Consider the following 57,671-nt stretch of genomic DNA (forward strand, 5'->3'; position numbering starts at 1 on the left):
GCGGGACGACGGTGGCCCACAGCGCGCCGAAGGTGAGCAGCAGGACCACCAGGACGATGGGCAGGCCCACCTGCTCGGCCCGCAGCAGGTCGCTGCGCGAGAGCTGGACCAGCTCCTCCCGGTGGGCGCCGTACCCGCCGAGGAACACCTCGCTGCCCTCGGCGCCCAGCCCGTCCTCGTCGTGGAGCAGCTTGTTCGCCACGTCGATCGAGCCGTCGACGCCGCCGGTGGCGGAGACGCCGAGGACCACGATCGGCCCGGAGCCCGGGTCGGGCGGCGGCAGCGGCAACGGCTCGACCTCGCGGACCCCTTCGGTGCCCGCGATGGCCGCGGTGATCGGCTCCAGCGCGCGCCGACCTTCCGCGTCACCGCCCGCCGCCCGACCCGTGACGACGACGAACAGCGACGGCACGCCGTTCGCGCTCAGCTCCCGCGCGACCGCCTCGGCCTGGCTCGACTCCGACGCCTCGCCGCCGGGCACCGCGCGGCCCTCCAGCCCGAGGGCGAAGAAGCCGCCGACGACGGCCAGCAGCACCCAGGCGACCAGCACGGGTTTGCTGTTGCGGAACAGGAAGTCGGTGAGGCGGTCCATCGGGGTGGCTCCTGGTGGGTCGCTGAGGTGGTCCGGCCGCTAGCGCGGCGCGCTGGGGCGTTGCTTGGCCCGCGGTTGCCGCGGCGCGCGCGGAGGCTTCGCCGAGGGCTGCTCCGGCGTCGCCACCGGCGGCCGCGTGGTCAACAGTGCCCGTTCACGCGGGTCCGCCGCGACCCTCGGCGGGCTGATGAGGGTGCTGTGGTGGAAGCCCAGCCGGGGATCGCTCCACCACCGCAGGCCGCTGTCGAACTCCTGCAGCTCCGGCATCCGCACCTGGAGCCGGACGGTGTTCTCCGGGTAGTTGTAGACGGTGACCTGGTTCAGCCCCCGGTTCGCGGTGAACAGCAGCGACTGGTCGGCGGAGAGCTGGCAGGCGTACACCGAGTCGACCATCGCGCCCCGGGCCACCCGCAGCGCCCGCAGGTAGTGGTGCCCCTGCGTGATGGCCGACCCGCGGCTGAACGTGTCCACGAGCGTGCGCGCGACCTGGCGACCGGCCCGGAGCTGGGCGCGCAGGCTCGGCCGCTCGTCGAGCACCCGGAACGTCGTGAAGCTCGCCAGGTCGATCATCACGATCGTCCCGCTGGCCCCGTTGCAGTAGATCAGCTCCCGGTCGGAGATGCACACGTCGGAGTTGATGTGCGCGGGCGTGTCGTGCCCGGCCGACCAGTGCCGCAGCACCTGGCCGGTCTCCGCGTCGATCTCGAACGCGTACTCCTTGAACTGGGCGATGCTCCACTCGTGCCAGTCCCGGCCGTCCTGCGGGTTGACCCGGAACGACAGGGCGTAGAAGCGGTCCTCCACCGGGTGCGCCACCACGTGCCAGCAGGTCGCGGGCAGCGCCACCCGGCGCGCGGTGCGGGTGTGCAGGTCGAAGATGCCGACCTCGCACGCCTCGCCGCGCCCCGGGTGGTCCATGCCGCCGTAGACCAGGTAGCGCCCCGACGCCGTGGTCTTCATCGCGTGCGGCAGCTTCACGCCGTGGTCGCCCAGCCGCTCGGCCTTGTCCAGCCGCTGGAGGTCGGTCAACCACAGGCCGTCGCCCATCGCGGCGACGGCCTGCGTGTCGTTGATCCACGCGACGTGCGTGCTGCCCTTGATCGACGAGTCGGTCGGCTCGAACCGCAGCGTGGAGATCCGCTGGATCTCCTCGCCGTTCGCCGCGTCGTAGAACATCAGGTGCTGGCCGGTGCTGCCGAGGAAGCCGACCCGCCGGTCCGGGCTCACGCTGACCGCGTGGCCGCCCGCCATCCCGTCGTAGTACTCGACGTCGTAGGCGTACCGGCCGCTCTGCGGGTCGTACCGGAAGATGCAGACACCGGCCCGTCCCTCCAGCCCGTTGAGGCCGTTGCCGTCGAGGGCGATGTGGAACGCGTACGGGTACTCCATCAGACCTCCTCTCTCGTCACCGGTGGGTCGTTCAGCGGCGCTTCGCGGCCCGGCGGCGGCTGCGCAGGTAGAGGGCGGCGCCGACGAGGCCGGCCGCGGCCGCGACGCGCTTGGCGGACCCCTTGCCGCGGTTGGGGCGGCCGATGCCGATCTCCTGGCCCTCGTAGCGGGCGATGATGTTGTCGACGGTGTCGTTCCAGAAGTCCATGTAGGCGGCTTCGGTGAGCTTGGTGCGGAACCACTCCCAGCGGTCCAGCCGCAGCGCGACCATGACCCGGGGCCGCGGGAACGCCTGGCGGGCCACGAACACGATGTCCGTGCCGCCGCCCGCGGCGCGGCGGAACCCGAGGTAGCCGTCGTCGGCGGAGGTGGAGGCGTTGGGGCTGCACACCGTCCGCATCCAGTTGCGGACCTCGTCCTGCTCGTAGGTCATGTGCTCGAGCTTGTAGACGTCGAGCTCGTCCTTGCCGAGGAACGCGGTGTAGTTCGGCTGCGCCAGCGCGGCGATCCGCTCGATCTGCAACGTCGGGCGGCCGGCCGAGTCGCGCTGCACCACCTGGGTGTTGATGCCCAGCACGTCGCGGAACGCGTCGCCGACGCGGCTGATGTCCACCCGGGACACGAACTCGTCGTAGTCCATCTCGAAGTGGCGGATGCCGTAGAACAGCACGGCGTCGTCCTCGTGGATCCACCGGACGCCGTCGCTGTTGAGCGGCACGTCCTCCAGCAGCTTCTGCCAGCGCTCCGCGGAGCTGGTGTCGTAGTGGAACTCGGGGGAGCGGTACTCCTCCAGGTCGAGCTTCACCGGCAGCCGCTTGCGCGACAGGGTGGACTTGGCGAGCGCGATCTGGGTGGCGCGGAACAGCTGCTTCGGCGCGAGGTCGGTGAGCAGCTTGCCCTCCGGCACCGTGTTCGCCGCGGCGTGGGCCCGGTACAGGGCACTGCGGGCGTTGCCCATGGTCTTCTCCTCCTGCGGTTGGTCGGTCAGGCGCTGACGGCGGCGGCTTGGCGCTCGGGGACGACGGCGCCCTGGGGGAACTCGGCGGCGTCGCCGAACAGGCCGATCAGGATCAGCTGGATGACGTCGCTCAGCACGCGCTCGGCGACCGGTTCGACGATGCTGGCCAGCGAGGGCACGCCGAAGTCGAAGTCGGTGATGAACGCGGTCCGGACGCCTTCGGGCGTGGGGTCGAGCACCCAGCCACCGGAGAACTCGTCGAAGTCCCCGTCGGTCTGGTCGAAGTCCAGCCGCAGCTCGTCGCGGCGGAACCAGTCCCGCTCGGTCCACTGGAGCAGGCCGTTGCGGAACTCGACCACCCAGTGGCTGACGGTGGTGCCGTCGGGTGACGTCTCCATGTCGACCGAGCGGACGATGTCGACCAGCTCGGCGTAGTGGCGGAAGTCGGCGAGGGTGTCGAAGACCGTCCCGGCGTCGACACCCCGGATGAACGCGTGGACCTCTACGTGGCGCACTTCAGCTTGCTCCTGTCGAATCGGCGGTCGGGTAGCGCGCCGAGAGCTCGGCACAGGCGCCGTCGAACGCGGAGAGCAGGAAGTCGACGTCGTCGTCGGTCAGCACGGCCGGCGGCGTGAACCGGAGCACGGCCCCGGCGTTGAGCGAGTAGTTCACGATCAGGTGGCGGTCGACCAGCTCGGCCAGCAGCGCACCGGCCAGGCCGGGGCCCGCCATGTCGACGCCGATGAGCAGGCCGACGCCCCGGACCTCCCGCACCAGGTGCGGGCAGCGCCGGTCGACGACCTCCCGCATCCCGGTCAGCAGGGTCTCGCCGAGCACGGCCGCGCGTCCGACGAGGCCGTCCTGCTCGATGGCCTCCACGGCGGCGCGGGCGGCGGCCATCGCGATGGGCGCGCCGGAGAACGTCGAGGTGTGGATGAACGGGTCCTTGGCGAACGCCTTGAACACGGCGGGCGTCGCGACCATCGCGGACACCGGGACGATCCCGCCGGACAGGCCCTTGCCGACCAGCATGATGTCCGGGGTGACGCCCTCCCGGTCGGCGCCCCACCACGTGCCGAGCCGGCCCATGCCGGTCTGGATCTCGTCGAGGACCATCAGCGCGCCGTGCTGGTCGCAGATCGCCCGCACGTCGCGCAGGTAGCCCTCGGGCGGGATGACCACGCCGCCCTCGCCCTGGATCGGCTCCAGCACCACGCACGCCCGCGGACCGCCGGCCAGCTCGGCGGCGAGCGCGTCGGCGTCGCCGAACGGCACGTGGCTGACGTCGGGCAGCAGCGGGCGGAACGGGTCCTGGTAGAGGCCGTTGGCGGTGACGGAGAGCGCGCCGAGCGTCTTGCCGTGGTAGCCGCCGGTGGTGGACACCAGGCGGGTGCGGCCCAGCGTGCGGGCGAGCTTGATGGCCGCCTCGGTGGCCTCGGCGCCGGAACCGGCGAAGTGCACGTGCGCGAGGCCGTCCGGCACGACCCGGCCCAGCGCCGCCGCGGCCCGTGCCGCCTCCGGCTCCAGCAGGATGCGGCTCGCGATGGGGTTGGTCCTGATCTGGCGGATCACGGCCTCTTCCACGTGCGGGTGGCGCGCGCCGTGGATGAGGACGCCGTAGCCGCCGGCGTTGAGGTAGCGCCCGCCGTCGGAGGTCTCGATCCACGCGCCCCGCGAGGCCACCTCCATCTGCGTGCCGAAGACCTCGGAGATCTTGGCGCGGCCGCGGGAGAGGTGGCGGCGGTACAGGTCGAGCACTTCCCGGTGGTCGAGCGCCTGCCCGACTGTCGCTGTCACGTGTTCTCCTCGATGTCCCGGGTGGGCGGTCAGTCGATGACGACCGGACGGCCGGAGAACCACCCGAGGAGGGCGTCCGCCGAGCTGTGCCGGGACGGTGGGTGGAAGCCGATGGCGTTGGACGCGGCGGCGAGGTAGCCGACCTCGGGCGAGCTCGCGAACGCCATGCCGCCCAGCAGCTCCACCGCCTTGGCGGTGGTGGCGCGGACGGTGTCGGCGACGGTGAACCGGGCGATCAGCGCGCGGGCCAGGCCGTCGTTGCCGCCGTCGCCGTCGTCCAGGTTGCGCGCCGCGCCGTCGAGCGCCAGGGCCGCGCCCTCGACCGCCATGCCGAGCCCGAGCCGTTCGTGCGCCGGACCGCGCCCCGCGGTGAGCACCCGCTCCACGAGGTTCATCGCCACGCCGAGGTAGCAGGCCGTCACCAGCAGCTCGAACCAGACGAAGCCGAGGGTCTGCAGGTCGTCCAGCTCGCCGTCCAGGCCGGTGGTCAGCTCGACGATGAGGTCGGGGTGCACCTCCACGTCCCGCAGGACGACGGAGTCGGACTCCGCGCCCGCCAGCACCGGGGAACCCCAGAACGGCGTGACGGAGATGCCCGGCGCGGCGGCCGGGATCAGCGCGATGCCCGTCCGGGTGCCCTGCTCCGGGTGCTCCAGCGCGACGCTCGCGGTGAGCAGGTCCATCGAACGGGACAGGCTGCACGGCTGCTTGCGGCCGCTGACCCGCCAGTTCGCGCCGTCCCAGACGCCCTTCATGGTCGGCGTCAGGATGCCGCTGGACGTGCGACCCTCGGCGAAGCCGGACGCCATGAGCCGCTGGTCGCGGGCGACCCCGTCGAGCAGCATCCACTCCAGGCCGGTGCTGGACTCGGCCAGCGCGACCAGGCTCGCCACCGAGAACTGGTGCATGGTGGTGGCGACCGCCAGCGACGGCGAGCGCGCGGCCAGGGCGCGGGTGACGCGGACGGCGTCCACCGCGGACGCGCCGCCGCCGCCGTGCACGGTGGGGATGAGCAGCCCTGCCCCGCCCGCCGACTTGTACAGGCCGATCCCCGGGCTGTCCGGCGACTCCAGCTCCATCAGCGCGATGGACGCGAGCTTGTCGTCCAGGCCGGGCAGGTGGCGTTCGCACGCCTCGCGTTCCCGCGACAGCAACCTCATCGCACGACCTCCGCCGACGCCGCGGACTCGAACACCGCGGTGCGCGGCTGGACGCCCTCGGCGATGCTGATGCCCTGCAGGTGCGACGTGCGCAGCAGCGGGTAGTTCAGCTCGCCGAACGGGCCACCGGTCAGGCCGGTGCCGCCGTGCGTCGACAGGCAGGGCACGAAACCGATGTGCGAGTCGTTGACCTTGAGCAGGCCGCCGTTGGTCACCCTGGACGCCACCGCCTCGATCACCTCCGGGTCGGTCGTCCACAGGGAGTTGCGCAGGCCGTACCGGTTGCCGTTGAGGAACGCGATGACCTCGTCGAGCAGCGTGCCGTCGTCCTCGGTCGGCACGACCACGGGCAGCAGCGGGAAGAACGTCTCCTCGCGCACCGCCGACAGATCTCGTGCCCCGGCGAGGCCGTCGACGCGCAGCACGGTCGGCGCGATGAACGGCCCGGTGTCCGACGCGGTGCCGTCCAGCTCGACGCGGTGCCCGCCGGTCATCACCCGGGCGCCCGCCGCGGTGGCCTCGTTGAGGTGGTTGAAGTAGTCGTCGGTGCGCATCACCGGCGACAGCAGCACTTCCGGGTCCTCCGGGTAGCCGGGCCGGATCTTCGCGGCCAGGCTCGCCAGCCGTGCCAGCAGCCGGTCGGCCACGTCGGGGTGCACCACGGCGTACTTGGGCACCATGCAGATCTGGCCGGAGCCGAAGAAGCTCTCGGTCAGCGCCTCGGCGGCCAGGTCCAGGTCGGCGTCCTTCCACACGACGCAGCCGTCGTTGCCGGCCAGCTCCAGCACGGGCTTCTTGCCGCGCGCCACGGCGTCCTGGCCGATCTGGATGCCGCGCTCGCTGCCGCCGAAGAAGAAGATGTCGTCGACCAGCGGGCTCTCCAGCCACTGGTTCATGATCTTGTTGGGGTGGCCGCAGACGAGGCTGAGGGTGCCGGCCGGCGCGCCCAGCTCCTCCAGGATCGGCGCGACGATCTCGCGCCACACGAACATCACGCCGTAGGGCGAGCTGCGGGGCGCCTTGACCACCAGCGAGTTGCCCGCGACCAGCGCGGGGACGCCGAGGACCGAGTTGGACGCGGCGGCGTTCTGCGGCGGGCTGAGCACCACGACGCCGTCGGGCTTGCGCACCAGGACGAGCGTGCGCGGGCCGATCCGGTGCTCCTCGCGCATCTGCCTGCGCCACAGGTCGAGCGTCTCGGGCGCGGTGCCCTGCAGGACGCCGGCGATCTCCCACTCCGCCAACCGGCGCGGGTGGCCCTCGGCGACCAGGACGTCGACGAACTCCTCTCGCCGCCGCAACACCTCTTCGTGCACGCGCTCCGCGAGCCGCATGCGGGTCTCGAGCGGGAACGCGCCCCACGCCGGCCCCGCTTCCCTGGCCCGTTCGAGGGCTTCCCGCAGGTGGTCCTCGCTCGTCAACGCGCAGCGGGCCACGATGTCGGGCAGCGAATCCCCGTCGTCGCGCTTGCCCCGTTCGAGTTCCCGCTTCACCTTCAGGTTCGGCAGGAAGTCGGCCAGCAGCGCGGACGCCCTGACGGTGTAGACCCAGGATTCGGAGAGAACATCAGCACCGGCGATATAGGACCCGTAGGAACGCATGACAAAGAGACCCCCATCCGGTCGTGCCACTCCACAAACGTGAAACCAGCCTGCCGGTCGACCGGGGCGGGATCAATGGAACTTTGGTCCAATACAGGTGACCGTGGTTTCGCGCCGCGTCACTACCGCACGAGCGCGGTCCGCGGCGACCCCCGATGCCACATTGCAACGAGGGCCTAACCTACTCGCGAATTAAATCAACCGACGTTCAGGCGGACTCTCCGTGCCCGGTCGGTGACGCGCCGGGAATGTGCGAGCCGACCGGGGTCGACCCGGCACAGGTCCACTGGAACACGAGCGAGACGAGCCCGGCCTGAAGTCGCGACTCGACCACGAGCTTGGCCATCACCTGGGCGACATGGGCCTTCACCGTGCGTTCGGCGACGTTCAACCGGCTCGCGATCGTGCGGTTGGAGGCGCCTGCCCCGAGCAGCAGCAGCACCTCGCGTTCGCGCACCGACAGCAGGTCGACCCGGTCCAGCAGCGTGCGCCAGGTCGTGCGGTCGCCCGGTAAGCCGGGCTCGAAGGGCAGGGCGGTGAACACCTCCCGCCCGGCGGACCGGGGTCGGAACGGCAGCACCGAGACCGACGGGGCGTCGGACCCGGGGTAGTGCACTTCGTTACTCACGTCAAGCCTTCCATCTTCAGCAACACGCGGCGGAGAGGTTGCGGAACACCCGCCTGCCCGACTCGCGGGAGGGCGGATTCCTGGACGGCTGCCTGAAAACTTCAGGCAATGAAGGATAATTCCCACTCGCCGCACCGGCCGACCCGGCGCGGGTCGGACAATGGCGGCCATGCGGTCGTTCGTTCGAACAGCACAGAACGCCGTGCGGACACGTACCCCCCAATCGAACCGACCGCGGCGACCATCAACGCGATGGTCGCACCACTTTTGGTGGCGCCGCCGGATCATCCGTTTTGTGCATCTTTGACGACGCCTCCCCGGCCGTCAACGAAGTGTCGCCGGATCGCGCCGACCGGGCTCACCCGGGCGAGTCGGCGGCCACCTGACCGCCAATACCCGCGATCGGCCACATGGAGCATCCGCGTGGCCGGGCAGGCCCCACCACGTGCGGACGCCCCGCGGGCCGCGCCGCTCGTCCGCTCGACGGACGCCTTCGGGAATCCGTACTGCGTCGGCCGAACGGACGCGGGGTGTCAAACCGGACGCCGACCGCCATGCCACCTCGCCAGGAATCGCACACACGGGAACCAGAGTCCGCCGCACGGCCCCTGATACATATCACCAGGGTGAGACCTGCGTCACGCGACCTGCACGGTGCTCCGGATTTCCTGACCGATCCTCGGATCGACGGGCACCGGGCGTGCCGCCGGACGGGGTGCGGCCCTGGCGGGGGCGACGAAACGACGATGTCGGCCTCGTCCCGGATGCCGGCCAGTCGCTGGACGCAAGGCTGCACGTCCACGGTCGCGCAGTCGTTCGGGGTGGCCGTCCTGTTGTTCAGGTCGAGCGCTTGGCAGGCGCGCCAGGGCATGTGCCCGATCGTGATCGTGCCGCCGATGACCTCGAGGGCCTGGAACAGGTCGCCCTGGCTGTGGTCGGCGGCCCGTCAACTGTCCGGATCACGGGAAGCCGCGGTGCCGGCGTCACCGCGGCCACTCGCGGGACAGGTCGACGACACCGAACGGGGTGGCCGAACGAGGCCGTCGGGTCGTGCCGGTGTCCGCGCACCGGGCGCACCGTGACCCGCAGGGGTGTTCCGGGGCACGACCGGGTTCGGAGCCGGGTCGGCCGGTGGCCGGTGCGCGAACCTGGGCTCCGGTGACGGTCACCCGCCGATCGCCGCAGCGGCCGACTCCGCCTTGTGGGGAGAACAATGCATAGTCCCGGGAGAACGCGCATCCTTCGTGGTCGGATCGGCTTGCTCGGCGCACTCGTGTGCGCGGCCTCGTGGGTCGTCGTCGCACCGGTCGCGGCGCAGCCGCCAGGACCGCTCCAGCGCGCCCACGTCGACGTGTTGTTCATCGGGGCGCACCCGGACGACGAGTTCCAGTCGCTGGCGGCGTTCGGCCAGTGGATCGAGGACGACCGCCTGCGCGTGGCCGTGGCGACGATCACCCGGGGCGAGGGCGGTGGCAACGCCGTCGGGCCGGAGGAGGGCGCGCCGCTGGGGTTGTTGCGGGAGAAGGAGGAACGCCGAGCGGTGGGGTTCGTCGGCATCAGGGACGTGTACTACCTGGACAAGCCCGATTTCTGGTACACGCTGTCCGCGCCGTTGACCGCCTCGGTGTGGGACGGGCCGCCGCAGCGGGCCGACACGCTGGAACGGCTCGTGCGGTTGATCCGGGCGACCACGCCGAAGGTGGTGGTGACGATGGACCCCCGTCCGTTCAACCAGCACGGTGCCCACCAGTTGGCCGGGCGGTTGGCGACCGAGGCGTTCCTGCGGGCGGGCGACGCCAACGCCTTCGGCGACCAGATCACCGGCGAGGGGTACCGGCCCTGGCAGGCCGACCGGTTGCTCGCGCAGTACTGGGACTACCCCGGACCGACCGGCCGTGGCTGTGCGACGGCGAACCTGACCGACCCCCGCACCGGCCTGCCGCTGCGAGGCGTGTGGGAGGGCACCTGGTCCAAGCGGTACAACAGGACTTGGGCGCAACGCGAGCGCGACGCCGCCAGGGTGTACGTCTCGCAGGGGTTCGGCGCGCTGCCCAAGCGGATCGACACCCCGAGGGAGGAGCTGGGCTGCGACTGGTTCACCGTGCTGGCCGACGGCGGCGAGCCCGTCCCACCGCGCTCGAACCCGGAGCCCAAGCCGCTCTACGACGAGTTCGCGCGGTGGGCGGCCGGGATCGGGATGCCGTGGCTGGCCACCCGGGCGCAACCGGACTACCCCGCCAACCCGGCCACCACCGTCGAGCAGGCCGCCAGGAAGCCGGTCGTTGACGGCAAGTTCGACGAAGGCGAGTACCCCGGCACCGGGCTGCGCCTCGGGTACTGGCAGGGAACGCCGTGCAAGGACGAGAACGACTGCTCGGCCACCGTGCACCTGTCCCGCCACGGCGACGACCTGTACGCGTTCTTCGACGTCACCGACGACGTGCGCGGTACGGCGCTGCCGTCGAGCGACTGCAAGCGGCACTGGCGCACCGACTCGGTGGAGCTGACCGTGGACCCGCGCGGCCGGTCCGACGACACGTCCACCACCTACAAGCTCGCCGTGCTGCCGTTCACCTCGGACGACGGCTCGTGCGCGGCCAGGGACGCCGACCAGCACCAAGGCCCGGCGGACGGCGTCGAGCACGCGTCGGTCCCGCGGGACACCGGCTACACGGTCGAGGTGAGGATCCCGGTCACCGCGCTGCCGGCCCGGGTCGACCCCGACGCGATGACGGTCAACCTGCTGCTCTACGACTCCGACACCCAGGACAAGGTCGGCAAGACCCGGCTCGCGTGGTCGCCGTTCGGCAGCGCGCAGGCCGACCCGTACGCGTGGGGGTTGGCCGAGCTGCCGTCCTACACCCCGCCGGCCCGCGCTCAAGCCGCACCGGTCATCCCCACCGAAGCCGCGTCGAGCTGCGACTCCTTCGCGTCGAGGTGGCAAAGCCGTCGCACCGGCGTCCCGCTGGGTGCGGGCCGCCCGCCGGTGTCCTGCGGTCGACCCACCCACGACAGGTGACGGCGATCGCCCCGCAACGGTCAGCCGTCGGCGGACTCGTGCCAGCGGCCCACCGCCCAACGGGCCAGCGCGCCGAAGACCAGGAACACCGCGATGCCGAGTCCGCTGGCCAGCACCACGGCGGCGAACATCCGGGCCGAGGCGAGCTGCGCCCGGTAGTTGTCGATCAACACGCCCAGCCCCGGCTCGCCCTGCCGGAAGAAGAAGTCGCCGACCACCGCGCCGATCACGCTGCCACCCGCCGCGATGCGCAGCCCGGTGAACAGCGCGGGCAGCGCGGCGGGCAGTTGCAGCTTCCACAACCGGGTCCAGCGGCCCGCGCGGTGCAGGTCGAACAGCTGGTGCTGCGCCTTGGGCACCGACCGGATGCCGAACAGCGTGTTGGCCACCAGGGGGAACAACGACAGCAGCACGCACACCAGCACCCGGCTCGGGAAACCGAAGCCGAACCAGAACCCGAACAGCGGCACGAGCGCCAACACCGGGATCGTCTGCAACACGACGACGTACGGGTACACCGCGCGCTCCAGCCACCGCGACTGGGCCATCACCACGGCCAGGCCGATGCCGAGCACGGCGGAGATCAGCAGGCCGGTGCCGGCCACGCGCGTGGTCAACGCCAGGCCGGCCACCAGCTCGGCCCGGTTCTCCGGGTCCAGGAACCCGACCCGGACCACCTCGTCCACCGGCGGCAGCAGGAAACGCCGCCGTGGCGAGAGCACGCCGTAGCTGACGAAGGTCCACGCGCCGAGCACCGTGACCAGCACCACCAGGGGCGGCAGCGCCCGTTTCACGACGCCGTCACCACGGCCCGCGACACCGCGCCGACCAGGGCGGCGAACTCCGGTGACGTGCGCGCGCCAGGTGGTCGTGGCCGGTCGAACGGCACCTCGACCTCCGCCACCACCCGGCCCGGCCGCGCGGACATCACCAGCACCCGGTCGGCCAGGTGCACGGCCTCGCCCGCGGAGTGGGTGACGAACAGCGCGCCGAAGCCGTGCCCGGTGAACAGCCGCAGCAGCTCGTCGCCCAACTCGTGCCTGGTCAGCTCGTCCAGCGCGGCGAACGGCTCGTCGAACAGGAACAGCTCGGGCTCCACCACCAGCGCGCGAGCCAGCGCCACCCTCATCCGCATCCCGCCGGAGAGCTGCGCGGGCCGGTGGTCGACGAACTCGGCCAACCCGACGCCCGCCAGCGCCCGCTGGGCCCGCTGCCTGCGGTCGGCCTTGGGCACGCCGTCCAGCTCGCCGGACAGCTCCACGTTGCGCCGGGCCGTGCGCCAGGGCAGCAGCGTCGGGTCCTGCCAGACGTAGCCGACCCGGTCGGTGTGCCGGGCGACCACGCCCGCGGTGGGGCGGTCCAGCCCGGCCGCCAGTTGCAGCACGGTGCTCTTGCCGCAGCCCGAAGGACCCATCAGCGCGACGATCTCGCCGCGCCGGACCGTGAGGTCCACGTCGGTGACCGCCGTCACACCACCGGGGAACGACTTGGTGATGCCGGTGAGTTCCAGCAACGGCTCACCTGGACCAGGTGCGGTCATCGCGCCTCCGTAGGAACGGCCGGGGACCGTGACCGCCGCGCCGTCGGTTGTGACAGCCTGGGCGGGCCACCGCCGTCGCAGTGGATCATCGTGTTGGTGAGGGGGACCCAGCGCATGGTAGCCGGGCGCAGCCTGCTGTCGATCATCCTCGTCGCTTCGGCCGTCGTGGCCTGCGCGACACCGGCCGGGCCGGGTGGTGAAGCGCCGCCGCCCGCCGCCGAGTCCCTGGCCGGCACGTGCCCCGACACGGTCGTGGTCCAGATGAACTGGTTCCCGCAGGCCGAGCACGGTGGCCTGTACCGGTTGCTGGGCAGCGGTTTCACCGTGGACGCGCAGCGCAAGGCCGTCGAGGGGCCGCTGCTGGAGGACGGGCGTGACACCGGCGTGCGGTTGCAGGTGCGGGCCGGCGGTCCGGTGACCGGGTTCCAGCGGGTGTCGGCGCTCATGGCCGCCGATCCCGCGATCACGCTCGGCAGCATCGCCACCGACGAAGCGGTGCAGGAAGCCGGTTCCTTCCCGACCCGGGCGGTGTTCGCGCCGCTGGACAAGAGCCCGCAGATGATCATGTGGTCGCCCGAGCGCCACCCGGACTGGCGCACCATCGAGGACATCGGCCGGACCGACACCGCGGTCGTGCACGCCAACGGCGCTTCCTACATCGACTACCTGGTGCACAGCGGCAGGCTGCGGCAGTCGCAAGTGGACGGCTCCTACGACGGCTCGCCCGCCCGGTTCGTCGCGGCCGACGGCGAGATCGCCCAGCAGGGTTACGCCACCAACGAGCCGTACCGCTACGAGCACGAGGTCGAGCCGTGGCGGCGGCCGGTGGCGTTCGCCCTGGTGCACGACAGCGGTTACCCGATCTACCCGGAGGCGTTGGCGGTCGCGGCGAGCGAGCTGGAGCGGCTGGCGCCGTGCCTGCGCCGGCTCGTGCCCATCCTCCAGCGCAGCACCGCGGCCTACGTCCGCGATCCCGGCCCGACGAACGAGGCGCTGGTCCGCATGGTTCGGGAGCTGAACGCCGGCACGCAGTACAGCCTGGAGCGCGCGCGGTACGCCAACGAGCAGATGCGGTCGCTGGGGTTGAGCCACGACGGCGTCACCCCGGTCGTCGGCGACTTCGACGCGACCCGGGTGGACCGGCTGGTGGAGGAGCTCAAGCCGCTGTTGGCCGCCAAGCGCGCCACCGTCCCGGCCGACCTGGGTTCGGCGGACGTGGTGAGCAACGAGTTCATCTCCACCGAGGTGACGTGGTGAACGCGCACTTCGACGTGCTGGCGCGGCACTACCAGCGGTATGCCGAGATCACCGACGTGCTGTACCGGCCGTGGCTGCGGGCCGCACTGCCCGCGCGCGGCGGTCGCGCGCTCGACCTGGGGTGCGGCTCGGGCCGGTACAGCGGCCTGCTGGCCGATCGGTACGACTCCGTGCTGGCGGTGGACGCCGCCGCGCGGGAGATCGCCATCGCGCGGGCGGAACGCGCCCGGCCGAACATCGACTACCAGGCGCGCGACCTGTTCGACGTGACGGCGCGGCGGGACGGCCGGTTCGACCTGGTGCTCGCGGTCAACACCCTGTTCGCGGTCGGCGACTACCCGCGCGTGCTCGCGCACGTCCGCGACCTGATCGGCCCCGGTGGCCGCCTGGTGGCCATCGAGGTGGTCAACCCACCCGGCCGGAGCCGCTGGTGGCACCGCGCGCAGGCGTTCCGGGTCGCCGCGATGATGGCCACCCGCCACCGCTCCCTGCCGGTGGCCGCCGACGTGCTGCGGCTGCGCCTGCACCCGGTGTGGCTCGACCACGTCACCCGCAACAGGCCGCCGTCGCGCCGCGAGTGCCACGCGCAGTACCGCGAGGCGTTCCCGGGCGTCCGCACGGACGACACCATGGACCGCTACCTGTGCGGCATCACCTGGACCGCGCCGGCGGCCTGAAGCGCGTGTCATCGGTGACGGTGGGTTGATCGTCTCGGTCCCGCCGACGCCTCGGTTTCCGGCGCGTAAGCGCGGTGTTCCGCAGAACTGCGGAAATTGGTCGCAATTCGAGGGCGGGAACCCGAGGATCCCTCCGACAATGGAACGTGAATGGCGCGGCCATCACCCTCTTGGCCGCGCCTTTGGACCGCATGGAGCAGCGCGGACACCGCTGGCGGCCGGCTGCGCCGAAGGCGGGCTAAATGGTCGAAACAGCTCCTTTCCCGATGTGCCGTAACTAAGCTCCGGTCCTCGCCGATGCACGCGGTACATGATCCGGAACGGCAGGGGGACACGTGGCCTTGACGACGCGCGATGTGCGGTCGGGGAAACCGCCGATCGCGCGCTCACGATTGATTCCGCTCCGCTTGGCATTCCGCCGCCCGCCCGGTCCGATGACCGCGCTCGCCGCCGTGCTGGCGCTGCTGTGCCTGGTCTCCGGCCTGGTCGGGGCGTTGGACGTGCAGCACCGCCGCGCCGCGCTGGACGACGTGCTGCTGCGGGGCGGGCCGCTGACCGGGGCCGCGCTGGAGAGCTACCAGTCGATCTCCGACGCGAACGCGACGGCGGCGGGCGCGTTCCTGGCCGGTGACGTCGACCCGCCGCAGCTGCGGGACCGCTACCGCACCAACATCGCCGAAGCCTCGGCCGCGCTCGGCACCGCCGCCTCCGGCGCTCCCGACGGCGAGAGCGCCGAGGCGATCACCCGGATCACCACGCACCTCCCGGTCTACACCGGGATCATCGAGACCGCGCGCACGCTCAACCGACAGGGCCTGCCGCAGGGGGCGTCGTACCTCAGGGAAGCCTCCGCGCTGGCGCACACGATCATGCTCCCGGCGGCGGAGGAGCTGCTGCGGCAGGAGAACGCGCGGTTGGCCGCCGCCCAGGACGAGGCGGCGGCGGTGGACTGGGTCGCGCTCGGTGCGGGGCTGCTCGCGCTGGCGGCGCTCATCGCCGCGCAGGTCCACCTGGCGCGCGGCACGCGGCGGATCTTCAACCGGGGGCTGCTCGCCACGACCGCGTGCGTGCTGGCCGCCGTCACGTGGCTGGCCGTCGCGTCGATCTCCGCGGTCGCCCACAGCGCGACGGCCAGGGAGGGCACGGCGCAGGTCGAGGCGTTCGCCAACGCGCGGGTCATGGCGTTGCAGGCCCGTGCCGACGAGTCGCTGTCGCTGGTCTCCCGGGGCAGCGGACGTCCGTACGAGCTCGCGTTCGCCGACAAGGCCGGCAAGCTCAACGGCGATCAAGGGCTGTTCGCGGTCGCCGAGAACGCGGCGACGGGTGACCGGACGCGGCCCGCGGTGGACCAGGCCGTCCAGGCGTGGCGGCAGTGGCAGGACAACCACCGCGACCTGCGCGGCGCGGACGACAGCGGCGACTACAACCTCGCCGTGCGGTTGGCGACCGGCGCCGACCCGAAGGGCACGGCCGAGCCGTCGACCGTGGTCGACCAGGAGCTCGCCACCGCGATCGGGCTGGCCACCGAGCGGTTCGAGGCGGAGTCCCGGCTGGCGCGTGACGCGATGGCCAACGGCGAGCTGGTCGTCGGGGTGCTCATGGGGCTGGCCGCGCTGGCCGTCGGGTTCGGCTACGCGCCGAGGATCAGGGAGTTCCGATGAGGTGGATGGCGTTGGTCGCCCTGCTCGCCGTCGCCGGGTGCGCCGCACCGGAAGCGGCGCCGCCGAGGCCGCGGTTCTCCGTGCCGACGCCCGCTCCGATCGGGGTGTCGGACCCCGCGCCGATCCCGGCGGACCGCGAGAACGACTGCCAGTCCGAGCTGAGCTTCCGGCCGGACGGCCCGCTGCCGCCACCCGGCGCACCACCGGCGGGCTCGACCATGGCCGAGATCGGCAAGCGCGACCTCGTCGTCGGCGTCGGGTCGAACGCCTTCCTGCTGGGCTACCGCGACTCGCGCGACGGCCGGATGCGCGGCTTCGAGACGGCCATCGTCGAGGAGGTCGCCTACGCGATCTTCGGCGGTGACCGCGCCCGGATCGCCGACCGCATCCAGTACCGCTCGCTCAACGCCGACGAGCGGATCCCCGCGCTGCTCAGGGAGGAGAACCCGGTCGACATCATCCTCGCCGGGATGACCATGACCTGCGACCGGTGGGAGAAGGTCGCCTTCTCCACCGCGTACTACTCGTCGCGGCAACGGCTGCTGGTCCACCGCGGTTCCGGGGTCCAGAGCATCGACGACCTCGGCGGGAAGAAGGTGTGCGCGTCGAACGCGAGCACGAACCTCAGGCCCATCGCGGTGGCGAAGTCCAACCCCGTCCCGGTGGGCGCCGCCAACACCGGCGACTGCCTGCTGCTGCTCCAGCAGGGGCAGGTCGACGCCGTGTCGACCGGCGACATCATCCTCGCCGGGCTGGCCGCGCAGGACCCCTCGACGCACATCGTCGGGCCGAGCCTGCGCTCCGACCCGACCGGGATCGCGATCGCCCCGAACCGGGTCGACCTGGTCCGGTTCGTCAACGCGGTGCTGGAGAAGATGATGGCGGACGGCACGTGGACGGGGCTGCAACGCGAGTGGCTCGCCAAGCACATCGGCGAAGCCGAACCGCCGACCCCGCGCTACCGGTCGGAGTGAGGTGGCGTGGTGACGACACGACGGTCGCGGCACGCCGGTCTCGCCGCGCGGGCGCGCCGGGTGGCGGGCTCGCCACCGGCCGCGCTGCGCGTGCTGCTCGGGGGACTGGTGGCGCTGTGCCTGGTGACCGGCGTCGTCGGCTGGGCGGAGATCGCGCACCGGCGCGCCGTGCTGACCGAGGTCACCCAGCGCAGCATCCCGCTGTCGAGCGCGGCACTGGAGGTCTACCAGTCGCTCTCGGACGCGGACGCCACGGCCAACGGCGTCTTCCTCGCGGGCGAGCGGGCCACCCCCGAGCAGCGCGCCCGCTACCTGGCCGACATCGAGCGGGCCGCCGTCGCGTTGAGCACCGCGGCGGCGGGCACGTCGCACGACACCTCCCGCGTCGTCGCCGAGCTCACCGCCCAGCTCGCGCGCTACTCGGGGCTGGTGGCGACCGCCCACACCAACGATCGCCAGGGCTTCTCGGTCGGCGCCGGCTACCTCCGCGAAGCGTCGGCGCTGGTGCGGGAGACGTTGCTGCCCGCGGCGCACCGCCTCTACCGCGACGAGGAGGCCAAGCTCGCCGCCGCGCAGGACGACGCCGGGTCGGTCGCGTGGCTCGCCGTCGCGCTCGGCGTGCTGACCCTCGGTGCGCTGGTGGCCGCCCAGCTGTACCTGCGCGAGACGACGCGGCGCACGTTCAACCGCGGCCTGCTGGTGACCACCGGCGCGCTGCTGCTCGCGGTCGGCTGGCTCACCACTGCGTCGGTCGTCGCCGCCGCCCGCACCGACGCGGGCCGTGCGGGCGTGGCGCAGACCGAAGCGCTCGCCACGGCCCGCATCACCGCGCTCACCGCGCGCAGCGCCGAAGCGTTGACGCTGGTCGCGCGCAGCAACGGCGGCCTGTACGAGGAGGCGTTCCGCCAGGCCGCCGCCACCCTCGACGGTGACCGCGACGTGCCCGGTTCGCTCGCCGCCGCGGCGGAGGAAGTGGGTGGCCACGCCGAAGCTCGTGGCGCGGCCGACGCCGCGATCGGCGCGTGGCGGCAGTGGCGCGGGCTGCACGAGGCGGGCCGCGCCGACCTCGCCGCCGCGGACCTGCCGCGGTCCGCGGCGCTGGCGGACGAGGTGGACCGGCGGCTGGCGGAGGCGTTGCAGGACGCGCAGCGCCGGTTCGAGGAGCAGTCGGTGCGCGCGGTGGACGCGCTCGCCGGGGCCGACGCGGCCGCGGCCCTGCTGGCGCTGGTGGGCGCGGTCGCCGCGGGCCTGGGTCTCGCGCCCCGGATCAGGGAGTACCGATGAGACGTTGCGCGGTGGCCGCCCTGACCGCGGCGGTGGCGCTGGTGGCGGGGTGCGCGAGCGCGGCGCCGGTCCCGGCCCGGCCGCAGCTCTCGCTGGCCGCGCCACGACCGCCGGGCATGGTCGCGCCGTCGGACATCAACGGCGCCAAGGACCCGACGGAGTGCCCCGAGGGCAAGGGCCCGTTCGTGCCGGAGCGGAGCAGCCTGCGCCCGGCGGGACCGCTGCCGCCGCCCGGCACCCGGTTCGCCGGCGGCGCGCTCGGCGTGATCACGCAGCGCGGCAAGCTCGTCGTCGGCGTCGACCAGCACCTCAGCAAGTTCGGCTCGGTCAACCCGCTCACCGGCGAGCTGGAGGGCTTCGACGTCGACATCGCCAAGGAGATCGCCAAAGCGCTCTTCGGCGACGAGACGGCCGTCGAGTTCGTCGAGGTGAACTTCACCGACAACTTCGACAAGCTGGCCGCGCGCCAGGTGGACCTGCTCGCCGACTCGATCACGATCACCTGCGAGCGGCGCTACACGCGCGAGGTGATGTTCTCCACCGACTACTTCTTCTCCGGGCAGCGCGTGATGGTGGCCAAGACCTCGACCGTCAAGGGGATCGAGGACCTGAGGGGCAAGCGGGTGTGCGCACCCGACGGCACCACGTCCATCGGCCGGATCACCGACCCGGCGCGCGGCCTGGTGCCGGTCGCCGTGCGGGAGTTCAGCGACTGCCTGGTGCTGCTGCAGGAAGGGCAGGTCGACGCCATCTCGTCCACCGACAGCGTCCTGCTCGGCCTCACCGCGCAGGACCCGACCACGCACATGGTCGGGCCGCGGTTCAGCGAGGAGCACCACGGCCTCGCCATGCGGGAGACCGACGAGGACCTCGTCCGCTACGTGAACGCGGTGCTGGAGCGGCTGCGCGCCGACGGGACGTGGAGCCGGTTGTACGCGAAGTGGCTCGCGGACCTCGAACCCGTGCTGCCGAGCCCACCGCCCGCCCTGTACGTCGACTGAAACCGCAGAGGAGCACGCGTGAGCGCCGCGATCCGGATCCAGGAGACCGACAACGCCTTCACCGAGCTGGAGTCGTTGCACGGGTGGCTGATCAGCCGCCCGGAACTGCGCGGAGCGGTGACGCTCGGCAAACCCGCCCGCAACCCCGAGGAGATGGGGTGGCTCACCGACGTGGTGTCGGTCGCGGTCGGCAACGGTGGCGCGGTCACCGCGCTCGCGGGCTCGCTCGCGACCTGGCTGGTCAGCCGCCGGTCCCACATCAAGATCAAGGTCAGCGGACCGGACGGCCGCAGCACCGAGGTCGACGTCAAGCAGGCCAGGGGCAACCAGGCCGACGTCGAGGCGATGCTGCGCAAGGTCCTCGACGAGCACGAGGGCGGTACCACGTGATCGAACGCCTGCCCGACGCGGCGAGGTCGCGCGCGGTGCTGGTCGGCACCAGCTCCTACACCCACCCCGCGTTCGACGACCTGCCCGGTGTGGCGAACAACCTCCACGACCTCGCCGCGCTGCTCACCTCGCCGCTGGGCGCGGGCCTGGCGCGCGAGCACTGCCAGGTCGTGCTCGACCCGCCCGACCAAGGGCTGCTGGGCGAGCGGATCCTGGACGCGGTGCGCGAGGCCGAGGACGTGCTGCTGGTCTACTACGCCGGGCACGGCGAGATGACCTGGGACCGCGACAACGAGCTGTGCCTGACCGTGCGCGACAGCAAGCCGGACTCGCTGCGCACGTCCGCGCTGCGCTGCGCCGACCTGCGCCAGTACATCCACCGCAGCCGGGCGAAGATCCGCGTGCTGATCCTCGACTGCTGCTTCGCGGGCACCGCGCTGCCGGAGACCATGTCGAGCTCGGACAAGGTGCTCGAGTACGTCGAGGTGAGCGGGGCGTACGTGCTGACCTCCGCCTTCGGCAAGGCGCTGGCACCCCTGGCGCAGCGCAACACCCTGTTCACCGGCGAGCTGCTCCGCGTGCTGCGGGACGGCATCGCCGCGGAGCCCAGCGTGCTGATCACCCTCGACGCCCTGTTCCGCGAGGTGGCCTCCAGCCTGCGCGGTCGGGGCTACCCGGAACCGGGCTGCCACCACAGCGACACCGCGGCCGCGCTCGCGCTCGCGCCCAACGCGGCGCACAAGATCCGGAGGAAGCTGACCGAGCTGGGCGCCCGCGCGGAGGCGCTCGACGCCGTCGAGCAGGAGACCAAGCGGCGTTACGACCTGACGGTCGACCGGATCCTGTCGCCGGACCTGCCGCCGTTCACCGCCTCGGCGCCGCCGCTGCGGGAGCGCGTGCGGCAGTTGGACGAGCGCGTGGCGACGGGAGGCAGGCCCTCGGCCGCGGAGCTGGACGCGCTCGACGCCGAGCTGGTCGCGGCCCAGGACGCCGCCGCACGACTGCGAGCGGAGGTCGAGCGGCCCCTGGACGCCCGCAACGAGCTGCGCGGCCTGCTGGAGTCGTACCGGGTGCGCGCGGCCCGTCGCCGGTTGGCCGAGGACGACGAGGTGCACGCGTTGCACGAGGCGGCGTGGAACCTGCTGTGGGTCAAGCCGTGCGACCTCGAAGCGGCCGACGCCGCGGTCGACGCGTACGTCCACGCGGTCACCCGGTCGAGGGAGAGGGAACGATGAGCGCCTGCGCCAGGACGGGCTGCGGGGGGACGATCCTCCCGCACGGCTACTGCGGCACGTGCGGCCACAAGGCGGGACCCGCGGTCTCACCGCCGACGACACCGCCGACGAACAAGCCGCCGACCGCACCGACTTCGTCGACACCGGAGTCACGCGGCACCACACCCGGATCGGTGCCCAACTCCGGCCGGCGCCGCACCCCGCTCGGCGGGGGCTCGGTCGAGCTGCCGCCGCTGCCGCCGCGCGACCCCGACTCCGACACGCCGTCATTGGTCGAGGTGCCCGAGACCAAGCGGTTCTGCCGCGAGTGCCGCGAGCCGGTCGGCCGAGGGGTGGACGGCGAGCCGGGACCGACCGAGGGGACGTGCCCGAACGACGGCGTCCGCTTTTCCTTCGCGCCCGCCCTGAGCCGGGGCACGCTGGTGGCCGAGCGGTACGAGGTCCTGCGGTGCATCGCGCGCGGCGGTCAGGGCTGGATCTACCTCACCCGCGACCGGCACCTCAGCGACCAGGAGACCGACCACCTGGTCGTCCTCAAGGGGCTCATCGACTCCGACGACCCGGTCGCGATCAAGCAGGCCATCGAGGAACGGCGACGGCTGTTGCAGGTCAAGCACCCGAACATCGTCAAGATCAGCGACTTCGTGCAGCACCGAGACCCGCGCACGGGCAAGCTCGACGGCTACATCGTGATGGAGTACGTCGAGGGCCGGTCGTTGCAGCAGGTCTTCCTCGACTACCGCGACGAGGAGGGCCGCCGCGCGCCGCTGTCGCTGCCGGTCGTGCTCACGTTCGGCTCCGACGTGCTGCTGGCGTTGGACCACCTGCACTCGCACGACCTGCTCTACTGCGACTTCAAGCCGGACAACGCCCTCTACACCACCACCGGGGAGATCAAGCTCATCGACTTCGGGGCGGTCGTGGACGCCAGGAACCCCGGCGACGTCCTGTTCGGCACGCGCGGGTTCGCGGCGCCCGAACTCGACCGCCGCGGCCCGTCGGTCGCCTCGGACATCCACACCGTCGGCCGTTCCCTCGCCGTGCTCAGCTTCCCGTTCGCCGGCTTCTCGCGGGAGGAGAACCTCTACAACCTGCCCGCCCGCGACACGGTGCCGCTGCTCGCCGAGCACGACTCGTACTACCGCCTGCTGCGCCGGGCCACGCACACCGTGCCGGAGAAGCGGTTCGGCTCGGCCGAGGAGATGCGCGGCCAGTTGGAAGGCGTGCTGCTGGAGGTGCTGGCGGCCGCGGACGGCAAGCCGCGCCTGACCGTGTCGACGCAGTTCGCCGTCGAGCTGAGGACGTTCGGGGCCGAGGACGCGGAGAACGAGCGCGACGGGGTCGACTGGACCCGCGTGCCCGAGGCGCTGCCCGCACCGCTGGTGGACCCGACCGACGAGTCGGCCGCCCACCTCGCCGCGATCGCGGGGTCGGACCCCGACGACATGATCGCCGCGTTGAGGGCCATCCCCGTGCAGAGCACCGAGGTCCGGTTGCAGCTGGTCGCCGCGCTGATCGCGGCCGGTCGCCTGGACCAGGCCCGCGTCGACCTCGACGACTGCGCGGAGGAGCTGCCCGGCGACTGGCGCATCGCCTGGTACCGGGGGATTCACGCGATGGCGGCCGGGCGGCCGGAAGACGCCGTGCGCGAGTTCGACGCCGTCTACGACGCCCTGCCCGGTGAGCTGACACCGAAGCTCGCGCTGGCCGCGGCGGCGGAGTGCGCGGGCGAGGACGACCGCGCCGGCGAGCTGTACGGCCGCGTCTGGCGCACCGACAACCGGTACGTCAGCGCCGCGTTCGGCCTGGCGCGGGTGCTGCGCCGGAAAGGCGACCTCGCGGCGGCGGTCGACGCGCTCGACCGCGTGCCGGACACCTCCAGCCAGCACCGCAACGCCCAGATCGCCGCGATCCGCACGCGGCTCGCGGCCGAACCGGACAAGCCGGACCTGCTGGACGCCGCCGCCCGGTTGACCACGCTGGAGCTGGGCATCGAGCAGCGCGCCGCGCTGTCCGCGCGGATCCTCGACGCGACGCTGACGTGGGTGGCGAGCGGCAACGGCCACCACGACCGCTCCGGTCAGGTCCTGGGCCGGGCGTTGGAGGAGCGCGACCTGCGGTTCGGCCTGGAGAAGGCCTACCGCGACCTGGCGACCGTCACCGATGACCCCGACGACAAGGTCGCGCTGGTCCGGCAGGCGAACCGGGTCCGGCCCAGGACCCTGTTCTGACACGGAGGGACGAGGAGCGCGCGTGAGCCAGCCAACCGGTTTCGAGATCAGCGTCGACCACAACAAGTACCTGTCGGCGGGGCAGCAGGTCATTGACGCGGTGATCTCGGTCAGCACCGCGGCGAAGCGCAGGGGACCGGCCCCGACCGCGGCGCAGGTCATCATGATCGACTGCTCCAGCTCGATGGGTGACGACAAGATCGTGGAGGCCAAGCGGGCCACCGCCGTCGCCGTCGACATGCTCAACGACGAGGTGGCGTTCGCGATCGTCGCGGGCACGCGGACCGCCCGCGTGGTGTACCCGCCGACGGGCGGGATGGTCCCCGCGTCACCGGTCACCAAGGAGGAAGCCAGGAAGGCGATCCGGGAGCTGCGGGCCAGCGGCGGCACCGCGATCGGCACGTGGCTCGACCTCGCCAACCGCCTGCTGGCCGCGCAGGACGCCGAGATCAAGCACGGCATCCTGCTCACCGACGGCCACAACGAGCACCAGCAGCCGCACGAGCTGGACGCCGTGCTGCGCCAATGCCGCGACCGCTTCGTCTGCGACAGCCGCGGGGTCGGCAAGGGGTGGGCCGCGGCGCCGCTGATGGCGATCGCCGACGCGCTGCACGGCACCGCCCAGGGCCTGCCCGACCCGGAGAAGCTGGTCGACGGGTTCCGCGCGATGGCCGAGGGCTTCATGAGCACGACGATCGCCAACGTGATGCTGCGGGTGTGGCACCCGAAGGGCAGCCGGGTCCGGTTCCTCAAGGAGGTCCACCCGCACCGGGTCGACCTCACCGACCGGCGCAAGGACGTGGGCGAGCAGGAAGGCGACTACCTGACCGGCTCGTGGGGCGCGGAGACCAGGGACTACCACCTGTCGGTCGAACTGCCGCCCGGCAAGGAGGTCGGCGAGGAGGTGCTGGCCGCCATGGTCAGCGTGGTCGCCAACGACGTCGAGCTCGCGGGTGGCGGCCTGGTGCCCGCGGTGTGGACCGACGACCCCGCCCTGTCCACCATGATCGGCCGGAAGGTCGCGCACTACACCGGCCAGGTCGAACTCGGCGAAGCCCTCCAGTCGGGGCTCGTCGCGATGCGCGACGGCCGTCACGACGAGGCGGCGGCGCAGCTGGGTCGTGCCGCGCAGCTCGCCGAGGAGTCCGGCCGGATCGAGACGTTGGAGATGCTCGACAAGGTGGTGCACGTGGACGACGCCGCCGCCGCGCGGGTCCGGATCCGCCGCGACATGGAGGAGGTCGACAAGGAGATGCTGGCGCTGGAGTCCCGGACGACCAAGCGTTGGCGCGACAAGTCCTGACGCCTGCGGCCACAACGCCGAACCGATCCCACGCGCACACGACCGGCTTCGCGATGGCTGGATTCGCGAGGGCCGGGGTTTGTGGCGGTCGGTTGGCGACGGCCGCGTTTGTGGTGGCCGGTTGGTGAGGGCTGGGTTGGTCGGGGTTTGTGGCGGTCGGGTTGGTGACCGTTGGGTTGGCGGCGATCAGGCCCGGGATGGCCGGACCCGCGACGGCCGGGCTCGCGAGGGTCGGGTCGCGACCCGCCTCCAGTGCGGCGCCGGGGTCCGCGGTTCGGCGGACCCCGGCGGTCGGCGGACCCCGCGGGTCAGGCGCGCGGGAGGGTGAAGATCAAGCCCTGGCTCAGGGTCGACCGGATGCCCTGCACGTCCACGGTGACGACCTTCGCCCGGTGTTGCCGGTCGGGGGTCAGACCGGTCAGCGTGACCTGCTCCTCGGTGACGAGGCCGGTGTTCCCGCCGTCCAGGTACACCTCGTAGCCCTTGGTGGGGTTCCACCACGGGTAGCCCTCCCACGCCAGCGTCACCGACGTCGGGGTCGTCGAGACCACCCGCAGCAGGCGCGGGCGCGGTGGCCGCTCGAAGTGGGCCGCCTGCGACGCCACGGTGCCCAGCAGGTCGTTCTGCGCCGGGTCGTGCGAGCAGGACGCGGTGACCGTGCCGAGGGGCGTGCCGTCGGCGCGCTCGGGGCGCAGTGCCAGCGTCAGGTCGTCCACGCGCAGGTCGTAGTTGCCCGGCGTGCTCAACTGCTGCACCGGGAACGAGCCCGCGGCGCGCACCGCGGTCTTCTCGGTGGTGGTCAGCCACGTCGGTGCCAGGGTGAACGCGGCCTGGGTGGTCCGCGTGCCGTCCGGCCCGACGATCCTCGCGTCGAGCGTCGCGGTGCTGTCGCCGTCCAGGCGCACCCCGCCCGGTATCGCCAAGGCCGGCCGCAGCTCGCGCAGGTCCAGGTCCACGTCGATGTAGGCGTAATCGTGGTTGGCCACGGAGTTCGGGCCGGCGCCGTCGTCCGGCAGGCCGCCGACGACCCACGCGGTCAGCGTCACGTCAGGCCCGAGGGAGGTCGTGCAGGTGTACTCCACCCGCACCGCCGTCGTCTGCGCCGACGCCGGACCCGCGGCCCCCGCCAGCGCCCCGCCGGCCACCAAGGTCGAGGCCAGGGACAAGGCGGCGACCCGGGATGAGTTCCACTTCTTGCGCAAATTCGCGTCCTCTCCGTGTTCACTCGCCCACGCACAGTGTTCCGCAATTCCTCGCCGGTGCGTGTGGACCATTCAGTCGCAGTGAGGTGGACGCGAGCCCGGGAGGGCGTTGTGCGGCCCGGCCGCACAACGCCTCCGGCGGGTCTTACTGCGGCAAACTCCACTTCTGGCTGTCACCGGCGTGGCAGTCCCACAGGTGCAGCCTGGTGCCGTCGGTGGTGGACTGGTCGGCCACGTCCAGGCAGCGGCCGGACTTGGTGTTGCGGTACTGGCTGCCGCCGGTGCGTTCCCAGGTCTGGGAGGCGACGGACAGGCAGTCCCACAGGTGTGCCCGGGTGCCGTTGGCGGTGGCGCCGCCCTCGACGTCGAGGCACTTGCCCAGGGCCTTGAGCTTGCCGCCGGTGAACGTCCACGCCTGGGCCGGGGTGTCGGCGCAGGTCCAGAGCTGGACGGCGGTGCCGTTGGCGGAGCTGCCGTTGGCCACGTCGGCGCACTTGCCGCCCAGGCCGGTGAGGTGGCCGGAGCCCGCCGGCGGGGGAGTGGTGGTGGTCGTGGTGGTGCTGGTCGGGGGAGTGGTGGTGGGGTCGTCGGGGGTGTTGTCGAAGTAGACGAAGTCCCAGGTCCTCAGTTCCGGCACGGTGAAGCTGAGGTAACGGCCGCCGCCGTCGGAGCCGGTGGTGAAGGCCAGCTCACGGGAACGCCCGCCGTCCCGGTCGGGGCTGGCCACGTGCAGGCTCGGCGGGGCGGGCCGGTCGCCCAGGTAGTACTTGACCGGCAGGTCGGTCTGCGTGGGTGGGGTGTTGGTGCCGGCGTCGCGCCACCGGTTGTCGTTGCCCAGCAGGTTGATCAGGTGGATGACGTCGACGCCGTTGTTGCGCATGACGTTGGTCCAGATGGTGTTGCCGGCGCCGTCGGTGGAGGTGGTGCGGCCGGCGATCTGCACGGCGTTGGACGCGGTGTGCAGGTCCGGGCCGTAGAACAGGTTCTCGTAGCCGGTGATGACGTCGTAGTAGGTCTTCTGCCACGCCTTGAGCTCGGCGGACATGGTCTTGCTCTTGTTGAGGAAGTACTCGGTGTTGAGCATGTGGTCGTTGGGGCCCAGCTCCAGGTGGTGGGCGCCGTTGGCGGCGAACGTGGCGTTGGCCAGCTGCACCGAAGTCGTGTCGAACACGCTGTTGTTGTTCGGCGTGCCCTCAGGGGTGTTGGGCCGGTTCATGTACGCGGGGGTGACGTGCGGTTTGCCGCCGGACGCGCGGCGCTGGTTCTCGAGGTAGTTCTTCACCGAGGAGTTGGTCTCGAAGTTGCTCCACAGCTCGGTGTAGAGGTAGTCGGCGCCGGAGCGGGCGAACTCCTGGTCGCCGTAGCCGTCCACGGCGTTGAAGCCGACCGGCTTGCCGGTGGCCTGCTTGGTCTTCTCGACGAGCTGCGCGAAGCCGTTGGGCCGGTTGACCTGCCTGCCGTTGACGTCGAACTTCTCGTCCCAGTAGCCGATCTGGTCCAGGTGCGAGCCGTCGAAGCCCATGGAGCGGATCGTGTCGGCGTACTGCCCGACGATGTAGTCCTGCCAGCCGGGGTTCTCCGGGTTCATCAGCTTGAGCACCTGGCCGGGCAGCATCGGGTAGGTCCAGTCGGTGCCGTCGCGGTTGAGCAGCCGCCAGTTCGGGTCGACCCGGGACCGGTCGTAGTCGTTCAGGGCCGCGTAGGACATCTGGTACGGCAGCGACCCGATGCCGCGGGCGCGGGCCGACGAGATGTAGTTGCGCACGGTCTGCGAGCTGATGACGTCGCCGTTCCACGCCGTCCAGGTGGCGGCGACGCCGGAGCCGTCGTGCTTGACCGGCAGCTCGTGCTTCCACAGCCAGTCGTAGTACTGCAGCGAGTTGATGTGGTAGCGCTGGGCAAGCTCGGCCATGTCACCGTCGGCCTCGGCCGCGGAGATGCCCTGACCGTAGTACGCCAGGAAGCCCATGCGCGGGAAGCGGGTCCAGGAGCTGGACACGTCGATGGCGGTCTGGGCGCGGCCGGAGTCGGCCTCGACCTCGACCAGGTAGCCGGTGTAGTCGTCGTTGGGCGGGGTGACGCGCCAGGTGACCTGGCCGGACCCGCTCGCCTGCACGGTCGCGGCGGTGACGACGTCACCGAGGTGGGTGAGGGTGAACCTCACCGGTCCGCTGCCGCTGACGGAGGCGGTGACGGTGGCCGCCGCTCCGGGCGCGTAGCGGGCGGCGTCGGTCCACGCGTCGGTGACGGTGGCCGCGTGGGCGGTCGTGGTCGACATCACCGCGGACGCCGCGGTGGCGAGGACCGCGGTCGCGCCCGCGAGCAGGACGCGGGTGCGATGATGTGTTCGGGCTCCGGACATGCCTTGCCTCTCTTCGCTGGGTGGTATCGCTCCGGCTGGAGCCGTTCCCGCGCGTCCCTCTGGCCGGAGGGCGCGTGGGAGGCGGGCGCGGGCACCGGTTCGAGGACCTGGTGCCCGCGCCCGCTGCTCATCGGGCCCGCAACGCCACGAAGGGCAGCACGACCGGGCTGGTCGTGGTCCAGTCGAGGACGGCGGACTGGTCGGCGTCACCGGTGATGACGTCGATGGTGTTGGGGTCGCGGGTGTCGGTGTCGCGGCTGGGCAGGTCGAAGCTCTGCTCGCCCGCGCCGCCGCCGAAGCGGAACTCCTTGGTCCACGGGAACCCGTTGTCCCAGTGCGCCTTGCTGTAGACGGGGCGCACGAGGCCGATGCCCTCGCCGGGCTCGGCGTTGGAGTAGATCGACACCTGGTAGCCGGCGGTCGCCACGTCGAGCCCGAGCGCGGAGGCGGGCACGGTGACCACGATGTCGTGGGTGGCGGGCACGACCCGCAGCTCCGCGGTGGAGACCTTGGTCAGGGCCGGGTCGTAGACGCCGAGCGACAGGGGCTGGTCGGCGTAGCGGCCGTCGGCGACGACCGCCCGCTGCCAGGCGCCGTCGGTCGCGGTGTTGGTGCCGGGCAGGCCGGGTGAGGCGCCGGTGGGTCGAGCGGGATCGCGCAGCAGGACGTTGACCCGCTGCACGCTCATGCCGTTGCCGCCCCACGGGTTGGTGATCGCGCCGGCCACGCGGGTGACGAACCGGACCCGGTCGCCGTCGCGGAACACGTCGAACCGGGTCAGGTCGAAGCTGCCGGGGCTGAACGCGCCGTTGGTCGGGTGGACGTAGGGGCCGGGGCCGTGGTCGTCGCCGCTCGGGTCGGTGAGCCCGCCGACGCGCTCGCCGTAGGACAGCACGGTGCGCCGCTGGTAGGCGGTGGCCCCGTCGCGCCCGACCGCCGCGACGCTGACGGTGTTGTCGATCCCGGTCAGCTCGACCTGGGTGTCGAACCGGCCACCGCTCACCGCGACCTGCTTCTTCGCCGAACCGACGGCCACGACCACGCCGGCGGCGTCGGTGGTGCCGTGCACGCGCACGGTCCGGCCGGTGGCGGTGGACAGGTCGTCGGGGCCGTCCAGGGTCAGTGCCGCGGTGGCGACGGGGCCGGTGCGGTAGCGGTCGGCCACGACGGCGGGCGTCTCGACGGGCCGGCCCGCGTCGATGCCCTGCGCCAGCCGCACGTACTGCGCCATCGCCCACGCCAGCGGCGCGGCCGAACCGGTGCCCTTGCCGAACACGTGACCGTGCCGGGTGGGGTCGGGCCGGTCCCAGACCTGCTCGGGGATCATCCGGCCGGGATTCGCGGTCGCGGCCATCGTGCGCAGGTACGGCAGGGCGTCACGGCCCAGGGCCAGTTCGTACTCGCCGCGTTCCCCGGACAGCAGCGGCCACGGCCGGCCGATGCCGACCCCGGTCCACGGTGCGCCGTCGGCGGTCTCGCCGTAGCCGTCGTGGGTGTAGCGCTTCCACAGCTCCCCGCTGGGCGTGCTGACCTTGATCGAGGCGTCGACCTCGGGCAGCGAGCCGGCCACGGCCGGGTCGTCGGGCGCCTTCACGCCGAGCCGCACCAACTCCAGGAACCCGGCGTCGACCACGGCGTTCTCCGGGTGCGTCCCGGCGCCGTTGGCCCAGTTGCGGGTGGCGCCGTCGTCCGGGTCGCCGCTGCCGGAGATGCGGACGTAGTACCGGCCGTCACCGAGCGGGCCGTTCGTGGTGACCATCCACTGCTCGGTGCTCCGCTGCCACGAGTCGGCGGTGGCCTGGTAGAGCGCCGCACCCTCGGGGTCGCCCGCGCGACGGGCGAGGTCCGCGGCGGCGGTCAGCCCGGCGATCTGGCTCGCCATCGTGGACGGCGAGTAGCCACCGGTCTCCTCCCAGCGCTCCTGCGGTGTCGCCGCACCGGACGACACCAGGAAGTCGGCGGCTTTCGCGATGTGTTCGCGGTAGAACGCGGTGTCGAACCGCCTGGTCTGCCAGGCCAGCAGGATCGGGAACGCGGTCTCGTCGAGCTGGACGTTGGTCTGGTCGGGCGTGCCGTCGACCTTGGAGTTCTGCGGGAAGCTGCCGTCGGGTCGCTGCTGCCGGGTGAACAGCCAGTCCACCGCACGTCGGGCCGCCGCCGTGTCACCGGCCGCGAGCAGCGCGGACACCTGGTGGTACAGGTCCCGCGCCCACACGAGGTGGTAGCCGCCGAACGCTCCGTCGGCGGGCACCGCCTGGCCCCAGGGGATGGTCAGGGACGCGGAGAACGCGCCGGGGTGGGTCTTGTCCTCGTGCGCCTTGACCGCCATGACCGACGCCCAGTACTGGTCGAGCAGGTCGGCGGGCAGCTTCGGTGCCTTCAGCCTCGCGGTGTAGCGGTGCCAGCCGAGCTGGTACCAGCGCTTGGTCACCTCGAACGGGCGGTGCAGGCTCGCGCGGGCGCCGATGAGCGCGGCCCGCTCGGTGGCGGCGAAGCCGAGCGCGAGAGTGGTGCGCGGCTTGATCCGCGCGACCTGGGCGATGTTGCCGGGGCCGGCCTGGCGGTAGGTCGACGTGAGCTTGAAGTCGCGCGCCAGGTCGGCCACGCCGTCGCTGGCACCGACGTAACCGGTGGAGGTGACGTCGAACCCGGTGCTGGAGACGAGCGCGCTGGCGACCGGGCCGCGGGTGTCCACGGCGGTCAGGGCGTCCTTGGTGGCGTGACCGGTGTCGTGGCCGGAGTCGCCCGCCAGTTGCGGGTCGAACAGCGTGTAGAGCTGGTAGTCGCCTTCGAGCTCCACGTCGATGAGCAGGGTCGAGCTCGCGGGGTCGGTGACGTAGGTCTTGGTCAGCCGCCAGCGGCCGGCGTCGTCGGCGGTGGTCTGCCGGTAGGTGAGGGACTTGCGGTCGACCAGCGTCGTGGTGCTGGTCGTGCCCTCGGTCTCCCGCTGCGCGAAGGACTTCCCGTCCGTGACGACGAACTCCAGCGAACGGGAGTTCGGGGTGTCGGCGCTGGGGTAGTAGACCTCGCTGAGCGTGCCGCCGGTGAGGGTGAACCAGACCTTCGACTCGGCGGTGGTGGAGGTGCCGATGCCCTCCTTGTCGCCGGTGGTCCAGGTGGCGGGCGCGCCGGGCGCACCCGGCGGGTCGGGCTCGGCGGTGGCGGGCTGGGCGGTGAGCAGGCAGGCCGCGGCGGCGATCGCGATCGCCGTGCGTGGTCGGGGTGGTCGCATGGGTGCTCCTCGTTGAGCGGGCCTCGGCGGAGGCGGGCGCGCGCCATCGCCACGGCGGTCAGCGCCGTGGGAGGGGATCGGTGGACGTGGGGTCAGCCGGCCCGCAGGGGCAGCACGGCCAGCACGGTGCGCTGGATCGCCACGGCGGCCGCGCCGCGGGCCCAGAGCGTGGGGTCGTCGTTGATGAACCGCAGGTCGATCGGTGACGCCTCGGGGTGGCGGGACTGGGCGATGGCGGCCCGCACGCGGGCTTCGTCGACCTGGGCGAGGCGGATCCCCTCGCCGGTGAGGATGATCCGTTCGGGTTGGGCGATGTTGGCGACGGCCGCGATCAGCGTGCCGAACGCGTGGGCCGCCCGGCCGACGATCTGGTCGGCGACGGCGTTGCCCGCTTCGGCGAGGTCGAGCACCTCGTCGTAGGTGACGGGCCGGCCCAGGGTCAGGGCGGCCTGCGACTGGATGCCGTCGGTGGTGAGCAGCGCTTTCACGCAGCCGCGGTGCCCTTCGGGGCAGATCGGGCCGAAGGGGTCGACGGGGAAGTGGCCGAGCAGGCCGAGCCCGGAGTCGGGGCCGCCGACGAGGCGGTCGTGGATGACCAGGCCGCCGCCGACGCCCGCGCCGATGGTGAGCACGGCGAAGCTGTCCACGTCACGGCCGTCGCCGAACCAGTGCTCGGCCTCCAGCAGGGCGTCGAGGTCGTTGGACACCACCGTCGGCCTGCCGGTGGCCCGGGAGACCGCCGCGCTGAGGTCGACGTCCTTCCAGTGCAGGAAGACGGCCCGCCGCACGCGCGCGAACTCGTGGACCACACCGCCGATGCCGATGCCGATGGCGGCGACCGGTCGTCCCGGGTCGTCCAGTGACGCCACCAGCTCGGCGATCTTGGCCACGACCGACTCCACGTCGTGCTCGGTGATCTCCACGGACGCGCGGTCGAGGATGTCCGCGCGCAGGTTGGTCAGCACGCCGTAGGCGCGGAACCCGGCGAGCTTGATGCCGATGAATCGCTGCACGTCCGGGTCGACGTCCAGCGGCTGCAACGGCCGCCCGCCGCCGCGCGAGTTCGGCATGGCCACCTCGCGCAGCAGGCCGGCGTCCATCAGGGGCTTGGTCAGCCGCGTCAGGCTCGCCGTCGACAGGCCCAGCCGGTCCGCCAGCTCCGACCGCGCCAGCGGGCCGTGGAGCAGCACCTCCAGCGTCACGCGGCGGGCGGAGGGCAGCAGGGGTGCCCAGGGTGAGGCGGCGTCGAGCACCGTGCGCTCCTCGTCGAGGTCGGGGGTAACCGGAGCGCAATAGTACCGCCGCGAAACTCGCTGACAAGACCTCCTGCGTGACGAAAACGTGACTAGCTGCGGGTTGACGCGTTACAGTCGCATCACCCTTAATGTTGCGACAAAGAAAACCCCGGTAGGCGACGCCGCCGTCGCGACTCTGGAGGATCGATATGCGCAAGCACCCCCTACGGCTGGCCACCGCGGTGGCCGCCGCCTTGGCGCTGGTGATGACCGGGTGTTCGAGCGGAGGTGACTCCGGTGACCCCGACACGCTCAAGGTGTGGTGGTGGGAGACCGACGACAGCGCGCTGTCGGCCGCCTGGAAGCAGGCCGTCTCGATCTTCGAGAAGGAGCACCCCGGCGTCACGGTCAAGCAGGAGCTCAAGACCTACGAGCAGATGCAGCAGTCGGGTCAGCTCATCCTCGACTCCAACGACACCCCCGACGTGCTGGAGTACCTCAAGGGCAACGCCACCGCCGGCGTCGTGGCCAAGGCGGGTCTGCTCACCGACCTGACCGAGGTCGCGTCCACCCGCGGCTGGAAGCTCGACAACACCGCCCAGGACGTCGGCCTCTACGACGACAACGGGCTCATGGGGTCGGGCAAGCGGTACGGGATCACGAACTACGGCGAGTACGTCGGCGTCTGGTACAACCAGGACCTGTTCGCCCAGCACAACGTGCAGGTGCCGACCACCCTGGCCGAGTTCGAGAACGCGCTCAAGACCTTCGCCGACAAGGGCGTCACGCCGCTCGCGCTCGGCTCGGCCGACTACCCCGGCCCGCACCTGCTGTACTCGCTGGCCCTGGCGCACATGGACGAGCAGTCGTTGGCCGCCTACCAGCGGTTCCAGGGTGACGTCGACTGGTCGGCGTGGGAGAAGGCCGCCACCACCATGCGCCAGTGGGTGGAGCGCAAGTACATCAGCACCGACTCCACCGGCATCCCCGCCCAGGACGCGGGCAACGCGTTCATCGCGGGCCAGTACCCGATGTTCGTCTCCGGCACCTGGTGGTCCGGGCAGATCGCCGAGCAGCCCACGTTCAAGACCGGCCAGTTCCTGTTCCCGGGGAACAAGCTGCACCCGGGCTCGGGCGGCAACCTGTGGGTCGTGCCCGCGAAGGCCAAGAACAAGGACCTCGCCTACGACTTCCTGGAGATCACCCAACGGCCCGAGGTGCAGAACTTCCTGGCCGACAAGGGCGGTGTGCCGGTCGCGGCGGAGCCCGGTTCGGCCAGCTCGGCGATGGGGCTGCTGGTGAGCGACCGGTTCACCGAGCTGCTGTCGGGCGACAAGGGCGGCCTCGCGCTGTACCCGGACTGGCCGGTGGCCGGGCTGAACGACGTGCTGCTGGCCAACACCACCGACCTCGTCGGCGGTGACGCGACACCGCAGCAGGTGGTCGAGGCGATCAAGACCGCCTACGACGCCGGCAAGCCGACCGCGTAACCGCCCGGGAAGGGATCGCCATGTCCTCGCTCACCGCCATGCGGCGCAGGAGCACGTCCGAACGCCGCGGCGGCTACTGGTGGTACATCCTGCCCGGTGCCGTCGGGTTCCTCGCCGTCGTCGCCGTGCCGTTCGGCATGAACCTCTGGTACAGCCTCACGTCCTTCCGGGGCGTCGGCGACCCGGTGTTCATCGGGTTCGAGAACTACCAGCGGCTGCTGGGCGACCCGCTGTTCTGGGCCTCGTTCCGGCACAGCGTGGCGTTCATCGTGGCCATGGCGATCCTCCCGACCGCCATCGGGGTGGTGGTCGCGGCTGTGCTGTTCAACTTCATCTCGCCGAAGTTCGGGTCGAAGGTCGCGAGCTTCCTGCGCGCCACCTACTACCTGCCGCAGATCCTGCCGATCGCGGTGGCGGGCGTGCTGTGGAAGTGGATGTACCAACCGCAGTACGGGATCATCAACACCACCCTGCGCGACCTCGGGCTCGGCGGCTTGGCGCAGAACTGGCTCGGCGACTCCGACCTGGCCATCTACGCGGTGATGAACGTGCTGGTCTGGCTCCAGATCGGCTACACCGTGGTGGTGTTCATGGCCGGGCTGTCCCGGGTCGACCCGGCGCTGTACGAGGCCGCCGAGCTCGACGGCGCGAGCTGGTCGCAGCAGTTCCGCACCATCACGCTCAACCAGCTCCGGCCGGAGATCGCGGTCGTGCTCATCACCACCTCGGTGGCCGCGCTGAAGGTGTTCGCGCCCATCTTCGTGCTCACCCGCGGCGGGCCCGGCACCAGCACGATCGTGCCCGCCTACTTCTCCTTCTCCAACTTCTTCACCACCACCAAGGTCGGCTACGGCGCCGCGGTGGCGTCCGTGCTGGCGCTGATGATCTCGGTCGTCGCGGTCGCGCTGCTGCGCTACCAGACCCGCAACTCCGAAGGGTTCGAAGATGGCCGTGGATAGCCTGGAGAAGCCGGCCGTGACCGTGACGCCCCCGTCCGAGCCGCCCGTGAGCAAGGTCAAGCGCCGCAAGCGCGGCGTGAGCGGCTGGATGGTGCTCGCCCTGGTCGCCGGCATCGGCCTGCTGATGCTGTTCCCGTTCTGGATCGCGATCATCAACGCCTTCAAGCCCGCACCCGACTACATCGCGAACGGCCCGGTCTCGCTGCCCACCGAGCTGGACTTCTCCGCCCTGGTCGACTTCTGGGGCGGGGTGGACTTCAACCGCAAGCTGCTCAACAGCGTGGTGATCAGCGGCAGCGTGGCCCTGATCGCGGTCGCGCTGAGCCTGTTGTCCGCGTTCGCCATCGGCATCGGCCGCATCCGCGGTCGGGTGTGGATCCTCGCGCTGTTCATGCTCGCGTTCACGATCCCGCAGGAAGCGCTGGTGTACCCGCTGTTCGTGCTCACCCGCGACCTCGGGCTGTACGACACGATGACCGGCGTCGTCATCATCCTGGCCGTGCTCCAGAGCGCGTTCGGCACCTACATGCTGTCGTCTGTGCTGGGCACGTTCCCGCCGGAGGTGCTGGAGGCCGCCAGGCTCGACGGCGCCTCCCGCTTCCAGGTGCTCCGGCTCGTCGTGCTGCCGCTGACCCGGCCCACCATGGCGGTGCTGATGACGTTCTTCTTCATCTGGACCTGGAACGACTTCTTCCTGCCCCTGGTGCTGCTGCCCTCGGCGGACAACCAGACCGTGTCGGTCGCGCTGGGCGCGTTGAGCGGCCAGTACACCAGCGACCCCACGGCGCTGGCCGCCGCGTCGCTGGCGGGCATCCTGCCGGCGCTCGTGTTCTTCCTGCTCTTCCAGCGCACGCTCATGCGCGGCGTGAACCTCGGCGCGGTCAAATAACACCCCACGAAGGACGTACATGACTCTCGAGCAGACGGCGACCACCACCGTGGACACCGCCCCGTGGTGGACCTCGGCCGTGGTCTACCAGGTCTACCCGCGCAGCTTCGCCGACTCCGACGGCGACGGCGTCGGCGACCTGCCCGGCCTGATCGCCAGGCTGGACCACCTGCACCGGCTCGGCGTCGACGTGATCTGGCTGTCGCCCGTCTACGCCTCCCCGCACGCCGACAACGGCTACGACATCTCCGACTACCAGGCGATCGACCCGGCGTTCGGCACGTTGGACGACTTCGACCGGCTGCTGGGGCAGGTGCACGCCCGCGGCATGAAGCTGGTGATGGACCTGGTGGTCAACCACACCTCCGACGAGCACCCGTGGTTCGTCGAGTCGCGGTCCTCGCGGGACAACCCGAAGCGCGACTGGTACTGGTGGCGGCCACCGCGCGAGGGCTTCGAAGCGGGGCAGCCCGGCGCGGAGCCCACCAACTGGGAGTCGTTCTTCTCCGGCCCGACCTGGACCCTGGACGAGGCGACCGGCGAGTACTACCTGCACCTGTTCGCCCCCAAGCAGCCGGACCTGAACTGGGAGAACCCGGAGGTCCGCCACGCCGTGTACGAGATGATGCGGTGGTGGCTGGACCGGGGCGTGGACGGCTTCCGGATGGACGTCATCAACCTGATCTCCAAGGATCCCGAGCTGCCGGACGGCGCGACCACCGGGGTCGGCGGCCTCGGTGACGGGTTCCCGCACTACGGCACAGGACCGCGCATCCACGAGTTCCTCCAGGAGATGCACCGCGAGGTGTTCGAGGGCCGGTCGGCCCAACTGCTGACGGTGGGGGAGATGCCGGGCGTCACCTGGGAGGACGCGCGGTTGTTCACCGACCCGCGACGGCGGGAGCTGGACATGGTGTTCCAGTTCGAGCACGTCTCCCTCGACCACGGCCCCGGCGGCAAGTTCGACCCGCGCCCGCTCGACCTGCGCGACCTCAAGGCGTCGCTGGGGCGGTGGCAGACCGCGCTGGGCGAGGTCGGCTGGAACAGCCTGTACTGGAACAACCACGACCAGCCCCGCGTGGTGTCCCGCTTCGGTGACGACGGCAGGTACTGGCGCGAGTCGGCCACGGCGCTGGCCACCGTGCTGCACCTGCACCGCGGTACACCGTACGTCTACCAGGGCGAGGAACTGGGCATGACGAACGCGCCGTTCGCCGGCGTGCACGAGATGCGCGACGTCGAGTCGCTCAACCACTACGCCGAGGCCGTCGCCGCCGGTGCGGACCCGGAGTCGGTGTTGCGGGGCCTGCGCGCGATGGGCCGTGACAACGCCCGCACCCCCGTGCAGTGGGACGCGAGCCCCAACGCCGGGTTCACCACCGGCGAGCCGTGGATCGCGGTCAACCCCAACCACACCTGGCTCAACGCCGCCGCCCAGTACGACGACCCGAAGTCGGTCTTCAACCACTACCGGCGGCTCATCGAGCTGCGCCACGCGCTGCCCGTGATCGCCCGCGGCGACTTCCGCATGCTCCTGGCCGACGAACCCTACCTCTACGCCTACGAACGCACCCTGAACGACGACCGGCTGCTCGTCGTGGCCAACCTCGGCGGCACACCGCAGACCGCCACCCTGGACGGCGGTTGGTCGGCCGCCGACCTGCTGCTGTCCAATGTAGACGAGCCGACGGTCGTGAACGGCCGCATCGCCATGGAGCCGTGGTCCGCGCACGTCTTCATGAAGTAAGGCCGTAGCCGCACGACGCAAACCCTTCCCAATGACGAGAAGAGGATTTCGCCATGCCCGCAGCAAGATGGAGCCGACCGGCGGTGCTCGCCGCCGGTCTGGCCTTGGCCCTGGTCGCGCCCGTGGTGCCGGCCTGGGTGGGCGCGGGGACGCCACCGGCCCAGGCCGCCGTCTCCACCGCCGACAGTGATCAGCTCAAGACGTGGTGGCACGACAACCACGAGTTCAACACCAGCAGCCCGGTGGCGAGCGACAAGGTCAGGCGCTCGTCGTTCTACGACGTCCAAGTCGCCACCGCCGCGGCGCCCGCGACCCGGTACGACTCGTTCACGTACCTGAGCATCCCGCGCAGCGGCAAGGGCAAGATCGGCTACACCAAGGAGGACGGCGCGGAGTTCTCCTCGTCGGCGAACCTGACGATGAGCTGGTCGTCCTTCCAGTACGCCACCGACGTGTGGGTCGACGTGTCCCTGCGCACCGGCCAGAGCGTCTCCTCGGCCGACCAGGTGAAGATCAAGCCCAGCGGCCTGAACTTCACCAAGCAGCTCGTCGACGGCGACACCGTCCGCATCAAGGTCCCCTACAGCGCGGCGGGCTACCGCTTCTCGGTCGAGTTCGACCCGCAGCTGTACACGGCGTACAACGACATGTCGGGCCCGGCCGGCGACGCGGGCAAGCTCACCACCGCGTCCGGCGGCGGCAACCGCGCCATCCACACCGAGCCGCGCAACTCCATGGTGGTCTTCGCCGAACCCGCGCCGACCGGGGCCGAGCGGGACCGGCTGATCCCCACGGCGGCCTCGGGCAGCACCTACTACCCGCCGCAGGGCCAGGTCACCAACCTGAACACGATCAGCGAGGAGATCGTGTACTTCCGGCCGGGCACCTACTACATGACCTCGAAGTACCACGCGCTGCTGCCCAAGCAGGTCAAGTGGGTCTACCTGGCGCCCGGCGCTTACGTGAAGGGCGCCATCCGCTTCCCCGACGACAGCCAGGGCCTGTACAAGGTGACCGGGTACGGCGTGCTCTCCGGTGAGCAGTACGTCTACGAGGCCGACACCGCCAACAACTACGACCACCTCTCCGGCGCGTCCAACTGCCACTCCACCTGCGTGAAGATGCTCCAGTTCGCCTCGGCCCAGGGCCGGCAGCAGCACCTGGACCTGCAGGGCGTGACCATCAACGAACCGCCGTACCACTCGTTCGTCGTCTACGGCGACGAGCAGACCTTCAGCATGCGCGTCGAGAACTACAAGCAGGTCGGCTCCTGGTACTGGCAGACCGACGGCATCGAGCTCTACCGCGGCAGCACCATGAAGAACACGTTCTTCAACGCCAACGACGACGTGCTGAAGATGTACCACAGCGACGTCACCATTGATAACACCGTGGTCTGGAAGAACGAGAACGGGCCCGTCATCCAGTGGGGCTGGACCCCGCGCAACATCGACAACGTGCGTGTGAACAACACCCACGTCATCCACAACCGGATGTACTGGAAGGACGTCAAGTACAACACCTGCATCCTCAACTCCTCCTCGCACTGGGAGGACATGGGCTCCACCACCAAGGCCGACCCCAACGCGTGGGTGAAGAACATGACCTTCGAGAACATCACCGTCGAAGGCATGACCAACTGCGCCATCCGCGTCTTCGCCCTCTCCAGCACCGAGAACATCCACGTCAAGAACCTCAAGATCGACGCTTGGAGCCAGCTCGACGCTTCTTCGCAGGTCAACCTGCTCAAGCGGTACAGCAACAGCGGCGGGCAGAAGGTCACCCTCGGCAACGAGACGCGGGACAGCCGCGGCCTCAAGCTGGAGAACTACACCGTCGGCGGCACCGTCATCGACAAGTCCGGCACCAACTGGGCCGCCGACCAGCTCGGCCGCATCGGCTTCGACGCCGAGACCTGGGACAACTGGAACGCGTGGGGCCCGGGCGGCGGCAACCCGGACCCGGTCACCGGCGGCCGGATCGTCAACGGGGCCTCCGCCAAGTGCGTCGACCGCGCGGGCGGCGGCACGGCGAACGGCACCGCGGCCCAGCAGTGGACCTGCGCCGACGTGCCCGCCATGACCTGGACCCTCGACGGGCAGCAGCTCAAGTCCGGCGGCAAGTGCCTGGACGTCGAAGGCGGCGCCACCGCCAACGGCACCAAGGCCCACCTGTGGGACTGCGGCACCTGGGACAGCCAGAAGTGGGCCTTCCAGTCGAACGGCACCCTGAAGAACCTCAAGTCAAACCGGTGCCTGGACGTCGAAGGCCAGAGCACGACCAACGGCGCCCGCCTGCACCTGTGGGACTGCGGCACGTGGCACAGCCAGAAATGGACCCTCACCGGCTGACCGGCGATTGCGCGGCCACCCTCGTTCGGTAAGCGTTCCGTCGTGAAAAGGACGGAACGCGGTGGAAGCATGGCTGGGTGAGCCGCACCCCGAACAATACTCGACGAAATTCTGTCATTGACAGCAAAAAGCTCGTCTCACTAATCTGAAGAAGCCGCCGCCACGGTGTTCCAGCCCCGGCGGGACACATTTCCCCCGGTGCTTCCTTCCGATCCTGACGGAGGCACACCCATGAAGAAGTCGGCCAAGGCGGCCTGGTCCGCCACCGGCGTCGCCGGTCTCGCGCTGTCCGCGGCGTTCGTCGCGTCCTCGCTGCCCGCGAGCGCGAACGTCGTCGCGGTCACGTCCCCCGTGAGCGCGGGACCGGCGGCCCACGGTCAGCAGTACCCGGACGGACCATCCTCGGTCGACGGCTCGCCCCTGGAGCGGTGCCGCCGGGGCACGGACTACGCCGTGCCGGGCCGCAACCCGGTCCTGGACGAGCCGCTGAACACCACCTTCAAGAGCAACGTCGGCCTGTCGGTCAAGGTGCAGCTCGAAGGCGGCACCTTCTACGGCAACCGCAAGCTCGTCTTCACCAACACCAGCGCCGCGCCCGTGCACACCGACTGCCTGGTGCTGAAGTTCCGCGCCCCCTCGGGCTCGGTGGACCACCACTACCGGGCGTCGGTCCAGTACGGGCACCCGCAGCAGGACTACGTCGAGGTCCCGCGCGGCAACGGCGAGTCGCACTACATCATCCGGTTCGGGTTCCACGACGTGCCGCTGGCCGACCGCACCGTCCCGGTCGGGCAGACGTGGACCTACGAGCTGGCCGGCTCCAACCAGGGCTCGATGAGCCTGGAGGCCACGCGTGACTCCGTCGAGGTCCTGGCGGACATGAACGTCGGCGGCAACCACTGGATCTCCCAGTACGGCACCAAGCGCCTGGGCAACTGACCCCAGGCAGGGTGGCGGCCCCGCGACGACGCGGGGCCGCTGCCCGGCCACCCCGGGAGGATCCACGTGAGAACCCTCGTCTGCCTCGCCCTGACCGGCGTGGTCGTGGCCGGCTGCGCGTCCGGCGAACCCGACCACTCGCACCACCAGCACCACTCGATGACGGCGGAGGACGCCGCGCGGTTGCGCGGGGTCGCCACCACCTACCTCGGCCTGCTCTCGGGCGGCGACCCGACCACGGCGTGGGACATGTGGACCGCCGAAGCGCAGCGACGCGATCCGCGGGAGGCGTTCGTCGACCGGCTCGCGCACTGCGGACCCGGAGTGCCCTACGAGGTGCTCGGCGTCGTCGCCGACGGGCCGGACCTCGCCCGGGTCGCCTGGCGGCACGGCGAGCGCACCGGCGAGCACCTGCTGCGCCTGCGCGACGGGCAGTGGCGCGTCGACCCCGTCGACACCACCACGTGCGGTGCGCCGTGACCGGCCGCGCGGTGACGCTGCTGCGCGGCGCGCTCGGCCTGGTGTTCGTGTGGTTCGGCGCGCTCAAGGTCGCCGACGTGACACCGGTCGCCGACCTGGTCGCCCGCACCGTGCCCTGGCTGGACCGCGGCCTGCTGCTGGTCTCGCTGGGGTCGGCGGAGGTCGTGCTCGGCGCGGCGCTGTGGCTCGGCCGCCGCCTGCGCTGGGTCGCCGCCTGTGCCGCGGCCCACCTGCTCGGGACGTTCCTCGTGCTGGTGGTCCAGCCGCGGGCGGCGTTCCAGGCGGGCAACCCGCTGCTGCTGACCACCGAGGGCGAGTTCGTCGTCAAGAACCTCGTCCTGATCACCGCGTGCCTGGTGCTCATGTCCGCGGACCAGCCACGACGGGCCCGGCACCGTCCCGCGCAAACGCCGGCGACCCTGCCGAACCCCGCCGCCACGGCCTACCGCGTCACCGACTGACCGGCGCTCCCGGCGCGTGCCGGATCGCCGAAGGTGCTCGACGTCAGTACCGACACCACCCCAGACGCCCCCGCGCGGCCCGACCACGCGGGGTGAGCGGGACCGCTCGGTGGCGGCCGGCTGGTCCCGCTCGTGCGGAAGCGGTGGCGTCGTCGACCTCGACGACGCCACCGCCCCCGAACCCCTCACCCATGGAGGACACCACATGCACACCGCATCACCCACCAAGCAACGCCGAACCGCCCTGCACCTCGCCGTGTTGTTATCGCTCATCGCCACGGCGCTGACCTTCCAGCCGACCAGCGCCTCGGCTCACGGCACCGTGGTCGACCCGCCCACCCGCAACTACGGCTGCGCCACCCGTTGGAACGGTCCGGACGCCCCGGGCATGCAGGAACAGGACTTCATGTGCTACCTCGCGTGGCACCAGAGCCCCGACGCCATGTGGAACTGGAACGCCCTGTACGCCAACAACCTGGGCGAGAACCTCGAGAGCGCCGTCCCGGACGGCCAGATCTGCAGCGCCGGCCGCGCGGAGGGCGGGCGCTACGCACCGATGGACAACCCCGGCCCTTGGAAGGCCACCAGGGTCGGCAGCAACTTCCCCGTCACCGTGCAGGACGTGGCCCGGCACGGCGCGGACTACCTGAAGATCTACATCACCAAGCAGGGCTTCGACCCCACCACCTCGATGATCGGCTGGGGCGACCTGGACTTCGTCAAGCAGACCGGCCGCTACAGCTCCCAGTTCGAGTACAAGACCGACGTGACCACCTCCGGCTACCAGGGCCGACACGTCCTCGTCACGATCTGGAAGGCCTCGCACATGGACCAGAAGTACTTCCTGTGCAGTGACATCGACTTCGGCTGACCCCTCGACGGCACCGTCCCGCCGATCGCGGGACGGTGCCGTCGGTGGGGCCGGAGCCGTGGGCGTCGCCGCCGGTCCACGAACCGGGCGAGTGGGAAGCGGTGGCCGAGGACGACTCACCGCCGACACGGACCTCCTCCGGGACGCCGCAGTGGATCCGGGCGTGGCGGCGGACAGGCGGGGACGCGGCTGCGGTGATCCGAGCGTTCCGGCGCTGAACCCCTGTCGGCCACCGCACGGCGGGTCTACCGTCGGACCGCGTTGCCGGCCGACGAGATGAGGTGCCCGTGACCCGCTTGCTCGTGGTCGTCGGCCTGGTGGCCTCGCTGCTCGTCCCCGGCACCACCGCGTCGGCCGCTCGAGGCGGAACGATCGAACCCGTGGCCGAGTGCGCCGCCCTGGTCCGCGACTTCGCGATACCGGGAACCCGCGTGCACGTGACGAGCGCGGAACCGGTGCGGGCAGGTGCCGAGGCCGCGCACTGCGCGGTGCTCGGGTACGTGGAACCGCACGTGCGGTTCCACCTGAAGCTGCCCACCACCTACACCGGGCGTTACCTCCAGTACGGTTGCGGCGGGTTCTGCGGCACGCTCGCGGCACCCCAGTTCCCCGACTGCGGCCCGGAGGTCGGCGGCCTCGCGGTCGCCACCACCGACGACGGGCACGTGAGCCAAGCGCCCGTGCCCTCAGTGGACGGCACCTGGGCCGCCGCGGACCAAGCCGCCCGCGACGACCTCGCGTTCCGCGCGCCGCACGTGGTCTCAATGGCCGCCAAGCGGATCATCGAGCACTTCTACGGCGAGCCGCCGTCGTTCTCCTACTTCGGCGGCTGCTCCAACGGCGGACGGGAGGCGCTGCTGCTGGCCCAGCGCTACCCGCACGACTTCGACGGGATCATCGCCGGCGCGCCGGTGAACTACATGTCCCCGGTGCTGCTCTACCAGGCGTGGCTGGTCCGGGCCAACACCGGCGCGGACGGCCGACCGGTGCTCACCGCCGACCGGCTGCCCGCCCTGCACGACGCGGTGATGAGGCACTGCGACCACCTCGACGGCCTGGTGGACGGCCAGATCGACGACCCGCGCCGGTGCGACCACGACCCGGCCGCGCTGCTCTGCCCACCCGGCGTCGACCGGCCGACGTGCCTCACCCCGGCCCAGGTCGACGCCGCCCGCCGGCTGTACGCCGGACCCACCGACGCCCACGGCGACAAGCTCTACCCGGCGGGCCAGGAACGGGGCTCCGAACCGGGCTGGGCCGGCTGGGTCATCCCCGTCCCCGAGTTCGGTGACGCCTCGGTGGCCGCGTTGCTGGCGGACAACTACCTCCGGTACCTGGGTTACCCGATGGGCACGCCGCACTCGTCGTTGGCCGATGTCGAGTTCACCACCCGCGAGTTCGCCCGGCTGGGCGTGGAAGGCTCGCACGGCAACGCGATGAGCCTCGACCTGCGCGAGTTCCGCCGCGCGGGCGGCCGGTTGATCCTCTGGCACGGCTGGAGCGACCAGGGCATCCCGCCACGCGGCCTGCTCGACTACTACGAACGGCTGGCGCGGCACGACGGCGGCGACATCCGGCGCTGGGCGCGGGTGTTCATGGTGCCCGGCCTCCAGCACTGCGGCGGCGGCACCGGCTTGACCGAGTTCGACCCGCTGCACGCCCTCCTGGCTTGGGTCGAGCACGGCACCGCCCCCGACCGGATCATCGCCACCGGCCGCGACACCGCCGGTACCGTGGTGCGCACGCGACCGGTGTTCCCGTACCCGCTGACCGCGCGCTACGACGGCACCGGCAGCGTCGACGACGCGGCGAACTTCCGGCCCGCCCCACCGACCCGTCCGACGCGTGACGCGGTGGACTGGGTCGGCGCCTACCTGCACCACAAGCCCGGCCCGGTCGCACCATGACCGCCCGCGCGGTTACCTGTCGCCCAGTCGCGTGACCATCGCGTCGAGCGTCGGCCAAGGGGGACCGTCGTGCAGGGCGCGCAGGAGTTCGTCGCCGAACAGCCTCCCGTTCGGGAACTCGTCGCCGAGGTGCCAACGCCACGCGGCGACCATCGCCAGCACGAGCTGTCGGCACGAGTCCAGCAGCTCTCGATCGATGCCCGGGTAGTGCGCGCAGACCGCCTCGGGCACGTGGGCGAGGTCGAACTCCACGGGTCCGCGGCAGCACGTCTCGAAGTCGATGAACAACGGCCCGTCCACCGTGCCGAGCACGTTGCCCGGGTGCGGCTCGCCGTGGAGCAGCTGCTCCACCGCACCGCGCTCCTCGATCTCCCGACGCAGGCTCGCCAACCTGCCGCTGAGGAAGGCGCGCTCGGCGTCGGGGAGTTCCGGTGAGCGAGCCGGGTCGGTGATGATCTCTTCCGCCTCCGTGATCCGGTCGGTGAACCGCGGGCTCGGCAGCCCGACCTGGCGCATGCCGACGTGCAGCCGTGCCAACGCCTCGGCGAAGTCGACCGGCGCGACGTGAGGCGTCACGGGCTCGTAGTAAGTCCACAGCGTCACCGTGAAGCCATCACGCGTGTAAACCCGAGGGTCCACCGAGGGCTCCAACGGACACACCGGGCATCCGACCTCGGCCAGCCGCTGAGCGAGTTCGACCTCGAACCGCGCGACCTCTTGCCCGACGGGGGCGACCCGGGCGAAGACGTCGCAGGGCGTCAACCGCAGTGCCAGCTTGTTCGAGTTGTGGAGCACGATCGCGTCGCCGACCGACAAGCCGACCGACGCGGCAACCGAAGTCGCGGCGGCCATCGCACGCGTCACACCCGACTGGTCCATTCCCGGATCTTGGCACACCGCCCGACCCGGCTTTCCGCGCGGAGGGGCGGTCGCACGAGCTGGAAAGAACCTTCGTTCAGGAACGACCAGGGGTGCTGCGCACGATGGGCGCGATCACGACCAGCAGCCGTCGAATCCTTGCACTGCCTTCACGTGACCTCCGCTCGTGCCGTTCGCCGGTTCACAGCAGGGCGGTGAAGGTGGCGGTGCCGCTGACGCTGGTCAGGCCCTGCGGGGTGAGGCAGGCGGCGAGGTCCGTGGCCGGCAGGACCTTGGTCTGCACGACGGTCGCGCCCTGGAACAGGCCGTCGACCACGGTGCCGGTCAGCACCAGGACGGTGGTGCCGCCGGGCTTGAGGTTGACCTCGAAGCCGCCTTCGACGGTGCTGCTGTCGCCGGTGTTCCAGTGATAGGTGGAGGTGTTGGTGGTGGAGCCGGCCAGGCAGCTGAACGTGCCGCTGACCAGGGCCGTGAAGGTGGCTCCGGTGATCTCGGGGTGGCTGGGCGACACGCAGCCGCCGAGCGTGCCGGTGGCGCGGAAGTCGATCTGCCTGGGCAGCAGCGTCATGCCGGGGGAGTACGTGCCGACCTGGGTGCCCAGCGAACAGTTGACGTCCACCACGCTCGCCGCGGACGCCTCGGACGCCGAAGCGGGCACGGGCAACAGCGCCGCGCCGAACAGCCCGCCGACCGCGGCGACGATCAATGAACGCAGGCGCATGAGGATTCCCGTTCTGTGGAAAGGGCGATGGACAGGCCGAGTCTCGCGATCCGTCCGCCACTGTTTCAATCGGCTGAACGGCTTGGTGAGGAACACCGTGCGTGGGTGTCCTCGCCGCAGAACTGCGGAGCGCGCGATAGGTGCGGTTTCCTCGAAAAGTGCCCTGGAAGTAACTGCTGCCGCTCGGGTTCACCCACACATCACCGCTGCCCGCCGCGTTGTAGACGAGACGGCCGTCGGGAGTCCGGATCACGACCGGGCTTCTCCCCGGCGTGAGTGCCGGGGATCCCGCGGTGACCGGGAGGGAAGTGATGTTCGGTTCCGCCTCACCACCGACGGAGTAGAAGTCCAGCGGGTTGGACGAGATCTTGTAGTGCACGTTGTCGCCGCCGCCGACGTACTCGTAGGTCAGCATCCACCGGCCGTCGGAGGTGGGCACCATGTTCGGCATCCCGGGTCGCCCGCCGCCGATCTGGTCGACACCGGCCACGCTAGGCGTGAAGCGCTCGCTCGTCGACGTCCTCGGCGACCTACCCGCCGCCGGCGCCGAAGCGCTCGACCCCGAGGCCGTCGACCGCTGACATGGCCGATCCCGGCCACCCCGCCGAATGCGGCCGGACCCGACCCGTGGCCGCGGACCTGTGCCGCTCTCCGGAACGCCCCGCCAACCCGCCAAACCTCAGGCGAGCCCGAGCCGATAGCGCTCAGCGATGATCATTCGATGATCCAGGGGAACTGCCGGATCGTCGAGCACCTCGGGCCGGTGGAACGCGCTGTCGACCGCTCGCGCGTCGGACGACTTCGCGTCGCTCTTGCGCGCGAACTCGTTGAACAGCAGTACCTTCTCTTCCACCACCTCGCGGATCCGCTCGTCAATGCTGCCCTTGGCCAGCAGACGGTGCACTTGTACGGCGTGTGCTTGGCCCATCCGGTGTGCGCGGGCGATCGCCTGGTCCTCGGCGCCGGCTGTCCACTGTGGATCGGCAATGACGACCACGGACGCCGCTTGGACGTTGAGACCGAGGCTGCCGGTCGTGATCTGGCTGAGCAGCACGGCGGGGCCCCGTCGGTCTGTAAGTTCGTCCACCATGGCCTGACGCCGCTGTGGCGAGACCTTGCCGACCAGCGGCCCGATGGCGAGATCACCCAGCCGCCGGTGCAGGATGGATAGCGCTTCCAGGAAGAAGGAGAAGACGATCACCTTGCGTCCGTCCTCGACGGCTTCCTCGATGATCTCCGACAGGCGCTGGAGCTTGGCGGAGTCCTGCGAGGTCAGCAAGACGCGCCTCATCTCCATCATGTTTCCCGTTGCGACGGCCTCGCGGTAGGCCCTCTCGTCCGCCGGCGTGAGACGCACCCAGTCCTCCACCTCGATCTTGTCCCGGAGTTCCTTGAGCACGTCTTCCTGGTTGCGTCTCAGGTAGACGGGGGCGACCTGACGGCGGAAGGTCTTGGCGCCATGCAGGAGGTCGGCGGGGTCGATCAGCGCGGCGCGGGCGGGGTCCAGGTGGTGCACGAGGTTGCGAAACTCCTCGACGCGGTTCTCCATCGGTGTTCCGGTGAGGAACAGCACGCGGTGCGCGCGGTCGATGACCTTCACCACTTCCTGGGCCCGACGGGTCTGCGGGTTCTTGACCTGGTGCGCCTCGTCGACCACGAGCACGGACAGCTTGACCTGTTCCGTGAGCTCCAACCGCCCGAGCGTGGTGAAGGTGGTGACCGCGATGCCTCCTTCGCGCAGCCAGAGCCGCGTGTTCGACTCCCTGTCGTTGCCGTACAGGCTGAACGCCCTCAGCCGGCTGTGCTTGTCGATCTCATTGAGCCAGTTGACCTGCACGCTGGCCGGGCAGATCACCATGAACCGGCTCTGCCCCTGGGCGGCCAGGTGCGCGATCACGGCGAGCGCCTGCACCGTCTTGCCAAGTCCCATCTCGTCACCCAGGATCACCCGCTCCTGGTGGATCGCGTACTGAGCACCGAAGACCTGGTACTGGCGCAACGTCAACGTCGGCTTGAGGAGGCCGACGTCGAGCGGCACTGCGTCGATCTTCCGGCGCAGTTCAGGACCGAGGTGGCCTCGGGCGACGTCCTCCTGCGCGTCCGAGGCACCCAGTGTGGAGAGCAACGCGTTCACTGACGCCGCGTCGCGCAGGTAGAGCTGCCACGACAGCGCCGGGTCGAATGCGCCCGGGTCGATCGCGCGCTCGGCCTTCCCGATCGCGTCCGCCAGCTTCAGCGTGTCCGACTCGCCGGCCAGCAGGGCCAGTTCGACCAGCGCCGCTCTCGCTTCATTCCGCGTCGTGGGCCGGAAGGGCAAGGTCCACCGCCAGAGAGCGGACGCGGTCGGGGCGGCCTTGGCCAGTAGGGGCGCGGAGCGCTCGCGAAACCGGGCCACCTGATCGTGCAGTCCGGCCACTGCGGCGTCGGCGCCGCGGATGGCGAGCAGGAAGCCTAGCAGCCGGGTGTGGCCCGGTGTCCGGTGATCGGGGTCGAACCGGACATCGCTGTTGCGGATGAGCCGCTCCCGGTATTCCGCCGCGGCGCGCAGGACATCGTCCACCGTCTGTGCGCCGACCTTGGGAATCATGGTGAGCTGGTGCCGGGGAGTGGCTTCGATGCTGCCGATCGTCGGAAAACCGGCATTGATCAAGGTGCCAAGCCGGATCGACCGGCCGACGAACGGCTTCAGCTCCTCGGCGGGCAGCCCTCGCACACGCGCCGTTGCCTCGGCCCGCACCAGGGCGGTGATCTGCTCACGCGCGGCACGGCGCAATTCCTGTGGAGCGCGCTCGAGTTCCGCCGCGCGGTGCGAGAGCGCGCGCACCAGCTTGAGGACGGCCCTGGACGGCCGGTGCACCCCGCCGTCGGTTCGTTGCGAAGTGGTCACGTGCACTCCTGAGATCGCTGGTAGCCGACATGACGGGGACGGCGCCCCACCGCGACGCACATGGTGCGCATTCGCGGTCCGGGGAGCCCCGACGGCGGGGGCGACACCGTGCTCTGATCGAGCTGGGCGAGTCGACTGCGGTGCCGTCGATTTTGCCGCGCGCAGTGCTGCCAGAGCAGGTGTTTCCCGTTGCCTACTCGGGTGGGAAACGGGAAACCCGGAACGGGCGATCGACACGTTAACCCGTTCGATGCGTGCAGTCCAATCCGTCCGGTAATTGTCCAGTGGACAGATAAAGGACATCGTCAAGGACGTCCAAGAGGAAACGGGAAACACTTCGCTACTCGCCGGTAGGACTTGTCACTGCGGCGATCCGGTGTGGCACTATCCGCAGTGTCGCCAATTCGCTGGCCCATCCGAGCGGCCGGCTCCCCATTCAGCGCAATCCCTTCAAGCGAGGTGCACTGCCAGTGACGAAGGTCTTCCTCAATTACCGAGTGACCGACCAGCCGTACGCCGCCGTCCTGCTCGACCGCGCGTTGTCCGAGCGTTTCGGCTCGGACGCCGTGTTCCTGGCCTCGAAGTCGATCCCTCCTGGAGCCGATTGGGAGGTGAGGATGTTCGAGGCCGTCGAGCAGTGCGCCGCCCTGCTGGTCGTGATGGGCGCGAACTGGCTGGGCGCGAGGCGCTCGGACGGCAGCCGACGCCTGGAAGACCCCGACGACTTCGTTCGGCGCGAGCTCCTGACGGCGTCGGCGCTGGACAAGGTCGTCGTGCCCGTGCGGTTCGACTGCGCGCGAGTGCCGAAGGAGGAGTTCCCGTCCGGCTTGACCTGGTTGGCCGAACTCCAGGACGCCGAGGTTCGCTTCCGCACCGCGAAGGATGACATCGACCGGCTGGCCAACCGGTTGGCCAAGGAGGTCGAAGGCCTGCCCGAGCCGCGCCTGCACCCCTCCGACACCAACGCCTTCACCGTGTCCGGCAACAAGAACAACGTGGTACAGGCCGGGAGGATCGACGTCGCCCGCGACTTCCACGCCGGTCCCAGCTACGGGCGCGGTCGGAGGAATTCGTGATCGACGACCTAGAGGCGCTCGACCCCATGTCCGGCCTGCCCGGGTCGGACGAGCGGCTTCCGCGTGCCGACGACCAGGACGTGCCGCCGATGTCCCAGGAGGAGACGGTGGCGCGGCTGATGGACGACGCGAGCGGGATCGACGTCGCCCGCGCGCTGGCCATCGCGTCGCAGTTGGGCCGGGGGCGAGCCGACAACATCAACGAGTTCCGGGCGGGCATCACCGTTCACGGCGACTTCCTGGCGGGCTCGGCACGGAGGGCCAGGCCGCGTCGGCCGACCGCCGTGCCGGTGGACGCGACGCAATTGGCCGATGTCGACAACTACGTGCGGCCGGAGGGCTTCGAGACGGGGACCGCGGCTCTCGCGACCTCGCACCTGGTGATCCTCGCCGGTCAAGCGCGGACCGGAAGGCGGTCGCGCGCCCTCGCGATGCTCGACGAAGTCCTGGGCGGAGCCGAGCACCCAGATGTCGTCGAACTGCCCGTGAGCGTGTTGGGAAGCCTTCAGTGGCAGCCGCCCGCGCGCGGGCGGGGATTCGTCGTGCTCGACCAGCCGACCAGGGGCGCGCACGCCGCCCACCGGCTCGACGACACGTGGCTCACCCGCGTGTCGGGTCTCCTCCGCGACCAAGGCAGGTTCCTGGTCGTCGTCACCGGACCGGTGGAGGGAACCCTCGCTTCCGCCGTGCACCGCTTCGAGCATGTGCTGGACGACCTCGCCCTGCCCGATCCACTGGAAATCGTGCGGAAGAGGGTGACGACCGCCGCGCCGCAGGTGGGCGGTCCGCGGTTCGACGAGTTGGCCGTGAGGGCGCAGCTCGTCGACGTCCTGGCGGAGCGCGACGACCCGCACTTCGCCACCCGCGTGGCACACGTGCTCGTGGAGTCGTTGCGGCTCGGAACGGATCCGCGGCAGGAGGTGGCGCGGCTGCGCAGTCCTCACGAGCAGGTCGCCGAGTGGTTGAGTGCGTCGCCGGCGCTGTCGGAGATCGCGTTCGTGACGGCCACCGCAGTGCTCGAGCAGTTGACCTACCTGTGGGTGGTCGACGCGGCGGTGCAGTTGTCCCGTGCGCTCGGCGGTGGTGCGGGCTCCACCCTCCGCTACTCGCGCATGCTCGGCGCGGAGCGGGGGTGGATCAAGCGGACCGAGCACGCCAGTGGTCCCGAAACGCTCCGGTTCCGTCACGACGACCTGCGCGAAGCGGTGCTCGCCGGGCTCTGGCTCCAGCTGGACGGCGCGCGGGGCAAGGTCGTGGCGTGGCTCAGCCGGCTCGCCGCGCACCCGAACGTGGAGATCCACGCCCGGGCCGCCGACGCAGCGGGCGTGCTCGCGGCCGTGGACTTCGAGTACGGCATGCACCAACTCTTCCTGCCCTGGGCGACGGACAGGTCCGCAGTGCTCAGGCAGAGCGCGGCGCTCGGCCTCGACGTCGCGGGCGCGCTGAGCGGTGAGGTGGGCGCGTTCTGGGGGCACGTGCAGCGGTGGGCCGATGAGCTCGGGTCGACCGCCCGCTCCCGCAACCTCGCCGACACCGCCGCGCTGGCGGCGGCTGGCCGGCTCGGCGTCGCCGACCCGGGACGTGCGCTCAACGTCTTGCGCAGCCTCGTGCGCAACCCGCAGTGGGCGCCGCTGACCTCCGTCTCGATCGCCGCGCGCACGCTGCTGGAGTCCGGTGTCACGACGCCGTTGCTGGAGGCGTTGCTCGACTGGAGCGGGACACCGTCCGACGAGCAGACCACGGCCAAGGCACTGACCGTGTTCACCTACGCGGTCCGTAGCACCGGTGGTTCGGGTGATGCGCTACCGGCCCTGCTCAGCGGACCGGAGCGGCACCTCGACCTGCTGGCCGAGCTGTGGGGCCGGGCGCTGTCCTGTGCGCCGGTGCGCGAGATCGCGGAGAACGCCCTGCGCGGGTGGGTCGCCGCGGCCGACGGCTCCCGCGTCCCACGACGGGCGGTCGTCGACGTGCTGGCCGGCATCGCCGACCGCTCCGACGACGATTTCGCCACTCTGGAGGACCTGCTCTCGACCTGGGCCTTCGACACCGACTCGCCGTCACCGACGGCAGCTCACTTTTACGACCACTTGCTCAAAGCAGAGGGGTAGAACACGTGATCCAGGAAACCTACAACCCGATCCTGCACCAGCGCAGCGGTATCCTGCTCCGCTTCACCACGCTGCGCGCACCGCAGCGCGGGACCGCGTTGGTGTTGGAGCACCGGGATGGCCGCCTCGACGTCATCGCGGCCGGTGCTCCCGCGCCCGGCCGACGGGGCGGTGGTCATCGGACGGCCTACCTGATCGACATGACCTCGCACGGGCTCACCTTCACCGTGCCGTCCCGCAGCGCCGACCCCTGGATGTTTTCAGTCACCTTCCGGTTCTCGTGCAGCGTGATCGAGCCGACGGTTGTCGTGCGGGAGGGCCACCGCGACATGGCCGCAGCGGTGTACGAGTCGATGGCCACCGTGGCGCGGAGCGTGACCCCGAAGTTCGGTGTCCTTGATGGCGACCGGGCGGCGATCGAGGTCCTGGACATCCTGCGCGGCGCCCGTTCACCGTACGGGCTCGACCTCTCGGTCGTCAGCGTCGACGTCGACGCCGCGGACGCCGAGGACCTCCGGGCCACCCAGCGCAACCTGCTCTTGGAGCGGATCAACCGCGAAGCGCGGCGCGACGTCGCGACGGGCTCCCGCGACGAGATGCTGGCCCACTACATGGCCATCAACAACGGTGACCCGTCCGCTTTCCTGAAGATGGAGCGCGACGCGCAGGAGGCCGAGGCCAAGGTCAACCTGGACCTGGTTCGGGCGGCATTGGAGTCCGGGAAGCTCTCCGCCGGTGAGAGCACCCGCATCAGCAAGCGGATCCTCGACCGGGTGGTGCCGACGCCGCAGCCCGGGCGGACCGGGCAGCTCCGCGACCGGCTGCGCGGCACCGTGCCCGGTGCGCTCGACGCCGGGCACGCCGTCATCGACGCGACGGGCCTGTCCGAGAGGGGCGACGGTGTCCGCCGGGATGGTTCGGAGGTGGACGAATGACGCCACTCGCCTCGTCGGACCTCGAACACCCGGTACGACCGGAAAGGAACCAGCAGCACGTGCGGGGAGAACGGTGCATCACGTGGCACGGGCCACGTCATGAACCCGGAGATCACAACGGCGATCCATCCCCTACTGGCGGTGTCTCATGACCGGTGTGGTGCCCCGGTGCGGTGGCTGTGGGGCGGCCGCGCTGGCGTCGAGCGGCAGGTGCGTGTTGTGCGACTACGTCACCGACTTGCCGGACGGGGAGCGTCCGGCACCCTCGCAGTTCCAGATCACCCTCGGCCCTCCTCCTCTGCCGGCCCCGGTCCAGGCAGAGCGCGCGGTGCCGGCACCCGAACCGCGGCACGCCGGCGAGGCGTCGCGCGTTCGTGCGATCGGTCCCGTCGTGCGCGGTGCCTGGCGGTGGATTCGCGGGGTGAGCCGAGGGTGGAAGCTCCCGGCCTGGGCGAAGAAGGCCCTGCCGGTCGCCGTTGTCTTATTGGCGGCGACGCAGTGGGACGTCCTCGAGTTGCCCTCGGCGACCTCGTCCGGCGAAAGCGCCGAGTGCCCGCACGAGGTCCGCAGGCACCTCGGACCAGCCTCCGGCGACGCCTCGCTCGTTGCGGCGTACCGGACGCCCTCATTCGTCGTGACGATCTGTCGGGACGGCAATGGAGGGCTGCACTACGACGGGCGCATGAGGGACCGTCCGATCACGCCGGACACGCACATCTCGTTGCGAGCGGAGCCGAGCCTCACCGGTTACGTCGCACGCAACGGGTCGACCGAGTACCGGGTGACGGAGTCGCGGTTGACCGTGACCAGCCCGGCCGGAGTGCTGGTCGACGAGAGCGCGACGCCGTACTCGCCGTGAGCGGGCGCGTCCCAGCGGAGGCCCGAGGCCAGACCGGGCACCGGGTGCACGAACTCGACGTGGACCTCGGAAGCCGCGTTCACCTCGACAGCGGTTCCCGCCACCACCGGGTCGTCGACGTCCTGTTGGTGGACGTCGGCCACCCTGGTGAGGCCGTACGGAACGGCGTCGTGCGGAAAGCGCACCCGCAACTCCGCCTTGGTGCACGGGTGTCGGGGTACGCACACGAAATGTGGTGCGGGCGCGTGCCCGGCGGGCAACCTGACCAGCATGGCGTACTCGTGCTCTTCACCGGCGTGCAGGGTGCGCGGGAGCTTCATCGTCAACCCCATGCGTGCGGATGACTCGGGACCGAGGATGCGCAGGGATCCGCCGTAGAAGACCTCGAAGGAGGCGTGCTGCACCAGTTGATCCGCAGACAGGCCCGTGACGTGGAAGGGAAGGTGGAGTTCGGAGACGTCGTCGGTGGCGACGACCCGCCGCACCTCCAGCAATTCGACGCGCGGCCGGTCCAGGACCATGGTCATGGCCAGGTGATCGGTCCACCAGCCGCCGCGGACGGCGGGCGTGCCGGTGTCGAGCAACGCCTGGGCCAGTACGGCGGTGCTGCGGTCGGCCCACCGCCGGGCCGTCCTCTCACCGACGCCGCACGTCTCCCCGTAACTCTCGACACGGTGTCGGTATGCGACGTTCCGCGCGTTGTAGTTGAACGCGGCCGCAAGCACGTCGCGCTCGTGCGCTGGGAGCCGGATCATGGCTTTCTCGAAGCCGCCGATCACCTTCCACCGGACTGTCGTGATGGAGTCCGCCGGCGCCACTGCGAACACGCGTTTGGCCATGCTGCCCATTCGTGCGGACAATCGTGGGTCGTAGATACCAAGCCCTCTGCGCATCGCACGCAATTCCATGTCCAACGTCTTGGCGATGTGGGCTGAGCGGACGGTCACCGCCGGATCCGTGTCGAGGATGACATGGCTTCGAGTGTTCCGGTGTGCTTGTCGCGTTGTCCAGCGCCCGATCGGGTGTTCACGAGCGGTCGGTGGTGTGAAACTGAGATTACTTGCCGAACAGGGTTTCGTTTGAAATTCCTCGGGTTCCGCTTTGTGTGGCAGCCGGTCGGAGTTCCACTACCAGGAAATGGCCGGAGCGTGGCTGTGCGGCCGAGTGGTGTCGGGGCTTCTCGCGGTTTCGAAGGCGCACAGGACGACGGGGCGCCGCCGCCGAGCATCGCCTCACGGACACGGCCGCGCTGCTGCACATCGACGTCGTCAAGGCCATCAGGGGGAGGCGGTGCGGGTAGCTGCACGGTGACCAACCGGACAAGTTCAGCCAGGACTGCCCGGTGGCCGGCGACCCGGCAGGGGCAGCAGGTCGAGGAACGCGGTCGCCGCCGGGGTTCGGCCGGTGCCACTCCAGATGAGGTACTCGACGCGCACCGGTGCGTCGGTGATCTCGACGGTGGCCAGGCCGGTCAGGTGGGGGACGTACGTCGAAGGCAGCAGCGCGATCGCCAGGCCCTTCCGCACGAGCCGCGCCATCATGAAGTCCGCGGTGGTGACCTCGAACGCGACCTCGCGGCGCAGGCCCGCGGCGGCGAACGCCTCGTCCGACTGCGCCCGCGCGGCCGAGTGCGGTGGCAGGTCGATGAACGTCTCGGTGGACAGCCGGGCGAGGTCCACGGCCGGCTCGTCCGCGAGCGGGTGGTCGGGGGCGACGACGGCGACCAGCCGGTCCCGGGCCAGCTCACGGAAGTCGACGCCCGCCGGCCGGGTGCTGGGGGGCAACCCGAGGAACGCGACCTCGATCCTGCCTTGCCGCACCTGTTCGACGAGTTCTTCGCTGCCGCCGACGCGGATGTCCAGCCGGACGTGGGGGTACCTCTCGCGGAACCGGCTCAACGCGTCCGGGATGTCGACCGCGGCCACCGTGGGGATGAGGCCGAGGGCGAGCCTGCCGCGCACCTCGCCGGTCGCCGCCGCCACGTCCGCGACGGCCCGCTCCGCGGCGTTGAGGCTCTCGCGGGCCGCGGCCACGAACGCCCTGCCCGCCGGGGTGATGCGCACGTGCCTGCTGGTGCGGTCGAACAGCCGGGCACCCAGTTCCCGCTCCAGGGCGGCGATCTGGCGGCTCAGCGCCGACTGGACGACCAGGCACTGCTCCGCGGCGCGCGTGAAGCTGTTCGTCTCGGCGACGGCGAGGACGTAACGCATCTGCTGGAGCTCCATGGATCAATGATGGAGCGGCATCGCTGGAGTGACAACAGTGCGTTGGACTCATCGCCGGCGCGCGGCGAGACTCGAGTCGTGACAAGGCCACACCGGGAGTTCACCAGGTGAAGCGCTGAGCGCGACCACCAACCCGGCCCTCTTCCCCCCGCTCGTGCGGGGATGTTCGCAAGGGACACGCATGACCACCACCAGTGCCGAACCACGCTCGCAGTTCCGGGCGTGGCTGGGCGTCGCGGCCATCACCGCGAGCTTGTTCGTCTTCGTCACCACCGAGCTGATGCCCGTCGGGCTGCTCACCCCGGTCAGCGCGGGGCTGTCCGTCTCCGTCGGCCTCGCGGGCATGATGGTGACCCTGTACGGCATCTCCGCCGGCGTCGGGGTGCCGTTCCTGGTCGCGTGGAGCCGCACGGTGAACCGCCGCGCGCTGCTCGCCGCGCTGCTGGCGATCATGGCCGTCGGCAACCTCGTCACGGCCCTGTCGCCGAACTTCCCGATCGTCCTGGCCGCCCGGCTCGTCACCGGTTTCGCGCACGGCGTGTTCTGGGCGATCGGCGTCGCCATGGCGATGCGGCTCGTCCCCGACGACAAGGCGAGCAGGGCCGCCGCGGTCGTGCTGTCCGGCATGTCCGTCGCCACCGTCGTCGGCGTGCCGCTGGGCACGTTCATCGAGAGCCTCACGGACTGGCGCACCACGTTCCTCATCTGGAGCGGCCTGAGCCTGGCGGTGCTCCTCGCCGTCGTGCTCACGCTCCCGTCGTTGCCGTCCCGGAGCGCCATCCCGGTGCGGGAGGTGTTCGCGCTGCCGATCCGCAACGGGCGGCTGCGGGTCGTGATGACCACGGTCGCGCTGTACGTGCTCGGGCACTTCGGCGCGTACACGTTCATCCGCCCCTTCATGGAGCAGCGCGCCGGTGCGTCGGCGGCGTGGGTGACCGGGCTGCTGATCGTCTTCGGGATCGGCGGCGCGATCGGCAACTTCGTCGCCGGCCACACCGTCAACCGCAACATGCGCGCGACGTTCGTCGTCGCCTGCACGGGGCTCGTCGCCTCCCTGCTGCTGCTCCGGGTGATCGGCGGCAGCCTGGCGGGCCTGGCGGTCGCCGTGGTGGTGTGGGGTGTGTCCTTCGGCGCGGCGAACCTCTGCCAGGTCAACATG

At 71.1% G+C, this 57,671-nt stretch carries 45 protein-coding genes (2 of these 45 cut by a window edge); 26 read left to right on the forward strand and 19 right to left on the reverse strand.

The features are described from left to right. From LZG04_RS26765 to LZG04_RS26800, 8 genes are all read right to left on the reverse strand, one after another. Nucleotides 1-592, reverse strand: the 5' end (the start) of a protein-coding gene (locus tag LZG04_RS26765; protein WP_233821710.1) for an MMPL family transporter. The gene continues 1,589 nt to the left of window position 1, outside the view; 592 of the gene's 2,181 nt are visible here — the first part of the coding sequence; it begins with the start codon at nt 590-592; its stop codon lies beyond the left edge, outside the window. Between the two features lie 39 nt (nt 593-631). Further along, a complete protein-coding gene (locus tag LZG04_RS26770) occupies nt 632-1,981 on the reverse strand; it encodes a hypothetical protein (protein ID WP_233821713.1) in 1,350 nt (449 codons plus the stop codon). A 31-nt stretch (nt 1,982-2,012) separates the two neighbouring features. Next, nucleotides 2,013-2,939, reverse strand: coding sequence for a hypothetical protein (locus LZG04_RS26775; RefSeq protein WP_233821715.1), 927 nt, complete (start codon nt 2,937-2,939; stop codon nt 2,013-2,015). A gap of 26 nt (nt 2,940-2,965) precedes the next feature. Further along, nucleotides 2,966-3,454, reverse strand: coding sequence for a type II toxin-antitoxin system RatA family toxin (locus LZG04_RS26780; RefSeq protein WP_233821717.1), 489 nt, complete (start codon nt 3,452-3,454; stop codon nt 2,966-2,968). 1 nt (nt 3,455) lies between these two features. Beyond that, nucleotides 3,456-4,736, reverse strand: a complete 1,281-nt coding sequence (locus LZG04_RS26785) for an aspartate aminotransferase family protein (RefSeq protein WP_233821719.1) — start codon at nt 4,734-4,736, stop codon at nt 3,456-3,458. A gap of 29 nt (nt 4,737-4,765) precedes the next feature. Further along, nucleotides 4,766-5,896, reverse strand: coding sequence for an acyl-CoA dehydrogenase family protein (locus tag LZG04_RS26790; protein ID WP_233821722.1), 1,131 nt, complete (start codon nt 5,894-5,896; stop codon nt 4,766-4,768). Next, nucleotides 5,893-7,497: an aldehyde dehydrogenase gene (locus LZG04_RS26795; protein ID WP_233821723.1), complete on the reverse strand. Its 1,605-nt coding sequence runs from the start codon at nt 7,495-7,497 to the stop codon at nt 5,893-5,895. Before LZG04_RS26795 ends, LZG04_RS26790 begins: the two co-directional genes overlap by 4 nt. A gap of 208 nt (nt 7,498-7,705) precedes the next feature. Further along, complete coding sequence (locus LZG04_RS26800) at nt 7,706-8,125, reverse strand: helix-turn-helix transcriptional regulator (protein ID WP_233821725.1); 420 nt, start codon at nt 8,123-8,125, stop codon at nt 7,706-7,708. 1,258 nt (nt 8,126-9,383) lie between these two features. Between LZG04_RS26800 and LZG04_RS26805 the strand changes: the two genes are divergently transcribed. Further along, the gene (locus LZG04_RS26805) at nt 9,384-11,144 is read left to right on the forward strand and encodes a sugar-binding protein (RefSeq protein ID WP_233821727.1); all 1,761 of its coding nucleotides are present in this window, start codon (nt 9,384-9,386) and stop codon (nt 11,142-11,144) included. A 20-nt stretch (nt 11,145-11,164) separates the two neighbouring features. On the opposite strand, the gene LZG04_RS26810 is transcribed toward LZG04_RS26805, so the two are convergent. Next, entirely contained in the window at nt 11,165-11,938 is a 774-nt protein-coding gene (locus tag LZG04_RS26810; protein WP_233821729.1) for an ABC transporter permease, read from the reverse strand. Next, the gene (locus LZG04_RS26815; RefSeq protein WP_233821731.1) at nt 11,935-12,684 is read right to left on the reverse strand and encodes an ABC transporter ATP-binding protein; all 750 of its coding nucleotides are present in this window, start codon (nt 12,682-12,684) and stop codon (nt 11,935-11,937) included. Before LZG04_RS26815 ends, LZG04_RS26810 begins: the two co-directional genes overlap by 4 nt. Nucleotides 12,685-12,780: 96 nt before the next feature. Here LZG04_RS26815 and LZG04_RS26820 point away from each other — a divergent pair, with 96 nt between their 5' ends. The 10 genes from LZG04_RS26820 to LZG04_RS26865 all read left to right on the forward strand — a co-directional run bounded on the left by LZG04_RS26820 (nt 12,781) and on the right by LZG04_RS26865 (nt 24,697). Then, a complete protein-coding gene (locus tag LZG04_RS26820) occupies nt 12,781-13,941 on the forward strand; it encodes an ABC transporter substrate-binding protein (protein ID WP_233821733.1) in 1,161 nt (386 codons plus the stop codon). Continuing rightward, on the forward strand, nt 13,938-14,618 hold the full coding sequence (locus tag LZG04_RS26825) for a bifunctional 2-polyprenyl-6-hydroxyphenol methylase/3-demethylubiquinol 3-O-methyltransferase UbiG (RefSeq protein WP_233821735.1): 681 nt from the start codon (nt 13,938-13,940) through the stop codon (nt 14,616-14,618). Before LZG04_RS26820 ends, LZG04_RS26825 begins: the two co-directional genes overlap by 4 nt. A 434-nt stretch (nt 14,619-15,052) precedes the next feature. After that, nucleotides 15,053-16,279 (forward strand): hypothetical protein, encoded by a 1,227-nt coding sequence (locus tag LZG04_RS26830; RefSeq protein WP_233821737.1) that lies wholly within the window; start codon nt 15,053-15,055, stop codon nt 16,277-16,279. Continuing rightward, the gene (locus LZG04_RS26835; RefSeq protein ID WP_233821739.1) at nt 16,276-17,253 is read left to right on the forward strand and encodes a transporter substrate-binding domain-containing protein; all 978 of its coding nucleotides are present in this window, start codon (nt 16,276-16,278) and stop codon (nt 17,251-17,253) included. The genes LZG04_RS26830 and LZG04_RS26835 overlap by 4 nt, the downstream gene beginning before the upstream one ends. Before the next feature lie 9 nt (nt 17,254-17,262). Beyond that, nucleotides 17,263-18,537, forward strand: a complete 1,275-nt coding sequence (locus LZG04_RS26840; RefSeq protein WP_233821741.1) for a hypothetical protein — start codon at nt 17,263-17,265, stop codon at nt 18,535-18,537. Then, complete coding sequence (locus LZG04_RS26845; protein WP_233821743.1) at nt 18,534-19,538, forward strand: glutamate ABC transporter substrate-binding protein; 1,005 nt, start codon at nt 18,534-18,536, stop codon at nt 19,536-19,538. The genes LZG04_RS26840 and LZG04_RS26845 overlap by 4 nt, the downstream gene beginning before the upstream one ends. Before the next feature lie 18 nt (nt 19,539-19,556). Next, nucleotides 19,557-19,928 carry a hypothetical protein gene (locus LZG04_RS26850; protein WP_233821745.1) on the forward strand — a complete coding sequence of 124 codons (372 nt, stop codon included), beginning with the start codon at nt 19,557-19,559 and terminating at the stop codon, nt 19,926-19,928. Then, a complete protein-coding gene (locus tag LZG04_RS26855; protein WP_233821747.1) occupies nt 19,925-21,163 on the forward strand; it encodes a caspase domain-containing protein in 1,239 nt (412 codons plus the stop codon). The genes LZG04_RS26850 and LZG04_RS26855 overlap by 4 nt, the downstream gene beginning before the upstream one ends. Beyond that, a complete protein-coding gene (locus tag LZG04_RS26860) occupies nt 21,160-23,394 on the forward strand; it encodes a serine/threonine-protein kinase (protein ID WP_267937942.1) in 2,235 nt (744 codons plus the stop codon). Before LZG04_RS26855 ends, LZG04_RS26860 begins: the two co-directional genes overlap by 4 nt. A gap of 22 nt (nt 23,395-23,416) precedes the next feature. Next, nucleotides 23,417-24,697, forward strand: a complete 1,281-nt coding sequence (locus LZG04_RS26865; RefSeq protein WP_233821751.1) for a VWA domain-containing protein — start codon at nt 23,417-23,419, stop codon at nt 24,695-24,697. A 308-nt stretch (nt 24,698-25,005) separates the two neighbouring features. Here LZG04_RS26865 and LZG04_RS26870 read toward each other — a convergent pair whose 3' ends face one another. From LZG04_RS26870 to LZG04_RS26885, 4 genes are all read right to left on the reverse strand, one after another. Next, complete coding sequence (locus tag LZG04_RS26870) at nt 25,006-25,899, reverse strand: fibronectin type III domain-containing protein (protein WP_233821753.1); 894 nt, start codon at nt 25,897-25,899, stop codon at nt 25,006-25,008. Between the two features lie 145 nt (nt 25,900-26,044). Further along, a complete protein-coding gene (locus LZG04_RS26875) occupies nt 26,045-28,261 on the reverse strand; it encodes a glycoside hydrolase family 66 protein (RefSeq protein ID WP_233821755.1) in 2,217 nt (738 codons plus the stop codon). A 127-nt stretch (nt 28,262-28,388) separates the two neighbouring features. After that, the gene (locus LZG04_RS26880) at nt 28,389-31,493 is read right to left on the reverse strand and encodes a glucan 1,4-alpha-glucosidase (protein ID WP_233821757.1); all 3,105 of its coding nucleotides are present in this window, start codon (nt 31,491-31,493) and stop codon (nt 28,389-28,391) included. Nucleotides 31,494-31,585: 92 nt separating this feature from the next. Continuing rightward, nucleotides 31,586-32,746: an ROK family transcriptional regulator gene (locus tag LZG04_RS26885; RefSeq protein WP_233821758.1), complete on the reverse strand. Its 1,161-nt coding sequence runs from the start codon at nt 32,744-32,746 to the stop codon at nt 31,586-31,588. A 191-nt stretch (nt 32,747-32,937) separates the two neighbouring features. Between LZG04_RS26885 and LZG04_RS26890 the strand changes: the two genes are divergently transcribed. From LZG04_RS26890 to LZG04_RS26935, 10 genes are all read left to right on the forward strand, one after another. Further along, the gene (locus LZG04_RS26890; protein ID WP_233821760.1) at nt 32,938-34,218 is read left to right on the forward strand and encodes an ABC transporter substrate-binding protein; all 1,281 of its coding nucleotides are present in this window, start codon (nt 32,938-32,940) and stop codon (nt 34,216-34,218) included. A gap of 20 nt (nt 34,219-34,238) precedes the next feature. Beyond that, nucleotides 34,239-35,177 (forward strand): carbohydrate ABC transporter permease, encoded by a 939-nt coding sequence (locus LZG04_RS26895; RefSeq protein ID WP_233821762.1) that lies wholly within the window; start codon nt 34,239-34,241, stop codon nt 35,175-35,177. Next, nucleotides 35,164-36,066 (forward strand): carbohydrate ABC transporter permease, encoded by a 903-nt coding sequence (locus tag LZG04_RS26900; protein ID WP_233821764.1) that lies wholly within the window; start codon nt 35,164-35,166, stop codon nt 36,064-36,066. The genes LZG04_RS26895 and LZG04_RS26900 overlap by 14 nt, the downstream gene beginning before the upstream one ends. Nucleotides 36,067-36,085: 19 nt before the next feature. Next, nucleotides 36,086-37,813: an alpha-glucosidase gene (locus LZG04_RS26905; protein WP_233821766.1), complete on the forward strand. Its 1,728-nt coding sequence runs from the start codon at nt 36,086-36,088 to the stop codon at nt 37,811-37,813. 53 nt (nt 37,814-37,866) lie between these two features. Then, the gene (locus LZG04_RS26910; protein WP_233821768.1) at nt 37,867-40,164 is read left to right on the forward strand and encodes a family 49 glycosyl hydrolase; all 2,298 of its coding nucleotides are present in this window, start codon (nt 37,867-37,869) and stop codon (nt 40,162-40,164) included. A gap of 231 nt (nt 40,165-40,395) precedes the next feature. After that, entirely contained in the window at nt 40,396-41,103 is a 708-nt protein-coding gene (locus tag LZG04_RS26915) for a hypothetical protein (RefSeq protein WP_233821770.1), read from the forward strand. Between the two features lie 66 nt (nt 41,104-41,169). Beyond that, entirely contained in the window at nt 41,170-41,583 is a 414-nt protein-coding gene (locus tag LZG04_RS26920; RefSeq protein ID WP_233821772.1) for a hypothetical protein, read from the forward strand. Further along, the gene (locus LZG04_RS26925) at nt 41,580-42,044 is read left to right on the forward strand and encodes a DoxX family membrane protein (RefSeq protein ID WP_233821774.1); all 465 of its coding nucleotides are present in this window, start codon (nt 41,580-41,582) and stop codon (nt 42,042-42,044) included. The genes LZG04_RS26920 and LZG04_RS26925 overlap by 4 nt, the downstream gene beginning before the upstream one ends. A 205-nt stretch (nt 42,045-42,249) precedes the next feature. After that, complete coding sequence (locus LZG04_RS26930) at nt 42,250-42,915, forward strand: lytic polysaccharide monooxygenase (RefSeq protein WP_233821776.1); 666 nt, start codon at nt 42,250-42,252, stop codon at nt 42,913-42,915. Nucleotides 42,916-43,202: 287 nt separating this feature from the next. Next, entirely contained in the window at nt 43,203-44,822 is a 1,620-nt protein-coding gene (locus LZG04_RS26935; RefSeq protein WP_233821778.1) for a tannase/feruloyl esterase family alpha/beta hydrolase, read from the forward strand. A gap of 12 nt (nt 44,823-44,834) precedes the next feature. Here LZG04_RS26935 and LZG04_RS26940 read toward each other — a convergent pair whose 3' ends face one another. Both LZG04_RS26940 and LZG04_RS26945 read right to left on the reverse strand, forming a co-directional pair. Next, nucleotides 44,835-45,701 (reverse strand): phosphotransferase enzyme family protein, encoded by an 867-nt coding sequence (locus LZG04_RS26940; RefSeq protein ID WP_233821780.1) that lies wholly within the window; start codon nt 45,699-45,701, stop codon nt 44,835-44,837. 181 nt (nt 45,702-45,882) lie between these two features. Continuing rightward, nucleotides 45,883-46,422, reverse strand: a complete 540-nt coding sequence (locus LZG04_RS26945; RefSeq protein WP_233821782.1) for a hypothetical protein — start codon at nt 46,420-46,422, stop codon at nt 45,883-45,885. A 440-nt stretch (nt 46,423-46,862) separates the two neighbouring features. On the opposite strand from LZG04_RS26945, the gene LZG04_RS26950 reads away from it, so the two are divergent. Then, nucleotides 46,863-47,003, forward strand: coding sequence for a hypothetical protein (locus LZG04_RS26950; RefSeq protein WP_233821784.1), 141 nt, complete (start codon nt 46,863-46,865; stop codon nt 47,001-47,003). A 98-nt stretch (nt 47,004-47,101) separates the two neighbouring features. Here the strand turns inward: LZG04_RS26950 and LZG04_RS26955 are convergent, their stop codons facing one another. Further along, nucleotides 47,102-49,309: a DEAD/DEAH box helicase gene (locus LZG04_RS26955; protein WP_233821786.1), complete on the reverse strand. Its 2,208-nt coding sequence runs from the start codon at nt 49,307-49,309 to the stop codon at nt 47,102-47,104. A 470-nt stretch (nt 49,310-49,779) separates the two neighbouring features. On the opposite strand from LZG04_RS26955, the gene LZG04_RS26960 reads away from it, so the two are divergent. Genes LZG04_RS26960 through LZG04_RS26970 form a run of 3 tightly spaced genes read left to right on the forward strand, consistent with a single transcriptional unit; the run spans nt 49,780 to nt 53,428 of the window. Further along, on the forward strand, nt 49,780-50,385 hold the full coding sequence (locus LZG04_RS26960; RefSeq protein WP_308199332.1) for a toll/interleukin-1 receptor domain-containing protein: 606 nt from the start codon (nt 49,780-49,782) through the stop codon (nt 50,383-50,385). Beyond that, nucleotides 50,382-52,493: a phosphatidylinositol-specific phospholipase C1-like protein gene (locus LZG04_RS26965; protein WP_233821790.1), complete on the forward strand. Its 2,112-nt coding sequence runs from the start codon at nt 50,382-50,384 to the stop codon at nt 52,491-52,493. Before LZG04_RS26960 ends, LZG04_RS26965 begins: the two co-directional genes overlap by 4 nt. A 5-nt stretch (nt 52,494-52,498) precedes the next feature. After that, nucleotides 52,499-53,428, forward strand: coding sequence for a hypothetical protein (locus LZG04_RS26970; RefSeq protein WP_233821792.1), 930 nt, complete (start codon nt 52,499-52,501; stop codon nt 53,426-53,428). Between the two features lie 747 nt (nt 53,429-54,175). On the opposite strand, the gene LZG04_RS26975 is transcribed toward LZG04_RS26970, so the two are convergent. Continuing rightward, complete coding sequence (locus LZG04_RS26975) at nt 54,176-55,234, reverse strand: hypothetical protein (protein ID WP_233821794.1); 1,059 nt, start codon at nt 55,232-55,234, stop codon at nt 54,176-54,178. 378 nt (nt 55,235-55,612) lie between these two features. Further along, nucleotides 55,613-56,512 carry a LysR family transcriptional regulator gene (locus tag LZG04_RS26980; protein ID WP_233821796.1) on the reverse strand — a complete coding sequence of 300 codons (900 nt, stop codon included), beginning with the start codon at nt 56,510-56,512 and terminating at the stop codon, nt 55,613-55,615. Between the two features lie 181 nt (nt 56,513-56,693). On the opposite strand from LZG04_RS26980, the gene LZG04_RS26985 reads away from it, so the two are divergent. Next, nucleotides 56,694-57,671, forward strand: the 5' portion of a protein-coding gene (locus tag LZG04_RS26985) for an MFS transporter (protein ID WP_233821797.1). The gene runs 225 nt beyond the window's last position; only the first 978 of its 1,203 coding nucleotides appear in the window; the start codon lies at nt 56,694-56,696; its stop codon lies off the right edge, out of view.

It is taken from the genome of Saccharothrix sp. S26 (assembly GCF_021390395.1).
Lineage (GTDB): Bacteria > Actinomycetota > Actinomycetes > Mycobacteriales > Pseudonocardiaceae > Actinosynnema.

What these genes read in the sequence shown, in the direction of transcription:
- LZG04_RS26875 (WP_233821755.1), bottom strand. Translation starts at nt 28,261, where the DNA reads ATGTCCGGAGCCCGAACACATCATCGCACCCGCGTCCTGCTCGCGGGC.
- LZG04_RS26930 (WP_233821776.1), top strand. Translation starts at nt 42,250, where the DNA reads ATGCACACCGCATCACCCACCAAGCAACGCCGAACCGCCCTGCACCTC.
- LZG04_RS26770 (WP_233821713.1), bottom strand. Translation starts at nt 1,981, where the DNA reads ATGGAGTACCCGTACGCGTTCCACATCGCCCTCGACGGCAACGGCCTC.
- LZG04_RS26890 (WP_233821760.1), top strand. Translation starts at nt 32,938, where the DNA reads ATGCGCAAGCACCCCCTACGGCTGGCCACCGCGGTGGCCGCCGCCTTG.
- LZG04_RS26905 (WP_233821766.1), top strand. Translation starts at nt 36,086, where the DNA reads ATGACTCTCGAGCAGACGGCGACCACCACCGTGGACACCGCCCCGTGG.
- LZG04_RS26910 (WP_233821768.1), top strand. Translation starts at nt 37,867, where the DNA reads ATGCCCGCAGCAAGATGGAGCCGACCGGCGGTGCTCGCCGCCGGTCTG.
- LZG04_RS26950 (WP_233821784.1), top strand. Translation starts at nt 46,863, where the DNA reads ATGTTCGGCATCCCGGGTCGCCCGCCGCCGATCTGGTCGACACCGGCC.
- LZG04_RS26860 (WP_267937942.1), top strand. Translation starts at nt 21,160, where the DNA reads ATGAGCGCCTGCGCCAGGACGGGCTGCGGGGGGACGATCCTCCCGCAC.
- LZG04_RS26880 (WP_233821757.1), bottom strand. Translation starts at nt 31,493, where the DNA reads ATGCGACCACCCCGACCACGCACGGCGATCGCGATCGCCGCCGCGGCC.
- LZG04_RS26790 (WP_233821722.1), bottom strand. Translation starts at nt 5,896, where the DNA reads ATGAGGTTGCTGTCGCGGGAACGCGAGGCGTGCGAACGCCACCTGCCC.
- LZG04_RS26795 (WP_233821723.1), bottom strand. Translation starts at nt 7,497, where the DNA reads ATGCGTTCCTACGGGTCCTATATCGCCGGTGCTGATGTTCTCTCCGAA.
- LZG04_RS26945 (WP_233821782.1), bottom strand. Translation starts at nt 46,422, where the DNA reads ATGCGCCTGCGTTCATTGATCGTCGCCGCGGTCGGCGGGCTGTTCGGC.
- LZG04_RS26980 (WP_233821796.1), bottom strand. Translation starts at nt 56,512, where the DNA reads ATGGAGCTCCAGCAGATGCGTTACGTCCTCGCCGTCGCCGAGACGAAC.
- LZG04_RS26815 (WP_233821731.1), bottom strand. Translation starts at nt 12,684, where the DNA reads ATGACCGCACCTGGTCCAGGTGAGCCGTTGCTGGAACTCACCGGCATC.
- LZG04_RS26900 (WP_233821764.1), top strand. Translation starts at nt 35,164, where the DNA reads ATGGCCGTGGATAGCCTGGAGAAGCCGGCCGTGACCGTGACGCCCCCG.
- LZG04_RS26895 (WP_233821762.1), top strand. Translation starts at nt 34,239, where the DNA reads ATGTCCTCGCTCACCGCCATGCGGCGCAGGAGCACGTCCGAACGCCGC.
- LZG04_RS26775 (WP_233821715.1), bottom strand. Translation starts at nt 2,939, where the DNA reads ATGGGCAACGCCCGCAGTGCCCTGTACCGGGCCCACGCCGCGGCGAAC.
- LZG04_RS26845 (WP_233821743.1), top strand. Translation starts at nt 18,534, where the DNA reads ATGAGACGTTGCGCGGTGGCCGCCCTGACCGCGGCGGTGGCGCTGGTG.
- LZG04_RS26830 (WP_233821737.1), top strand. Translation starts at nt 15,053, where the DNA reads ATGACCGCGCTCGCCGCCGTGCTGGCGCTGCTGTGCCTGGTCTCCGGC.
- LZG04_RS26915 (WP_233821770.1), top strand. Translation starts at nt 40,396, where the DNA reads ATGAAGAAGTCGGCCAAGGCGGCCTGGTCCGCCACCGGCGTCGCCGGT.
- LZG04_RS26835 (WP_233821739.1), top strand. Translation starts at nt 16,276, where the DNA reads ATGAGGTGGATGGCGTTGGTCGCCCTGCTCGCCGTCGCCGGGTGCGCC.
- LZG04_RS26940 (WP_233821780.1), bottom strand. Translation starts at nt 45,701, where the DNA reads ATGGACCAGTCGGGTGTGACGCGTGCGATGGCCGCCGCGACTTCGGTT.